We start from the raw sequence: 57,080 nt of genomic DNA, 5'->3' as shown, positions 1-57,080 counted from the left end.
CCGAATGGATCGGCACTCCCGGTCTTGTTGCGGGAGTTGTTCCGGGTTTGCAGGCAAAAACTCATCCTGTTCGAACCGAGCTACGAACTCAACACGGCCGAGGGGCGGGCACGCATGGACAGGCTCGGATACATCAAGCGCCTTGAGGAAACTGCCGCGGCGCTTGGAGGGGCCGTGATCGACGTCCAGCCGCTGTCTGCGATCGCCAGTCCCCTTAATCCCACCGTTTGCTATGTGATCGAGCCACCGGCCGATGGACTTTCGGCCGCGGCGACATGCCATGGCCGCTTTTGCGTGCCTGGCACGGATTTTCCGCTCATGGAGGACGCCGGCTTTTTGAGGTCGCCCGATTGCGGCCTCGTCTTCCCGGTTCTCAAGTCGATCCCTGTTCTCAAGCCGCATGTCGCCATTTTGGCGACGGCTCTGGAGGACGACACCGGAGCCATGCCCGGTTGACGATCAGGAAAGCGGAGATTGGGGTCATATCAAACGCTCTTTGTGCCCGAACAACGACCCGCTTGTTTCAGCTCGGCACCTGCCGCCGTTTGAGCAGACCGTTCGGCACATGGCCCTGGATCAGCGGATGTCGAGCCAGAACCGGTTGTATACCCAGAGGCGACCTTCCCTTGAATTGCCTTGCACATTTGGGCGTTTCGATCAAAATGACAGATACTCTAGCCTTGCAATCCGAGACGTCTCAGCCGGGCTGCCGGTGAAAACCCCGCAAGATACTGGCCGAGTTCATTTTTCACCGTCGGGACAATCGCTTTTGTCGGTTGGTCTAGCTCGAGTGTAAAATGGGCGGTCTTTCGAATATATCGCTTGTATCTACCATCTTTCAGCGGCATCCGCGGGGGACCGCCGAAACTGAGAACGGGAACATCGGCAAGTGCCGGCAGCACGGCGGACGCTGTTGCGGGGCCGATGGCGACATCGCAGATGGCCGAGAGCGCCAAGGCACTGTCCAGATCATTGAACAGATCTATTTCCTCGAAATTGATGAAATTGCCTTTGGTCTTGTTCTGCAGGAAGGCAATTTCCTTCTCGACATATTTGTACTGAAGATTGATGTAGGTCACGCCCTCGAATTCCAGGATGGGGCTGATCTCGGGGGCCGACAGGTACGACCGGACGCGGGAGATATCGAGGTTCTGGGACCGCCAGCACACGCCGACGATCGGGCCTTTTGTGCGCTCGCCGAGCCGTTCGTGAAAGGTCCGCGCCAGTTCCATGTTCACCCGGTAAACGGACTGATCGGCCTCGTCGAAGGCTTGCAAGCTGCGCCGGAAAAACCGGCCCAGATCCGAGATGCAGATGTGATAGTCGAAATCCGAGACCGTCGGCCAATAGTCGGGGGCTTCGCCGACAAGGGGAGAGCGGCTCGTCACGCTGGGGAAGGCGCGCTCAAAAAGCGGGATCGCCTTGGTGGGGCCCTCGAAGATGACGTGACCGGCACGTTTGATGAGATCCGGCATCATCAGTCCTGACATCAAGGTGTCGCCGAGGCCCTGATCGGTCCAAACGAGAATGGTCTTGTCCGAAATGTCCTCGCCGCGCCAGACGGGCTGCTCGAACTGCCGCCTGATGACGCCCGGCACTCCCTTGCCCAGAAACCGTGCCGGATGGAGGTCCCAACCCTTTTCCAGATCGCCGGTTGCGAGGAAGGCCAGGGAAATGTTCCAGTCCGCCGCGCTTGGCTTGTCTCCCGAAATCCTCTTGGCTTGCCCGAAGGCCTCCAGGGCGTCGTGGGGACGGCCCAGGCCGTGCAGGATAACCCCGAGTGTGACTTGGCGGTGCTCGTTGTTGGGATTGTCCTGGGCCGCCCGCTGGGCATAGGGGAGGCCTTCGTAATGGCGGCCCGCCATGAACATGTACCGCGCGACCTCGTGCTGGATATCGCCATTCCCGGGAAACCGCTCGAGCGCTTCGGACAGATCGATCTCCAGTTGATCATACTCTTTGAGGGCCAGACGGCAGCGGGCCCGATCCGCATAGTTTTCCGGATTGTCCGGATCGAGAAGAATCGCAGTCTTGAGCAGCTTGAGCGCATGTTCATGCTCTTCCCGGTCCCGCAACATGACAGCGTAGTTCCGGTAGCTGTCCACATAGGTGGGGTATTCGACGATCAGTCTTTGGAATTGTTCCTCGGCTTCTTCCTCTCGGCCGTCCCGAGCAAGGGCAACGCCTTTCAGGTTCAGGGCCTCCAGCAATTTCGGATTGAGCGCGAGCGCCTTTTCGGTCGTATCCAGGATCTCGGTCAGCGAGTAGTCCGGGATATCCGACATGGCGCGGGCCAGATTGGCCAGGAATGAGGCTTCCGGCTTGGGGGAAAGCTTGATCGCCTTCTCGATGTACTCGATCGCACGCTTTGGAAAGCCCATCTGACGATAAGTGACACCCAGCAGATGCAGTGCGTTCACGTTTTTCGGGTCTTTCTTGAGGATCGACTTGTAGATGCGCTGCGCCTTTTCGTGCTCGCCGGCCTTTTGATAGGCCACCGCCTGGAGCATCTTCTCCCGCAGCGGATTGCTTTGGGGGCGTTGGACCGTTCTGGAAAGGGACATGGGCAGCGCTGCCTGAGTTGCTCGCAAGATTCGGGCCTCAGGATAGCAAATGCGGCGGCATGGGGACATCAACTGGACCGCAGGCCCCGGCGCTGTGCACAAGGGTTTGCACAAGCGATCATGCCGACGCTCGTTTTTCGGGGCGCAGATCGGCGGAGCGGCAGACGATGGAAGACGGTGCTGCGGAAATGGTGGGCGATACTGGGATTGAACCAGTGACCTTTCCGGTGTGAACGGAACGCTCTCCCGCTGAGCTAATCGCCCTGAAGTCCAAAACGGTGGGCGGATAACTAATCGAAGACCTTTGACGAGGCAAGCGCTTTTTGCGGGGCCGTGGTCTGTGGCTGGTGGGCCGACCGGCAGATCACGGGCTGGAGAGGCCGGACAGGGCCGCGTCCAGCTGATCGAAATGTCCAATCACCCCATCGGCGCCGAGTTCCGCCACAGGAACCGGAGAGTAGCCGAAGGTCACGGCGATAGCCGGGATGCCGGCGGCCCGCGCGGCGTCGATGTCGGTCCGCGTGTCGCCGATCATGACGGAGCCCTGCACCGTTCCCCCGGCCAGCTGGATCGCCCCCAGAACCGGCTCGCCGTGTGGTTTGGCGTTTTCGAAGGTGTCTCCGGCAACAACAGCGTCAAAAAGATCTCTCAGGTCCAACTCCTCCAGGAGGGGAAGGGTGAGCCGGGTCGATTTATTGGTGCAAATCGCCAGGCGCCATCCATTGCTCCTGAGACGGTCAAGGGCGGCCAGCGCGCCTTCAAATGGACGGGTGTGAGTGGTGAAGGTCCGCTCGTAGTGGTCCAGAAACCGGGGAAGGCGCGCCTCGATGTCGGGCGCGGTCCACGGCCTCCCATTTGCCTCAAGCCCTTTTTGGATCAGGACCCGTGCACCGAAGCCGACATGCCCGCGCATGCTCGACGGCTCCACCGGTACGCAGCCTTCACTTTCCAGGACGGCATTCAGGCTTGCGACGAGATCTTCCAGCGACGCGACAAGCGTTCCATCGAGATCGAACACGGCTACGGACATCTGGACCTGCTGATCGGCATTGACGAGGGAACGGCCGGCGCCTTGTTTGGTCGGCCAAGGATGCACCAACTACTGTTTGTAGGCTGTCCGGAACCCGCCCCATTGACGGCCGTTGACATAGATGGGCGCGTCGATTTCCGTCATCCAGACCGTTTTGCCGTTGCCCATGTCGCGGGCATAGCTCTGGATCAGGAAGGGCCGAGTGTTGCGCCCGGCGCTCAACCCCGCGCGATCATCGAAGATGCGTTTGTTGCGGCTGTTGGCGGTGTTCCAGGCCGGATCGTCGGATCTTTGCGGGTGTGAATAAATTCTATTGTGGACGGGGAGATAACCATTCCTGTCCACAGCGGCGCAGAAGGCCATGCGCTGATCGGTCTTGAGAATGTCTTCCTGGATCGGCGGCAGGATGCTTTCCAGCACGGACAGCGACCGTGTTGTCACCTGCTGCGGATTTGTCCCCGGGATGGGCGCATAGTCGGTGTCAAAAAGAGCCTCGACGCTCATGGATCCCTTTTCGATCATGCCGGTCATGGCCGCCGCAATCGCCTGGGCACCGGTCTGGGCGCGCTCGACATAGACAGCGAACTGGCCGTGGATTTCCGCGAGAAGGTCGCCGAGCGCCTCGGTGAACCGGGGATCGGGATCAACGAAGGCGCAGTGGAGGCCCACGTCGGACTGTTCCACCACCCGCACCCGGACCGTGCCCAACTTGTTCAGGTTCAGGTCGGCAAGAAGGCCGGGCCGCACACCGGCGGCGGCCTCCGCATGAACCAGGGTTCCCCCTTCGGAGATGTCACGCGTTTCAACGGCGCATGGCTTGCCGCCCACTGCCATGGTCCCGGTCAGGCGCACGGGCAGGCGGTCTTGCTGGCGGCGATCGCCCACCGCGCTTTGCCGGATCATCATGGTGAACCGGTGCCGGAGGGCCTCCACGGACTGGCCGAGCCGCTCGCTCGCGTTCTGTGCGGTCTGGCCGCGTTGTTCGGCGCTCACGGCCCGGTCGTTTATGGTGTTGGCCCGGCCGCGAACCTGATCCACGAAACTTGCGGTTTCCCGCGCCCGGTCTCCGATCTCGTTCGTTGTCGAGATCTGTGTCTGGACAGCCGCCTCAACCGCGGCAAAACTCGGCCGTATCTCTCCGATCACATCGACGATCCGGTTCACCGATGCGATACTGGTCTCTGCGGATTGCTGAAGTCGGTCAATGTTGCTGACAATCTGATCGGTCGCCCGCTGGGTCTCCACCGACAGGGCCTTGACCTCGCTGGCGACGACCGCAAATCCCTTTCCTGCTTCCCCGGCCCGCGCGGCTTCGATTGTTGCATTCAAGGCCAGCAGGTTCGTTTGTTTCGCGATATCCGAGATCAGCGTGACCACCTCGCTGATGCTCAGGATCGCGTTCCGTAGCGCCTCGACTTCCTGATTAGCGTGGCCGGCGACATCAAGCGCCTGGTCCGACAATGCGCTTGATCGGTCCATCTGGCTTTCGATTTCCGCGCTCGAAGTCGTCAGGGCATCGATTGATTCGGCAAGACCAGTGGCGTTTTGGCTCGCCAGGTTGGTTTGCGCCGCCAGATCCATCCCATCTTGCCTGATCTGCTCCAGAACCTCGAACTGGGCGGTTATAGCGGTCTGAACGTCGGATGCGATGCCGTTGAGGTTGCGGGCCGCGACATGAAGATCGTCCTCGATCATGTCCAGCGCAAGGGTCAGTGTACCCCTATCCGCAGATTTTCCCGCCTGTCCGGGGGTATCCGTCGGATCGGCGTCCGGCCCGTGGTGCGTATCGGTCTCGTCCTGATGAGCAGGGCCCAATCGCGTATTCGAGCGCATCTTGTTGAACAGGACCATTACCACGACATCCTCCATGTCATGTTTAACTATGTTTTTTAACCACAAAGGACTGAACGGTTCGTTAATTCCTTGCCGGTCGGGGCCGAGGCGCTGGAGGGCGCGCAGAACCGCCGAACCGGAGCTGCATCAGGAGAGCGCCGGAAACCCAACGGGAAAATCTCGCTTCAAGCCGATCCGATCCGGGCGCACACTGGACCGAAGCCGGAGCCTCATGCTAAGGACCCGCCGGTCGCCTTTTCTTGAGCGGCGAAATCACAGCCGCCCACGGCGGGAGAGCGCAATGAGCGACACGCAAAAACAAAAGGCCGCCGACCGGGCCGCCCAAGATGTTGTTTCGGGAATGAAACTGGGCATCGGGACCGGGTCCACCGCGGAGTGTTTTGTTAAGAGCCTGGCGGAGCGGGTCCGCGGCGGCCTCGATATCGTGGGTGTTCCCACATCCGAACGGACCAGGGCTTTGTGCGAGGAACTCGGTGTGCGGCTATCGACGCTTGACGCGTTGGGGACCCTGGATCTGACGGTCGACGGAGCAGATGAAATCGGGCCGGGGCTGTCCCTGATCAAAGGTGGGGGTGGTGCCCTTTTGCGGGAAAAAATCGTTGCAGCGGCATCCGAGCGGATGATCGTGATCGCTGATGAGAGCAAGCTCGTGCCGGCTCTGGGGGCCTTCCCTCTGCCGATCGAGGTTGTCCCTTTTGGATTGGCGGCAACGCGAACGGCGATCGAGCGGGTGCTTGCCGAAATGGGTTTGCCAACCGACCTCCGTCTTCGTGGTGGAGTGGAACAGCCCTTCGTCACCGACGGCGGTCACTACATCCTGGACGCGCATCTCGGCCGGATCGACGAGGCCGAAACCCTGGCCCGTTCTCTGGTCGCGATACCGGGTGTTGTCGACCATGGCTTGTTTCTGGGCCTGGCCCAAACCGCTTATGTTGCCGGTGAAGAGGATGTCCGAATGCTGCGCGCCTGATTGATGGGAAGCGCTTCAGAAATTGGATATTAATGCGAGAGAATTGCTCTGGGTCTTAAGCTCCGGAGCCCAATGGAGTTCCTAAGATGAAGATGAAATCACTCTTCCCACTCGGCCATTTGCTCGGCGCTGCGATGCTGATGGCAAGTGCCGGTGCGGCGGTGGCTCAGGAGGAGCTGTCGGAAAGCCACATCGAGGCGGCTCGCGCAGTCGTGCAAGAGGCGCAAGCCCTGGACACCTTCGACAATATCTTGCCGTTGATGGCGGAACAGACGCGCACGCTTTTCATCCAGTCCGATCCAGCCCGCACCCAAGAGATCGAGATGGTCACCAACGAAGTGGCGCTCGAAATGGCCAAGCGCCGGTCCGAACTGAACCGCATCGTCTATGAAGTCTGGGCGCGCCGGTTCTCCGAAGAGGAGCTTCGGCAGCTGGCCGAGTTCTACCGCTCGCCGCTGGGCAAAAAGCTGTCGGAAAATGGCCCGACCATCACGGCGCTTTCCGTTGGCGCGGCCCGTCAGTGGCAGGATGCCATGTCGACGGAAATGGTCGCCCTTGTGCGCGAGCGCCTGGACGCTCTGGCGCAACCCCAGTAGGTATTGGCGGTGACCCTGGCCGGCAGCTGTCCGGCACGACAAAATCGCTTCCAAGGCCGCTGTGAGCGGCCTTGTTCTTGACGGGCTGCCGGGTGCGCACGCACGGGCGGTGCCGCCATCGCGGGATCGAAAGAGGCAAAGATGAGCGATTATGATTATGACCTGTTCGTGATCGGCGGCGGATCGGGAGGGGTGCGGGCCGCGCGGATCGCGGCGACCCATGGCGCGAAAGTCGGGATCGCCGAGGAATACCGCTACGGCGGCACCTGCGTGATCCGGGGCTGCGTTCCGAAAAAGCTGTTTGTCTATGCCTCAAAATTCTCAGAGGAATTCGAGGATGCGGAAGGTTTCGGCTGGTCGGTGGGCGAGCGGAGTTTTTCCTGGGAAAAACTGATCCGGGCCAAAGACCAGGAGATCGCGCGCCTGGAAGGCGTTTACCGGCGCAACCTGGAAAGAACGGGCGTGGAGATGCATGACACGCGGGCCGTGATCGAAGACGCGCATACGGTCCGTTTGCGGTCCACAGGACAGACCGTCACCGCCCGGTATATCCTTGTCGCCGTGGGGGCTGCGCCCAATGTCGATCCGGACCTGCCTGGTGCCGAGCATGTCATCACGTCCAACGAAGCGTTTCATCTGGCGGATTTGCCGGACAGGATCGTGGTGGCCGGAGGCGGCTATATCGCCGTCGAGTTTGCCGGAATTTTCAATGGGCTGGGGGTCGACACCACATTGATCTACCGCGGCAGCCAGATCCTGCGCGGTTTCGATATGGACCTGCGAAGGGCGGTTCACGAGGAAATGGAAAAAAAGGGCATTCGTGTCCTGTGCGGGGATGTGTTCTCATCCATCGAGAAGAAACCGGATGGCTCTCTCGTCGGGCATACCAGGAACGGCGAAGCCCTTGAGGCGGGGCAGATCATGTTCGCGATCGGCCGGCGCCCCTATACAGCCGATCTGGGCCTGGAGAAGGCTGGTGTCCAACTGGATGATACTGGCGCGATCAAGGTTGACGCGACCTCGAAAAGCAGCGTGGACAGCATCTATGCCGTTGGAGACGTCACCAACCGCGCCAATCTAACCCCGGTCGCGATCCGCGAGGGCCATGCCTTTGCAGACACGGTCTTCGGGAACAAGCCTTGGACCGTCGATCACGACCTGATCGCAACGGCAGTATTTTCGCAGCCCGAACTGGGCACCGTGGGACTGACGCAGGAAGCCGCCCTTGAGCGCACCCCCAATCTCGACATCTACACGTCCAGTTTCCGGCCCATGAAGCACACCTTGTCTGGCCGCGATGAAAAAATGCTGATGAAGCTCATCGTCGATGCCGATACGGACAAGGTGCTCGGTGTCCATGTTCTGGGCCCCGATGCCGGAGAACTGGCCCAGGTGCTGGGGATCACGCTGCAAATGGGGGCAACCAAAGCGGACTTCGACCGGACCATCGCCGTTCATCCGACCGCGGCGGAAGAATTGGTCACGATGCGCGAGCCGACAGAGCGTTTACGGGCCTGACCCGCCCGGTCAGGCGGCGTCGCTTTCAATACCGAAAGTGGTGTTGGACGGTTCCGCGGAACCGGCGTCGGCTGTTGCCGTGTCGCTTGCGAAAGCGGCTCGGCCGCGTCCAGCCTCCTTGGAGGCATAAAGCGCGCGGTCGGCCGCGGCCATCAGCGCCTCCGGATCTTTGCCGTCGCCGGGGAAAGAGGCGATGCCGATGCTCAAACCGATATGGGCCGTATTGCCGCCCTCCAGAGCAATCGGTTCCTTGATTGAGCGGATCATCAGAACCGCAAGATCGCGCAGTGTTGTCCTCGGCAGTTTGGCATAGATCAGGACGGCGAATTCGTCGCCCCCCAGACGCGCCACGAGGCCTTTTTCTCCGATCGCCGCGGTAAACCGCTGGGCAACGGCCTTGATCACCTCGTCCCCTGCCGCATGGCCGTAGGTGTCGTTCACGGCCTTGAACTTGTCGAGGTCGCACTGGAGAATTGTAAAGGGCGTATCCGCACCGCTCTTGAGCGCCGTTTCAAGGGCCCGGTTGAACTGCAGGCGGTTGGCAAGGCCCGACAGGCTGTCATGAAGGGCGAGATACCGGTTTTGGGCCTCGCTCAGTTGCAAGGAAGCGTTCAGCCGCCCGATCCGCCAGGCGATTCCGAAAGCCAGAATGGCGAGAGCGACGCTGAGTACGAAGATGACGGGGACGACCGTTGGCCAGATCGAGCTGGTTTGGGTTCGGCTTTGCCACTGGAAAGCGCCAAGCAGCGTGCCATCCAGCCCCCGGATCTCGAGCGCCGGGGTTGTCGGGAGATCCGGCATGCTCCGCGCAAATTTCAATTCCTCATAGGCGAGGGCGCCGTTCAGTTCCGCCACGACCGCATTGTCGCTTGTGAGGTCGCCATTCAAGTCGCGCAGCATTCCGCCATCGAGAAACATGGCCGAGACGATGACGGCGGCCGGTCCGTCGGGCAAGGTCGTTCGTCCGTCCGGCATCACCGGGACCGCGCTGATCATCGCGACCCTGTTGTCAAGAACGGTATAACCGGCCACCGCGAAGTCATCGGTGTCCAGGGATTGCAGGCTGCGGTGGCCAAACCCGCCTGGGACCCGAACCCGGTTGGCCATGTAAAGGGTCTGAACCTGCCGGAAGAGGTCCTCTATCGCAGTGCCGCTTTCCAGTGGAGCGGATGTCAGATGGGTGTAGTCGTCGAAGGATTCGGCCCGGATGATCCGGTCGCCCGTGATCACGACTGTGCGGTTGTGGCCATAGTTTGCCCACTGAGCGCTGACACTCTGGCGCACGTATTGGACATCGAATGAATGCACGAGGCTGGCCACTGTGTGATCGGATCGCGCGAGACTGAGTTGCTCCTGGGATAGAAGATCCAGCCGATGGGCAAGGACATTCCGCAGGAGTTGTTTTTCGCTTTGAACCGTTTGCCGGTCCGAGGTTTCGGACGCCACAAACCCGACAAACAGAAGCGAGGCCGCGCTCACCGCGATCAGAAGACCGGCAAGAAGAAAAGCCAGGCGCGAAATGTGGTGCCGGCCAAGTGCCGCGACCCTGTCGGTTGCCCTGGTCTGGTACGTCCTCACCGTCGCGCGCCCCGTTTCCAAGCGGCCGAGCGTTCAAACGGCTGGTTTATTCGGCTGCCCTCGAGGAACAGATACAGGGATCAAATTAACAACAAGTATTCCGGATTGGAGACTCCGGGGTAATTCGGAAAACCATTTTGACGGTCTGAGGTTTCGTTTTCATCTTGAGGTGGTGATTCTGACAAAGTCTTCAACCTCCAGCTCGGTGTTGAAGGCGTGGACAGACGCGCGGACCAGGCTTGAAAGGCCACGGAGCGGAAGATCAATCCGGGCCGATGCCGCGGTGGAAACAGACACGTTGATGCCTTTCTCGGTCAAACGCGCCATTGTCCGCGCCGGCGCCTCGCCCGTGACCTGAAAGGTCACGATGCCGCCTTTCCGAAGTCCCCGGTCATGGAGTGTGATCTTCCCCGAACTTGCCAGCTCTGTTCTCAAAGACGCCGCCAGATCGCAGATCCGGTGGCTGATCCGCTCAATCCCGATGCCAATGGTGTAGCCCGCTGCAACACCAAGCCCGATTTGCCCGGCCACGAACCGTTCCCAGTTTTCGAAACGGGTCGAGTCCGGCTTTAGCGCAAAGGTGTTGGCGTCAATCCAGTCGGCTGAGGCCAGATCCACAAATGGCGGGTGGATCTGGTCCAGAACGTCGGCGCTGACATATAGAAATCCTGTTCCGCGCGGTCCGCGCAGATATTTGCGCCCGGTTCCGGACAGGATGTGGCAGCCGATGGTCCCCACATCGAGTGGAATGTGTCCGGCCGACTGGCAGGCATCCAGCAAAAAGAGAAGCTTGTGCCTTGCTGCGATTTCGCCAACCTCTTCCGCCGGATTGATGAGGCCGCCGAAAGTGGGAATATGGGTGAGCGCGATCAGCCGCGTTCTCGGCGTGATGGCCGCTTCCAGTGCTTTCAGATCAATCTGTCCGTCGTCGTCGTCATCGATAAGGTCAATTTCGATCCCAGCCTGTGCTTTTTGATGGAGCAAGGCCATATAGTTCGAGACATACTCGGATCGTCCGGTGATGACCCGGTCTCCCGGTCTGAAGTCGATGCCGTAGAAGGCCATATCCCAGGCACGGGTCGCGTTTTCGACAAAGGCGATTTCGTGCGGCTGAGCGCCGATCAGAGCGGCAATGTTGGCATAGAATGCCTTGTATGCGTCGGTTTGCGCCGCGCTGGCTTCGTAACCCCCGATTTGCGACTCCAGATTGAGATGGTCCTGAACGGCCGCCAACGCCGGCCCAAGCGCAAGGCCGGTTCCGGCGTTGTTGAAGTGAATGCGATTCCCTGCGCCGGGCGTGTCGTCGCGCAAGGCCTCGACATCCCGTTTTGAAAGCAAACTCATGGTCATGTAAAAAGGTCTCAAAACTGTCTGCTGAAGTGAAAGACGACAAGCTGCCTTAAAAGTGAGCACATGGCTATTACATTTTTTGGCTACGGATCGCTGGTCAATGCCGCGACCCTGGGTAGAGACGTTGAATTGGTGCCGGGCCGGTTGTCCGGCTGGGTCCGCGCTTGGCGGGTTTGCGGGACATCGTCCGCCGGACGTGGTGTGTGTGTGCTGACCGTCCACCGCCGTGCCGGGGCGCAGATCGAAGGCGCCCTGGCCCGGCAACCGGCCGACCGATTGCCGGCCCTTTTGCAAAGGGAACACAAATACGACCCAATCCCGGGAATAGGTGCCGCCTTCCGGGCCGATGGCACGGGGGAACCGGGACCGGAAGACAGTTTCCTGTTTCAGGTGAAGGACCGCTATGCCCGCTGGGGCGACGCGGATCACCCCATCTATCAAAGCTATCTCGATTGCGTTCTGGCCGGATATTTCGGGACCTTTGGGTGGGACGGTGTGCGGCGCTTTCTCGAAACGACCGAGGGCTGGCATGTTCCCGTGCTACCCGACCGGGAGAACCCTCTCTATGCCCGGGCCGTGACGCTCACTGCTGAGCTTCGGGAGGGCATAGATGACGTGCTGGCGGAGCATGGCGTTCGCTATCTCCAGCAGAGGTAGAAAGCGGGGGGGGGTGCCGGGCACCCGGCCATCCGTGCTCGCGCGAGGAGCCGGACCGCGTCCAGTGGGCTTCAGGCAAACAGGCCCTGAAGGATATGACCGCAGAAATAGGCGATGCCGGCCGCGGCCAGTCCGATGGCCGTTGTTTCCACTCCGGATGCAAACCAATGCCGGGTGGACCAGCGGGCCTTGATCGACCCGATAAGAAAGAAGGCCGAGCCGGTCAGGACGGTGGTCGCAGTTCCCGTGGCGGGCAGCTGCAGCACAAAGGGCAGCAAAGGCAGGCTTCCGCATAGAACGAAGGCGGCGAACGTGGCCAAGGCCGCGCGCATGGGGGAGCGGACCGCCGCGGCCAGACCGTATTCTTCCCGCATCATGGTGTCGATCCAGACGGCGGGGCGCGATGTCAGGATGCGGACAATGTGGTCCAGATCGGCGCCATCGATACCCTTTGCCAGAAAAATCTGCCGGATTTCCTCCCGTTCTCCGGCCGGATCGACCCGGACATGTTTCTCCTCGATCCGGTGAAGCCGCCGGAAGTCCTCGAGCTCGGACTTCGTGCCGGTATAGTTGGCGGCCGCCATCGAAAAGCCGTCCGCCAGAAGGTTAGCAACACCAAGGACAAGAACGATGGCTGGTGAGAGATTGGCGCCGATGGAGCCGGCCACGATGGCAAAGGTGGTTACAGCGCCGTCAATACCGCCATAGACCCAATCGCGCAGGTAGCTGACGGACGGTCCATTCTCGAGGCGGCGTGCGATCGCCTCGGGCGTATGGCTGTGTTCGAGCGGGTTCTCGGCTGGCGGCATGGTTTTTTGGCTTTCCAACGAACGCATGAGCTTGGATGGCTTGGGTTTGTCTGGACGACGCGCCGGAATAATGCATTGAGATGCCGCAAACCGGGAACCGGGTTGCCTGGTGGATCGCGTTCCATAGCCGCACATCGGCGATTGGTGAGATAAGTTCAACGTTTCCTGAGCGACAGGGGCCGTTCGGAAGTGGCCTTGATCGTTTCTTCCGTGTATAAGGCCGCACGTTTCCATCGGATGGGGAACGTTTTTCGCAAGAAACAGTCGCGGGCGATGGTCCGCAGGATGGATTTGGGGCAGCCGGCCCCAAACCGAGGAGTGAAAGAAATGGCGGAGAAGTGGACACCGGACAGCTGGAGATCCAAGCCGATCTTGCAGGTGCCCGAATATCCAGATCAACAGGCCGTGACCGACGTGGAACAGCGTTTGTCGACCTATCCGCCCCTGGTGTTCGCAGGTGAGGCCCGTGATCTGAAGCGCCAGCTGGCAAACGTTGCCGCGGGCCGCGGGTTTTTGCTCCAGGGCGGAGACTGCGCGGAAAGCTTCGCGGAACACCATCCCGACCACATCCGTGATTTCTTCCGCGTGTTTCTGCAGATGGCGGTGGTCCTGACCTACGCCGCAAGCCAGCCGGTCGTGAAGGTCGGCCGGATCGCCGGCCAATTCGCCAAGCCGCGGTCGTCTGGCGTTGAGAAGAAGGGCGATGTGGAACTGCCCAGTTATCGGGGCGACATCATCAACGGCATCGATTTCAACGAGGAAAGCCGGGTGCCGAACCCTGCGAACATGGCGAAGGCCTACCGGCAATCGGCCGCGACATTGAACCTGCTGCGCGCCTTCGCGCAAGGCGGGTTTGCCGATCTTGAGCAGGTTCATCAATGGATGCTCGGCTTTATCTCCGACAGTCCTCAGGGCCATCGCTACAAGGCGCTTGCGGACCGGATCACCGAGTCGCTGAGTTTCATGCGCGCCTGCGGCGTGGACAGCGCGCGTGTTCCCCAACTGCGCTCGACGGACTTCTTCACCAGCCACGAGGCGCTGCTGCTTGGCTACGAGCAGGCGCTGACCCGCGTGGATTCGACCTCGGGCGACTGGTACGCGACCTCCGGTCACATGATCTGGATCGGCGACCGGACCCGCCAGCCCGACCATGCGCATGTTGAGTATTTCCGAGGGATCAAGAACCCGATCGGGCTGAAATGCGGGCCGTCCCTGACGCCGGACGGCTTGCTCGAACTGATCGATATCCTCAATCCGGACAATGAGCCCGGTCGCTTGACCCTGATCGCCCGGTTCGGGGCGGACAAGGTGTTCGATCACCTGCCGCAATTGATCCGGGCCGTGGAGCGGGAAGGCAAGACCGTCGTGTGGTCCTGCGACCCGATGCACGGCAACACGGTCACGGCCAACGGCTACAAGACCCGGCCCTTCGACCGGATTCTCAAGGAGGTCGAGGCCTTCTTCGCGGTTCACCGGGCCGAGGGCACCCATGCCGGCGGGATCCATGTCGAGATGACGGGTCGGAACGTGACGGAGTGCACCGGCGGGGCGCATGCTCTGACGGCGGAGCAGTTGGGAGATCGCTACCATACCCATTGCGACCCGCGCCTGAATGCCGACCAGGCCTTGGAACTGGCGTTTCTGGTTGCTGAAAACCTTAAGAAGGAACGTGACGGGCGGCGGGAGCAACTCGCGGTCGTGAATGGGTAAGTAATTGTATCCATGATGTAAAAATCACGAAGAGGCGGCCTGTGCCGCCTTTTTTATTTCTTTCCGGATTTCGAGCGATTTTAGCTTCTTCAGTAAAACTCCCTTAACGATGCGCGCTCATATCTGAACGCGGACTAACGCTGCGTGAGTTGGGGGTTCGGCGTTAATGACTGCGAAATGGGATCTGTCCCGGACATCCTTCCTGCTGGTCGAAGACAATCCGCATATGCGCAGCATCTTGCGGTCTGTCCTGTCCGGTTTCGGTGTCCGGCAGATCCACGAAGCGTCCGACGGCGCCGAGGGACTGGATGCGGTTGTCGAGCGAACCCCGGATGTCGTCCTGATCGATTGGCACATGACCCCGCTCGACGGTGGCGACTTCGTGCGCATGCTGCGCGGCGACCCGGATCTGACAGTGGCCACCACGCCCGTTCTGGTCATCAGCGCGCGCCCGAAGAAGACGACCATCGTCCAAGCTGTCCAGTTGGGCATTCACGGGTTCGTCGCCAAGCCGGTTGCCCCGGCGGTGCTCTACGACCGGGTCTCGAATGTCTTGTACCGGCAGTCGCTGTATGGACGAACCCGGGGTCTTTTGAAGACACAGCGGACGCCCCCGAAAACGAAGGTCAAGGTGACCGACCTGACGCAGTGGCCCGATCCAAACGACAAGCAGGACCTAATCGAACGGTCGCTGGCGCTGCTATAGGCTCTTGTCTACGGCAAGCCGATTGCAAGCGTGAAGCCTGCGGGCTACATGGTGAGCATGACGAACACGGCGCCCCAGATTTCCGATAGTGGCCGCATGCGGATTGCAGTGGCTCAGTTGAATCCAACCGTTGGCGACATTGCGGGAAACAGCCTGAAGATCCGAGAGGCGAGGGCGGCTGCGGCCCGGTCGGCCGCGCATCTCGTGCTCTATCCCGAACTGACCCTTTCCGGTTATCCCCCCGAGGATCTCGTTCTCAAACCCGCTTTTGTCCGCCGATGCCGGGAAGCTGTTGAGGCGCTGGCCGTGGAAACCGCGGACGGAGGACCCGGCATCATCGTCGGCGCGCCCTGGCTGGAAGATGGGAACCTGTACAATGCCGCCCTTTTGCTCGACGGCGGGCAGATCATGGCGGTGCGCTACAAAGCCGACCTGCCGAACTACAGCGTGTTTGACGAGAAGCGCAATTTCGCGGCCGGGCCGCTACCGGGACCGGTCGGGTTCCGCGGCGTGCGTCTGGGTATTCCGATCTGCGAGGATATCTGGAACGACGAGGTGTGCGAGTGTCTCGCCGAAACGGGCGCGGAACTGCTGCTTGTGCCGAACGGCTCCCCATACTGGGCAAATCGCGCCGAGGAACGCCTGCAAGTGGTTGTTGCCCGGGTTGTCGAAACCGGTCTGCCATTGATTTATTGCAACCAGCTTGGCGGTCAGGACGAGCTTGTCTTCGATGGTGGCTCGTTCGGATTGCAGGCGGATCGGACGCTGGCGTTTCAGATGCCACAATTCGACACCGGCCTTGCCATCACAGATTGGGTGAGGGACGGCGAAGGCGTTTGGTGCTGTGAAAGCGGGCCCAGGGCGGAGCTGCCGGATCTCGACACGGCCAACTGGCAGGCCTGCGTTCTTGGATTGCGGGATTATGTGTCGAAGAACGGATTTCCTGGTGTTGTGCTGGGATTGTCCGGCGGGATCGATTCCGCCGTGTGCGCGGCGATGGCGGTCGATGCGCTCGGCCCCGATAAGGTGCATGCGATCATGTTGCCCTATCGCTATACTTCGAACGAGAGCATCACGGATGCCGCCGACTGCGCGGATGCGCTGGGCATCCGGTACGATACGGTGCCGATCGGCGAACCGGTGGAGGCTTTCGGCCGGGTCCTCGGTCCCCTGTTCAATGGCGCTGCCGTCGACACGACGGAGGAGAACCTGCAGTCCCGCGCCCGCGGGGTCATCCTGATGGCGATCTCGAACAAGTTCGGCCACATGGTCGTGACCACGGGCAACAAGTCGGAAATGTCGGTCGGATACGCGACGCTCTACGGCGACATGAATGGCGGCTATAATCCGATCAAGGACCTCTACAAGACACAGGTCTATCATCTGGCCGACTGGCGGAACCGGAACCGGCCAAAAGGCCTTCTGGGGCCAAATGGGCAGGTGATTCCCGCCAACATCATCACGAAGGTGCCGACGGCGGAGTTACGGGAAAACCAGACCGACCAGGACAGCCTGCCGCCCTATGATGTTCTGGACGATATTCTGACCGGTCTGGTGGAAGACGAACTCTCGGTCTCGGAAATCGAGCAGCGCGGACATAGCCGCGAGCTCATCCACAAGATCGAGCATCTCCTTTACATCGCGGAGTACAAGCGCCGCCAGGCGCCCCCCGGCGTCAAGGTCACACCGCGGAATTTCGGCAAGGACAGGCGCTATCCGATCACCAATCGCTTCCGGGACCGCAGTTGACATCGGGGGAGAGGCGTTTTCAGGCCGTGAGGGCGGGCGCTCTCCCTGGTGGATTGGCACCGCCGCAAAAACCGCTTGAACGCCCCGCTCCGTTTGGCCCCCTCTCATGTGGCGGGGGTATAATTGCCAAAAGCGGCTTGCGATGTTCCGTCCGTGCCGCTAGTTGACATGCTATGACAGTCACAGTGCGTTTCGCGCCGTCCCCCACAGGACATATCCACATCGGCAACAGCCGGACGGCCCTCTTCAACTGGCTTTTTGCGCAAAAAGCTGGCGGAAGCTTCATCCTGCGTTTTGACGACACCGATCTGGAAAGATCGAAGGCGGAATATGCGGATGCCATTGCCGGGGATCTGGCCTGGCTGGGTATTCGTCCGGACCGGATAGAGCGCCAATCCAAAAGGGTCGAAGCCTATGACAAGGCCGCGCAGATCCTGAAGGCGGCCGGTCTCTTGTATCCCTGTTATGAAACGCCTGACGAGCTGGAGCGCCGGCGCTCGCGCGCGCGCGCCCTCGGGCGGCCGCCGGTCTATGACCGGGCGGGTTTGAAGCAAACGGCCGAGGAGCATGCCCGGTTCGAGGCCGAAGGCCGCAAACCCCATTGGCGGTTCGTTCTGCCCAATCATGATGGCGACCCGTTCGCAACGCGGCGCACGGATGTCTCTTGGACCGATTTGTGCCGGGGGGATCAGACGGTCGATCTGGCGTCGTTGTCCGACCCGGTTCTGATCCGCGCAGACGGGACCTACCTCTACACGCTGCCATCGATCGTGGATGATATTGACATGGGCGTGACCCATGTCATCCGCGGCGAGGACCACGTGGCCAACACCGGCGTCCAGATCGCCATTTTCCAGGCGCTCGGGGCGAACGTTCCGGTCTTTGCCCATCACAATCTTCTGACGACGCGCGATGGCGAGGGCCTGTCGAAGCGCAAGGGAGCGCTCTCGATCGGCTCTCTCCGCGAGGCCGGACTTGAACCGATGTCCGTTGCTTCATTGGCGGTGCTGACCGGAACGAGCGCTGCCGTCGAGGCCATGCCCGATCTGGAAAGCCTCTCGCACAAGTTCGATCTGGCAGCGGTCTCGCGCTCGGCCGCAAAGTTCGACCCGGAAGAACTGACGGGGCTGAACGCCAGGCTGGTGCATGACATGCCCTTTGAGGCCGTGCGCGAGCGCCTGGCAAATCTGGGGATCGCGGCCGACGAAACCTTCTGGACGGTCATTCGCGGCAACTGCGCCAAGGTCGGCGATGCGCTGACCTATTGGAACATCGCGCATGGGTCTATTTCAGCGGTGATCGACGCGGAGGACGACGACTTCGTGCGCGCCGCCCGTGCGGCCTTGCCGGATGGAGAGGTGACGCCGGAGACGTGGTCTGTCTGGACCGCGGTGCTGAAAGAGACAACCGGCCGCAAGGGCCGGAAGTTGTTCATGCCGCTGCGTAAAGCTGTGACCGGTCTCGAACATGGCCCTGATATGGGCGACTTCCTGCCGCTTATTGGGCGACAAAATATTCTGGCCCGACTACCCGGATAGAGGCGCGCTCCGTTTCCGTTTGCACCAGTGGCTGACCCGTCTGGACATTCGTGAAGACGGGATTGTCCTTTTCAGGGGATGCGGCAGTGTCTTTGGTGCGGTCCGGGGCGCTGCCTGGCGCCGGTCCGAGGATCGGCAGGCCGCCCATTCTCGGGGCGTCCGGTGCGGCCATTGGCGCGCGGCCGTCGCTGGTGCTGATCGCCACGGTGGCGTCGAAGCCTCCTTCCAGATTGCTGCGCGTATCGGGATCGGCCGTGAAGGGGATGTGGTCGGGGCGCATCGGTGTCCGGGCGTAACGCGCGCTCCCCCCCAGAGTGTCAGCCTCATCAAGGCCCGCCGGAGAATCCAATCCGCCGCCGGTGCGAAGCGACAGGGTCCACTGTGTGCCCGTGGCCTGGTTGGCGCCGGCGAGGGGGATCAGGCGACCGGAAATACGCTGTGCTTGGGTCGTGGTGTTCCGGCAGCTGCATTGCGGCACGAGCTCGCTGCGAAACCGGTAGGCGTTCTCCGTTTCGGCATAGGGGACCCCGGCGAGAGAAATCATGTCTTCCGTCATTTCCCCGGGATTGCGATGCACGAAAAGGGCCGTCGGGGCGGCGGGGCAAATCTCGGTGCATCGGGCGGCATCATTGGCGAACTGCTCGAGGCCGGTTGAAAAGCTCACCGGAAAGTAAAATCCGTCGCAGGTGCGAACGCACAGCGTGCGGAATGTGCCCCCGGCGGGCAGGCTGCGCCGCGCGGCCGAGCGGCCTTCGCTGGACCGGCGGGGGAGCGCTGCCTCATCCGCAGGCGTTGCCCTGACCTCTTGCAGACGTGCCGAGGGCAAGGGAACCACCAGGCCGTTCGGCAGTGTCCGATAGGTGGGAGTGCCGGCTAGCGTGTCGGCGGGGCCATCGCGGGTGCCTGAAAAGACGCGGCTCAACAGGCTTTCGTTCTGCGTCTCCCGGCCGGTCTGGGCGGCTGCTGAGCAGCCTTTGCGGTCCATCTCCCGCTGAATCCGGGCCACGGCCGCGCTGTTCGAGGATTGCCTCTCCAACCGGGAGATCCGCCGCTCGATGTCGGACAGATTGTTGCGCATGCGAGACATCTTGCCGGTGAGATCCCCGCAATTCGGGCTCGGATTGGATCCAAAACAACCGAAATGCCGGGCGTCGCGTTCCGCGCCCGCCAGCGCCGCCTGTTGCTGCGATCTGGCCGTGCGCCACCGAGCAAGGTCTTGCGAGCCGGCGCCGCCGGAAGATACGCGGACAAGCTCCGCGCGCAGGCTCGCACAGGTGTCGGCTGCGGCGGGCCCGATTATGAGGCAGCCAGAAAGAAGCGCTGCAAGCAAGCTCACACGCCGAGATGTACTCATGACATCACCATCCACGCACCGCATCCCCAGCTTTCATGCGGTCCCCAAAGCACTATCGAGGGATTGCCGCACTATATCAAGCTGTGGTCTTGCATCCGGTTAACGCGGCGGCCGTGCTACCTTGCTTTTTGCCTGTTCGTCATTGAAAGCGGAGGAGGCGGCATGGAGTTTTGTGATGATGTCCTCCAGCGCGGCGTTCTCCTGTGGCTCCAGAACCGTGCGTAAACGGTTGGAGAACGCAAGGGCTTGCGGCACGAGTTCGTCATACATGGCCCGGCCCGCATCCGTCAGCACGATAAAGCTCTCCCGCATGTCCTGCGGGTTGGGTTCCCGGCGCACATATCCCCGGCTCTCCAAAGCGGCTACGGCCCGGCTCACCTTCGTCTTGTGCATGGTGCTGCGTTCTCCGACCTGCTTCGAGGTCACGCGCCCGAACTCGCCCAGGATGGCCACGACCCGCCATTCGGGAATGCCGATCCCGAATTGCTGCTTGTAGATCAGCGAGAATGACCGGCTCACCTGTTCGGCGAGGAAGTTAAGCTGATAGGGCAGGAAACCGTCGAGCGACAGCACGGCCGGTTGCTGGCCATCTTCGCCCCGCGGGGCCGCCGCCTCTGCCTCGTCATCGTTCATAGCCGCGGTTCCCATTGTTGACGGCGGCACCCGCCAATCCCGATCCTGCCACCTTTGCCGTCTAGCAAACCGTCAGGCGGTTCGCCAGTCACTCGTCGAACTTCTTGCCAGAATGGGCTGGATGCAAAGGTGTCACGGGGAAGGGGACCGCCGGTTTGGATGCGAAATGGCGGGCAGTATCGAAGGATGTGTTGAAAATCGAAAAAAGGTCTCGATTTCTTGCGGGCCGGATTTGCGAATCGTCGGTCAAACCTGAGACGCTTCAGCCAAGAAAAGCAAAGAGACCGGAAGACAGGCTTGCCTCTGTCCGCACCACGATGATTGCGGGCGGATAAGAGAAATGAGGTGCATCATGAACAAACACTTTGCGTCGACCGCTGATCTGGAAGAAAGACCAACCGCGTTTCGCCAGGTCGGCGACGGCTGCTACGCCTTCACCGCCGCAGGTGATCCCAATTCAGGTGTCATTGTCGGCGACCGGTCGGTCATGGTGGTCGATGCGCAGGCGACCCCGGCGGCGGCGGAAAAAGTGCTTGAGGAAATCCGGGCCGTCACCGACAAACCGGTCAAGTTTCTTGTTCTGACACATTATCACGCCGTCCGGTCTTTGGGGGCCAGCGCCTTCGCCGACGCGGAGATCATATCGTCGGATCTCACCAAACGTTTGATCGCCGATCGCGGCGAGACCGATTGGGCCGTCCAGAATGCGCGGTTTCCGCGCCTGTTCCAGGACGGGGCTGCCATTCCCGGGCTGACATGGCCGACTCTGAGCTTTGCCTCGTCCATGACGATCGACCTTGGCAACCGGGAGGTGCGCCTGATGCATCTTGGGCGGGGTCACACGATGGGCGACGTGGTCGTTTGGGTGCCGGGCTCCGGCGTCATGTTCGCGGGGGACCTGGTGGAGAACCGGGCGGCCTGTTACTGCGGCGATGCGCATCTGGCCGACTGGCCGAGAGCCCTGAACCGGATTTCCGCCTTCCGGCCAAATGTCGTTGTCCCGGGCCGGGGCGCGGCCCTGATCGGGCCTGACGCCGTGGCGGCGGGTTTGTCCGAAACTCAGGCCTTTGTCGATATCTTACGGGATTCCGCGGCCACCGCCGTGGCCGCCGGCAACGGGCTCAAGGACACGTTTGTTCACGTGAAGGCCGAGATGGACCATCGCTTCGGCGGCCTGACGCTTTATGATCATGCCATGCCTTTCAATGTGGCCCGGGCCTATGACGAGGCCCTTGGACTGGAAACGCCGCAGGCCTGGACCCCAGAGCGGGACCGCGACCTTTGGGACGCTCTGTATGATCCGGCCCCGCCGGCCAGCGAGCCGGAAACGGCCCGGCCCGGCGGCACGCCCGAAGACACCGCGGCATATCCGGGCGAAACCGGTTCCGGCAGCCCATTGCCCGTTCTGGAGGCCTCTGCCGCGGTGGATCAGCTTTCCTCGGACCGGGACGTCCCCGGGTCGGACCTTGAACCCGGTCCAGCCCTCGTGGACGCCGAAGCCGGCCTCGTCGAGGCCCTGTCGGATGCGTTGACGCCCGAGACCGGCGCCGGGGAGGACAGCAGGAGCTTTCAGTCCCGGCCCAACTGAGCCATGGGTGTTTGTGATCTCTTGGGGGGTGAAAACGGCCCGGGCATCCACCATATGTGACGCGGCGGTTTCATCTGGAAGGAAAGTCAAGCATGCGGTTTTGGATCTGGACGTTCGTGGCGCTTTGTCTGGGGGCCACGGCGGTGCAGGCCGCCGATGAGCCGGACCTTATTTTCAAGAAATCGACGGTCTGGAAGTTCCTGTCACCGGATCACAAACTGGCGACCTATGCCGTCGATGATCCCTTGATCGATGGCGTCGCCTGCCATTTCACCGTGCCGGAAAAGGGCGGGTTTTCCGGCTGGATCGGCGTCGCGGAGGAGGTATCGGATATCTCGCTCGCCTGTCGTCAGGTCGGGCCGATCAGTTTTAAGGGCGACTTTGAACAAGGCGAGGAAATGTTCCGCCAGCGCCGGTCCCTGTTTTTCAAGAGGATGCGGATTGTCCGCGGCTGCGACGAGAAGCGCAACGTGCTTGTGTACGTGGTCTATTCCGACAAGCTGATCGAGGGCAGTCCGAAAAACTCGACCTCCACCGTACCGATTATGCCTTGGGGCGATCAGATGCCGCCGAACTGTTCGGATCATCTGTCATAAGGAGGGGGCGGTTCACTCGCCGGATACGAGGATGTCCAGCGGCTTCTTGTGTTCGCTCGAATTGACCGCCTCGGCATCCGGGGCGCAAAAATTCGCATACAGAACTGCCATGATCTCTTGGGCGGCGGTGCTGACCAGGCGGTAATAGATTGTTGTGCCGTCGCGCCGCGTCGCGACCAAACCTTGCGCGCGCAGGAGCGAAAGCTGTTGCGAGACGGTCGGCATGCGCATGCCGGTTTTTTCCGCCAGGTCGCCTACGCTGCACTCCCGGTCCCACATGTGACACATCAGGAGCAAACGCGGCGCGGATGCCAGCATTTTCAAAAATTGTGCCGCGTTCTCAGCGTTGTCTTCAAGAGCTTTTTGATCCATCGCCTATAATTGCCAAAAAAACCGGGAACTTTCAACAAAATGCGCTTTCGTCTTACATCCGTCCCAAGGCCGGCAACAGGATATGACCGGATCCGCAACCGACACCGGTTGTCAGGCACATGCTTTTCTGTTTGGTCACCTCGAGCGAACCGCTCTGGGTGGCGGCAAAACTGAACAGGCCGGCGAACGGTCCGACACAGATGGTCAAAACGAACAGGATTGAAAAGATGCGGTTCAACATGATTTCCGGCCTCCAGCACGCAACGCTTCGATGAGAGGCACATTAGGCGGCCGCCATTGAACCGGATCTGAGAGGGGTGTTCAGTTGGCGTTCAGCTTCCTTAAACGCGTATAAAATGCTGAAAATTCAAGTGAAATCGGCGGCAGATGAGGGGGTGGGAAGCGCATTTTCGCACCAAACCGCGCGCCAACGCGGATCCTACGGCAGGCGACCGGCCGGTGCCGGGCAAAACGGACCTTGACCGGACGGGCAAAAGCTGGCCATAAACGCGCCATGAAAACGGCGAACGGAACCTGCATTTCCCTCACAATTATTTGCAGCTAGCGACACCGCTGGCTGTGGCCGTTCCCTCTTGGCATTTTTCACCTTGAAGACGGACCGCCCGGCCAGCCGGCCAGGAGACGGTTTGACATGAGCGATTCAGCGCCCGGCGCAACGGGCTTGAAGCTGACCAACACGCTGACCCGGACGAAGGAGCTGTTCCAGCCCATCGATCCGGACAATGTGCGCATGTATGTCTGCGGTCCGACCGTCTATGACTTCGCCCATATCGGCAATGCGCGCCCGGTCATCGTGTTCGATGTGCTCTATCGCTTGCTGCGGCACCTTTATGGCGCCGAACATGTCACCTATGTGCGCAACATCACGGACGTCGATGACAAGATCAACGCGCGGGCCTTGCGCGACTATCCGGATTTGCCGCTGAACGAGGCAATCGCGAAGGTGACGAAGCGGACGGCCGACCAGTTTCATGAGGACGTCGCCGCGCTCGGCTGCCTGGAGCCCGATCACGAGCCGCGCGCCACGGCGCATGTCCCCGGCATGATCGAGATGATCGGGACCCTGCTTGAGCGGGGGCACGCCTATGAGGCGCAGGGCGAGGTGCTGTTCGACACGGCTTCAATGCCCGGCTATGGCGGGTTGTCCAAGCGCAAGCTGGACGAGCAGATGGCCGGCGCCCGCATTGCCGTCGACGCGCACAAGAAGAACCCCGGCGACTTCGTCCTGTGGAAACAGTCCTCGGCGGAGGAGCCCGGTTGGGACAGTCCCTGGGGCCGCGGCCGCCCAGGCTGGCACATCGAATGCTCGGTCATGAGCGCCCATCATCTGGGCGCGGTGTTCGACATTCACGGCGGTGGCCTCGACCTGATCTTCCCGCATCATGAGAACGAGATCGCCCAGTCCTGCTGCGCCCACGGCACGGACAAGATGGCCAATTATTGGCTGCACAACGGCTTCGTGCAGGTGGAAGGAAAGAAGATGTCCAAGTCCGAGGGCAACTTCTTCACGATCCACGAGCTGCTCCACGAGGAGACTTTTGGCGGCCGCAAATGGCCGGGCGAAGTCCTGCGCCTCGCCATGCTGATGACCCATTACCGGGAACCGATCGATTTTTCCGTGCGCAAGCTGGAGGAGGCGGAGAGCCTTTTGGCCAAATGGCCGGATGTCATCGAGACGGAAAAGGAACCGTCCCGGGATGTGCTGGCAGCGCTGACCGATGATCTCAACACACCGGGGGCCATTCAGGCGCTACATGCCTTGGCTCATGAGGCGGCAAAGAACAGCGCTGCCCTGGAGACCTACTCGGCCACGGCCGCTTTGCTCGGGGTCGGACCGGTCAAAGCCGACATATCTGGCCTGGACACAGGTTCTATCGAAGCCCGGATTGCCGAACGCCTCGACCACCTCAAGGCGAAGAACTTCGCCGAGGCAGACAGGATCCGCGATGAACTCGCCGCTGAGGGGATCCAGCTCAAGGATGGCAAGGACCCGGAAACCGGCGAGCGCATCACCACCTGGGAGCTGAAACGGTGACCAACGGCCCGTCTGTCTTTGGTAGCCCCCCACCCCTGACCCCTCCCCACGAGGGGGAGGGGGACGTATGCGGCGGTTTTTCATTTTACCATCGGCCCCCAGTGCATGCTCGCGCGGATCAAGCCGCGGTCATGCCACTTGTTTCCCCTCCCCCTTGTGGGGAGGGGCAGGGGTGGGGGACTTTGTCTCCGGTTGTGGCTTTGCAGTTAAAGGCGCGCAGCCAATGGCAAGCTGATCTTAAAGGCACAGCGCATGGATAAGGCGGGCTTCAAAAGCTACACCGGCGGGTGCCAATGCGGGGCGGTGCGGTTCAAGGTTGATGGCACGCTTGGAGAAGCCAGCATCTGCCATTGCCGCATGTGCCAAAAGGCATTTGGCAATTTCTTCGCGCCGCTGGTCGATGCCCGGCGGGAGCACCTGACATGGACACGCGGCGAACCGAGCTTTTTCGCGTCCTCCGATGCCGTCGATCGCGGGTTTTGCAGCGCATGCGGAACGCCGCTTGTCTTTGCTTATCGCGATTACCCGCTGATCGGACTTGCCATCGGCGCCTTTGACGATCCGGGCGCAATTCCGGTCACCAAGCAGCATTGGACAAGCCATCAGGTTGCCGGCACGGCCGGTCTTTTCAGGCTCCCGAGCCAGCCGGAAGACGAACCGGAGTTCATGGATCTGATCGCCAAAATTGACGTCAGCAATCACCAGCACCCTGACCACGACACCCCACACTGGCCGATGCGGCCAGACATGCCCGATGGACCGGAAAAATGACCAAGGAACGTCTCTATCTCTTCGACACCACCCTGCGCGACGGGGCCCAGACCAGCGGGATCGATTTTTCCGTCAATGAGAAGGTGGTGATTGCAGAGCTTCTTGACCGGCTGGGCGTCGACTATGTCGAGGGTGGCTATCCGGGTGCCAATCCGACCGACACGGAGTTTTTCTCCGAAAAGCGGACCAAGACGGCGACCTTTACCGCGTTCGGGATGACCAAGCGGGCGGGGCGGTCGGCCTCCAACGATCCCGGATTGAGCCAGATACTGGATGCCCGCGCGGATGCCTGCTGCTTTGTCGCCAAGGCCTGGGACTACCACGTGAAGGTCGCGCTCGGCTGCACGAACGAGGAAAACCTGGAGTCCATCGCCGATACGGTGCGCGCGGCGGTCTCGGCCGGGAAGGAAGCGATGATCGACTGCGAGCACTTCTTCGATGGTTTCAAGGCCAATCCTTCCTATGCGCTGGCCTGTGCCAAGGCGGCCTATGATGCGGGCGCCCGGTGGGTGGTGCTGTGCGACACGAACGGCGGGACCTTGCCCGATGAAATCAAGCAGATCGTCACGGCGGTCCGGGAGGTTGTGCCCGGAACGCATCTGGGCATTCACACGCACGACGACACCGGCCATGCCGTGGCCAACACGCTGGCGGCCGTCGATGCCGGCGTCCGCCAGATCCAGGGCACGCTCAATGGCATCGGCGAGCGCTGCGGCAACGCGAACCTGATCACGCTGATCCCCACCTTGAAGCTGAAACCGGCCTATGCGGACAGGTTCGAGCTGCGGGTGACCGAAACCCAATTGGCGGATATCACGGCGGTCGCCCACGCTTTTGATGAAATCCTCAACCGCTCACCAGACCGCCATGCGCCGTATGTCGGCGAAACCGCGTTTGCGACCAAGGCCGGCATTCACGCATCGGCAATCCTGAAGGATCCGCAGACCTACGAACACGTTGCACCTGAAACGGTGGGCAACCGCCGCCGGGTTCTCGTCTCCGATCAAGCGGGCAAGAGCAATCTTCTGGGCGAACTGGAGCGGGTCGGAATTCAGATCGACAAGGCCGATCCGCGCCTTGACAGCCTGCTTGCCCAGGTGAAGGAGCGCGAGGCCAAGGGCTATGCCTATGAAGCGGCCGACGCGTCCTTCGAGCTCTTGGCGCGGCAGGTCCTGGGCGAGGTGCCGCAGTTTTTCGAGGTCAAGTCGTTCAAGGTGATCGTCGAGCGGCGGCACAATGCGCTGGGCGATCTCATCACGGTCTCGGAAGCTGTCGTGAAGGTCGACGTCGACGGCGAGACGCGTATGTCGGTGGCTGAAGGCAACGGGCCGGTCAATGCGCTGGACGTCGCGCTTCGCAAGGATCTGGGAAAATACCAAACGGCCATCGACGGTCTGGAACTGATCGACTACAAGGTGCGTATTCTCGATGGCGGCACCGGGGCCATCACGCGTGTCTTGATCGAGAGCCAGGATACACGAACCGGCCGCCGATGGTTCACGGTCGGTGTATCCAGCAACATTGTCGATGCCTCGTTCCAGGCCCTGATCGATTCCATCACCTATGCGCTGATGAAGGCGAACCAAGCCTGAAGCAGCCCATCGAAAGACATATCATGAGCGATGCGACGCGGGCTTCAACGCCGGGCGGAACGACGGCCGCCGATGAAGTGCGGACCGGGCTTTTGCTGGCCCTCGCCGCCTATGGCATGTGGGGTTTCTTTCCGGCCTACTACAAACTGACCGACAGCGTCCCGGCCGATTTTGTCGTGTCCCACCGGATCTTGTGGTCAGTGCTGTTCGTGGGCGGTTACCTGCTCCTCCGCCAGCGCAGCCGGGAGATCTGGGAGGCGCTGACCACACCGGCGATTGTCTTCCGGCTGTGCGGATCCGCCGCGTTCATCGCGGTCAACTGGCTGGTCTTCGTCTGGGCGATCGGGCAGGAAAAGGTTCTCGACATCTCGCTGGGCTATTTCATCAATCCCCTCGTCAGCATACTGATTGGCCTGGTGATCCTGCGGGAGAAACTGGCGCCGATGCAGGGAGTGGCCGTCGGATTGGCGGTGGTTGCCGTCGCGCTTCAGGCGATTTTCGCCGGAGGCTTGCCCTGGGTGTCCCTGGTTTTGGCCTTTTCCTTTGCGGGTTATGCCTACATGCGCAAGGTCACGGCTGTGCGGCCGACCCCGGGAATGCTGGTCGAGACGATCCTGCTGTTGCCGCTTGCGCTGGGATATCTCCTGTGGAGCGCGGCGGCTGGCGCGGATGCCTTTGTCCTTGACGACATACCGGTCCTGATCGCGCTGGCGGGGACGGGAATCGTGACGGCGTTGCCGCTCATTTGCTTTTCCGGCGCGGCCCGGCGGCTGCCGATGGTGCTGATCGGTGTGATGCAGTATATCGCCCCGTCGCTTCACTTCGCCATGGCCGTCTATGTCTGGCACGAACCGCTCGACCCCGCCAAGCTCCTGACTTTCTGCATCATCTGGCTGGCGCTTGCGATCTTCACCGCGGACGGGTGGCGTAGGTTTGCCAAGGCAAAGCGGCTCGCCGCGGCGACCGCCCCGCCCGCGTAAGGTCTCGGACCGTGCCGGCCGGAACCGAAAAAACAGAGATCAGGCAGAGGGTTCGCGCATCGGGCGTTTTGTTTGAAACGCGGACGCGCGACCACTCAAGAAGCGATCAGCTTGGGGCGTGAAATCGCTTCCGATTGAACGCCCGCTGATCTCGGACACAAAAGCGGGCCCTTGTGCGGAAAACGTTTATTTTTGTCGAGTGGTAAGCAACTGGTGTGGTTTGAGGCGTTTGGGATGAAGGCCCAACTGCCCCGGAAACCTGAGTACGCCACCTGGATCCCAGTTCAAATGCATGGGCCGGGGCGCAGCCTAAAATTGTTTCAGGGTCGCCAGATCTTCACTGTCGACGCGCGGCGCGGGAAGGCCGCGCAAGGCCTCCCTGAGCATGGGCACGGCATCTTCCACCCGCTTCGCCACCAGATAAGGGACTTCCGTTTCGGGCCGGATGAAGCCCTGTCCGCGCATGTGATCCAGAAGTTCCAGCAGCGGTGACCAGAAACCGCCGATGTCCGCCAGAAGCACCGGCTTCTTGTGTTGTCCCAGTTGCGCCCATGTCATCATTTCGACCGCTTCTTCAAGCGTGCCGATACCGCCGGGCAGGGCAATGAACGCATCGGACCTCTGGAACATGAGTAGTTTGCGCTCGTGCATGTCCTCGGTTACGATCAGGTCCTCTAGCGTAGTCAGCATGACCTCGCGTTTTTCCAGAAAACGCGGGATAATGCCGGTGACAGTGCCGCCGGCCTCAAGGGTTGCCCGCGCCACGGTCCCCATAAGACCGACGGAGCCGCCGCCGTACACGAGCCGCAGGTTTTCTTCGGCCAGAATCTGGCCGAGACGGGTGGCCGCCGCCTCGTACATGGGATCCGTTCCATGGCTCGAGCCACAGTAAACACAGACACTTGCGAGCTTTGACTTGGACATATCATTCATGAATCTTGTGTCGCATCGGTCGGCATGCCGGTCAAGCACATTGACCATTCTTCAAAGTGTTAGCGGCGGTTTGTTGCAGTGGGTTAAAAAGGCGTTTATTTCCGATGGTGAGGAAGCGTACCGGCCCTGACCGGCGCGTTTTATAGTAAGACAGCGAAGGAGGGGCTGGAGTGGCCAGCAAATCCTCCATGCGGGATGGGACATGACAAGACAGGCTGTAATCTGGAGCCTCCTGGTGGCAGGTGTTGTGGGCGTGGTCGCGATCGGGGTCGGCACTGTCTACCGCTCCGCGCCGGAGGAGACCGATGTCGCCGTTCAAACCGGGGGAAATGCTGAGGGGGGCGGCGACGCTGCGCCCGGTGCAAGCGTGTCCGCGGAATCCGCCCAGACTGGCGGCGGGGACACGCCCGAGGTGGATGCCACGACCGCTGGCGGTCCGGAGGCACAGGATACCGCGACCGCGGAGACTGGTTCGTCCGGCGCGATCACACCGAGTTTCGATGTCGTTGGTGTGGAGCCCACCGGCGATGCGGTCATCGCCGGGCGGTCGGAATCAGGGTCGATTGTCGCGCTGACCGCGAATGGACGAACCGTTGGCAAGGGAATCGCCGACCAGAATGGCGAATGGACCATCATTCTCGACACACCTCTCGACCCTGGCGACTATGATGTTGGTCTCGAAGTGCAGGATGAAGCGGGCGCGGTGAAAACGCGCTCCGAGCAACGCCTTACGGTGTCAATTCCGGAAAACCGGATGGATCGGCCGCTTGTCGTGTTGAACACGCCGGATGCTCCGTCGGATATTCTCCAAATGCCATCGGCCCCCGTTGTGGCGGATGCCGCGCCGGAGGCCGAGGGCGCCGCCGGCGGGGCGACGCCCGAAGCGATGGGTGAGGTTGCGGCACTGGCCCCCGAAGCGGGCGCGCCAGATATCAGCGCAGGGCAAAGCGCGGACGCCGTGCCTGCCGCGTCCGATACGGCGGCTGGCGAAGAACCCGCCCCTGCGACAGTTGCCGAGGTGGCCGCTGCAGAGGCCGGTGAGAGCCCTGACACGAGCGCCGCGCCGCAGGTGTCCGCGTCCACAGGGGATGAAACGGAGACGGCCGTTGCGGCCGCGCCCCCGGGTACCGAGCAGGGCGCTGAGAGCGCCGGGACACCGGCCGGGGAAGAGCTGGCGGCGGCTGTTGAGCCGGCGGTAGAAAATCTGGCGGATGGCTTGGCGGGTTCGCAGTCCGTGGAAACGGCCGTTGCACAGACGGATCCAGATCCCGCTCCTAGCCAGGCTGTGGTGGCCGAAGCCGCCCAGCCTGTTGCTGAGCCCGTAACCGCGCCGGAAGCTGAGGCCAAAGCCGAAGCCGGTACCGGGACACGCACAGCGGACGCGGACAAGGAGCAGGCCAGCCCCGGCGTGGACGGTGGCGTGACCGTCGCTGTGGCGCCCGAAGCTGCCGGAGTGGCGGGTACGGATGCCGCCGACGCGTCGGACCAAGCGCCGGAAGCGCAGGCTCAGACAAGCGCGGCTGGAGGCGAATCGCAGGAGAGCCAGCCGACAGTGACCGTTGATGCGGTGGAATCGGAAGAGGGCAAGGTCTTCGTGGCCGGAACGGGTGAGCCCGGCACGGAAGTGCGGGTCTATGTGGACGAAAGCTTTGCCGGGAACGCGCCGGTCAACGAGGCCGGCCGGTGGCTGGTGGAGGGTGATCGCGATATCCCGGCTGGCGATGTCGAAGTCCGTGCAGATCTCGTGGAGAGCGGCACCGATCAGGTCGAGGCGCGCGCTGCCGTGACCTTCGAGAAGGTGGAACCCGAGCAGATCGTGCTGACCCGGGCGGTTGCCTCCGGGACCCAGACGGCGGACGGCACGCAGGCCGTGGAGGTGGTGAAGCCCGTGCCGAACGTGATCATCCGGAAGGGCGACAATCTTTGGCGCATTTCGCGCAGGCTCTATGGGCAGGGCATCCGCTACACCACGATCTACCAGGCCAATCAGGACCAGATCCGCGATCCCGACCTGATTTATCCCGGGCAGGTGTTTCTGACGCCGCAAGGCGATCTCAACTGGTCCGACAACGGCCCACAAGGCCCCACAGCCGTTCAGTAAACCCTTATCCGGCCAATAGGCTTCCGATGAAGACTTTTGGCCGGATGACCGCATGGCGGCTCGTCCGGCGGTGCATCTCAGGCACTTGTCTTCATGGGAAGACAGGGACATCCCTTGCCCGATCCAAATCCATCGCATATTTACGATGAATGGATGGGCCACTCGGGAGAGGATGAGAACCGTGATCGGTCAGACGGACCCGCAGCCGGACGCATGCGATGTGCGCCCCAACAGTTTTGAAGACCTGGCCCGCGTGTACCGTGCGCTGGGACATCCGGCCCGGCTCGCCATTTTGGACAATCTGGCAAACCGAAGCCAGGCCTGTTGCGGCGATATCGTCCGCTGTCTTCCGCTGGCCCAGTCGACGGTTTCCCAGCACCTGAACGTTCTCAAAGAGGCCGGTCTGCTGGAATGCCGGGTGGAGGGGCGCTCCTGCCACTACCGCATCAACCTGTCCGTGTTGAGGCAGGCCGTCGGTGCGTCCCATGACTATCTATCGGCGGTCTCGGCCGCGCCAGATATTCCGCTGGTCGAGTGTCTTGATCAGACCGGTTCGGATACGGGCCTCATCCCGGCTAAGGAGACAGCTTTTGACTGACACCACCGCACCGGGAACGTCCGGAGAGGACATCGCCCCGAACGCCTCCCCAGACATGTCCTCGAAAAGGCCCGGACGGCGGGCGGTCAGCGCCGATGAAGGCTCGACCCTTTCCACCATCGTCAACCTGTGGCCCTACATCTGGCCGGACAACCGGCCCGATCTCAAACGCAGTGTCTTGCTCGCCATTGCGGCGCTGGTGGTGGCGAAGTTCGTGACCGTGCTGTCGCCCTATTTCTTCGCCTGGGCTTCGGACGCGCTCACAGGCGAGGAAGTGGGCCTTCCGGCCTTTCTCGTTGCACCTGTCATGCTTGTTGTGGCCTACAACATGGCCAGGGTTCTTGCGGTCGCCTTCAATCAGCTTCGCGACGCGCTCTTTGCCCGCGTCGGCCAGCATGCTGTTCGCCAGCTCGCCAACATCACCTTTCGGCACCTTCACCAATTGTCGCTGCGTTTTCATCTGTCCCGTCGGACAGGCGGTCTCAGCCGGGTGATCGAGCGCGGGGTGAAGGGGATCGAATCCATCGTCCGCTTCACCATCTTGAACGGCCTGCCGACGATCCTGGAATTCGCCATCATGGCAGCCGTCATCACGTTCCAGTTCGGCCTCAGCTACCTGTCGATCGTCGCTGTCATGATCGTGGCCTATGTGTGGTTCACCATCAAGGCGTCGAACTGGCGAATTGGCATACGGCGGGAAATGAACGAGAGCGATACCGATGCCAACTCGAAGGCGATCGACAGTCTCTTGAATTTCGAGACCGTGAAGTATTTCGGCAATGAAGGCATGGAGACCCGTCGCTTCGACACCTCCATGGCGAAGTACGAAGCCGCGGCCACCCGGACCTGGACTTCGCTGGCCTGGCTTAATTTGGGGCAGGCGGTCATTCTGGGCTTCGGCATGGGGGCGTGCATGGTGCTGTCAGCGCGGGCTGTCATGGCCGGGGAGCAGACCATTGGCGATTTCGTCCTGATCAACGCGCTGTTGATGCAGATCTCGATTCCCCTCAACTTCATCGGCTTCATTTACCGCGAAGTCCGCCAGGGCTTGGCGGATATCGAGACCATGTTCGATCTGCTTGATGTTCCGGCCGAAATTCAGGACAAGCCGGGCGCCGCTCCGCTCAAGGCCGTCGACGGCACAATCCGTTTCGAGGATGTCCATTTTCACTACGACCCGGAGCGCCCTATCCTGAAAGGCATCGATTTCGAGGTCCCGGCGGGCAAGTCGGTCGCCATCGTCGGACCATCCGGCGCCGGCAAGTCGACGATTTCCCGGCTTTTGTTCCGGTTTTATGACGTCACCAGCGGTGCGGTGCGGATCGATGATCAGGACCTGCGCGATGTTACCCAGCAAAGCGTCCGCCATGCGATCGGCATGGTGCCGCAGGACACGGTGCTGTTCAACGACACGATCGCCTACAACATCCGCTATGGCCGCCCGGATGCCACTGAGGACGAGGTCCGTGAAGCGGCGAGGATGGCGCAGATTCACGATTTCATCGAAGCGTTGCCGCATGGCTATGCCACGGAGGTCGGGGAGCGCGGGCTCAAACTGTCGGGCGGCGAAAAGCAGCGGGTGGCAATTGCCCGTACCATCTTGAAAGCGCCGCCAATCCTGATTCTCGATGAGGCGACATCCGCGCTCGATACGCATACCGAGCAGGAAATTCAGGCCGCACTCGATCAGGTGTCGAGGAACCGGACCACACTTGTCATTGCCCACCGGTTGTCCACGGTGGTGAACGCGGACCAGATCATCGTCCTTGAAGCCGGCCGTATCGCCGAGCGCGGCACACATCAGGAATTGCTTGCCTTGGATGGGCTGTATGCCTCCATGTGGGCCCGGCAGCGCGAGGCGGATGAAGCCGAGGAACGCTTGCGGGCAGCCAGGGAGCAAGACGAGTTCGGCATTGTGACAAGAGGTCCGAAAGCGGATTACGTTCCGGTAAAATAAGACCCGCGCCGCCTCGTGGGCCCAGAACGCCATGGGCCGGGCGCCGGTTCAGGACAGATCCGGCTGTGGCCACCCGGTTGAGGGCGAAGTCTCGGGCGGTGTCATGCGGCTTTGGCGGTTCCAGCCGGGCCGGGGCACGCGTTGTCCTGCGGCAGGCTTGTGCTGGCTTCGGCGCTCCGCCGGCGGCCAAACAACGCACCGAAGAACTCGTGGAATGCCCGGCTGCGCAACCTGCGGGCCCGGGCATCGAACTGGGCTTGGACGGCCGGTGTCAACGGCAAGGAAATACGGGTCGGATCCAGGTGGGTCATGGGTTTGCTCCTGCGGGCTTGCGGCTCCGGGAAGGGGGCCGGCTTGACTTGGACCAGTCTGTCTGATGCGGTCCTTTGGAAGAATTGGGCTAAGTTGAAATAGACTTTTCAGCTTTTTGGGAAAGTGCGGCGTGGACCTGCTCCGTGCGACCGGGTGCCGATCAAACCGGCGAAGAAATGCCGGAAGACGTCGCTGCGCAGTTTGCGCGCCCGGGCTTCGAAGACTTGCTGCTCGGCTGGGGTAATGCTGTGGTCCGTTGAAAAGCGGGTCATTGGTCTGTTCCTCGATTGGGTGGCCACCGGGGCCGTTTGGAATGAACAGACTATGATGCAGTTATCGATTTCGAAGAATGTGGCTTGAAATTGATGATCTCTTCAATAATTTGGAATAATGCGCATTGATGACCTCAGATTTTTCACGAGAGTGGCCGCCTTGGGCAGCCTTTCGGCGGCGGGCAAGGAAATCGGCCTGTCGCCGTCCGCGGCCAGCGCGCGCCTGACCACCCTGGAAAAAACTGTGGGGGCGCAGTTGTTTGCCCGCACCACGCGCAGCACCGTTTTGACCGAAGCCGGACAGGTTCTTCTGGACAGCGTCTCGCAAGCGCTTGGAGATCTCGACCGGGGCCTGTCCATCCTGGAGGCGGGAACCGCGGCGCCCCGCGGGGTCTTGAAAATCTCGTGCAACATGTTTTTCGGGCACAAGCACGTGCTGCCCTATCTGCGGGAATTCATGCAACTCTACCCGGATATCCGGTTCGATCTCAGCTTCACCGACCGGATGGTGGATATTGTTGAGGAAGGATACGATCTGGCCTTCCGGGCGGCGCCTTTGCCCGATTCGACCCTAAGGGCGCGCCGTCTGGGCGCCAACCAGCGGGTGTTGTGCGCGTCGCCGGACTATATTGCCCGCCGCGGGGCACCGAAAACCCCTGCCGACCTGATCAACCACGATTGCATCGGGCTGAGCCGTTTGCCGGTCTGGTATTTCGACGGTCCGCAAGGGGAGATCGTGCAGCAAATAACCCCGCTCATTTCCGGCGACAGCGGCGACTACTCCTACGACGCTGCAATTCATGGGCTGGGCATTGCGATCAAATCCGGCGCTCATGTTTGGGAAGATCTGACAGCAGGGCGGATGCTGGCGGTCCTGCCGGACTATCCGGTGGCACGAACCGGGGCGATCTGGGCCGTCATGCCGCCGGGAAACTTCACACCGCCGAAAACTTCGGCTTTCGTCGATTTTCTGGTCTCGAAGTTTGGTCGGCCCGCCTATTGGGAACTGGACCTGCCCGCTCTGTATGCCGAGCACAGCCGGATCATCAAGGGTCTGATCGGGGACGTCTGACCCAAACGCCATACACCTTTAGTTTCCCGTCGAAATCGACTAAAACGCGCCCTTGTCTTCAGGCAGGCCGCCCAGCCGGACAGTGTGTCCGCCGCGCTGCCCGTGAAAGGAATTCTTGATGTCACTTGTCGATAGCGTCACCAAGGCGCTGGTTCCGATCCACCGGGAAGGGTGGCCGTTCATCGCAATCGCCTTCACGGCCACCATCGTCGTTGGCTGGTTTGTCGATCCGCTGTTCTGGATCGGATTGGCCCTGACCGGCTGGGTCGCCTATTTCTTCCGTGATCCACCGCGCGTCACCCCGGTCCGGGAAGGGCTGGTTGTTTCTCCGGCCGATGGCGTCGTCAGCCACTGCGGTCTGGCGCGCCCGCCCAAGGAACTCGAATTGGGCCAGGAACCCATGATGCGGGTGTCGATCTTCATGAATGTGTTCAATTGCCATGTGAACCGGGCGCCGATGCATGGCCGGATCACGCGGGTCGCCTATCGCGCGGGAAAGTTCTTGAACGCCGAACTCGACAAGGCCAGCGAGGACAATGAGCGCAATGGGCTGGTGATCGAAAACGAAAAGGCGACCATCGGCGTCGTGCAGATTGCGGGGCTGGTGGCGCGGCGGATTGTCTGTTTCGTGCGTGAAGGCGAGACATTGACCGCCGGGGAGCGCTTTGGCCTGATCCGGTTCGGGTCTCGTCTCGACGTCTATTTTCCGGAAGGCACACAGCCAAAGGTCGCGCTTGGACAGACGATGATTGCCGGGGAGACCGTCCTGGCGGATCTGAGGGAAACCCAGGTCAATGCACAACCGCTCACCCGCGTGAGTTGAGGAGGGCGTTGTGACCCAGCCGGAAAATCTTCGCAGACAACCGAGGTTCCGCCGGGTCCCCCTCCGGCTGATCCTGCCGAACATGGTCACGCTGCTGGCTTTGTGTTCCGGTTTGACCGCGATCCGCATGGCGTTCGAGGACCGATGGGAATTCGCGGTGTTCGCGGTCCTGTTCGCAGCCGTTCTGGACGCGCTGGACGGCCGTGTTGCCCGGCTCATGAAGGGCACATCCCGGTTCGGCGCGGAACTCGACAGTCTGGCCGACTTCGTCAATTTCGGGGTAACGCCGGCCCTCATGCTCTATTTCTGGATCCTGCACGAAGCCGGATCGATTGGCTGGATTGCGGCGCTTGTCTTCGCCATTGCCGCCGCGCTGCGGCTGGCGCGTTTCAATGTGGCGCTTGACGATCCCGACAAGCCGGCCTGGTCGGTGCATTTCTTCACCGGTGTTCCAGCGCCCGCCGGCGCCTTGACCGTGCTTATCCCGCTCTACCTGTCATTCCTTGGAATTCTGCCCAACTGGCCGGAATTCGCCGGTCCGGTCGCGGTGTATACTGGTCTGATTGCATTCTTGATGGTCAGCCGTCTGCCAACGTTTTCCGGCAAGAAATTCGGTGCCCGCATCCGCCGGGATTTTGTTCTGCCGTTGATTGTCTTGGCGGTGCTGATCATTGCCTTGACCGTCAGCTATCCTTTCAGGGTGTTGGCCATAGGGTCGCTGCTCTATCTTGCCGCAATTCCCTTGGCCTGGCGCATGCACCGGAACTATCTGAAGCGAGATGCCAGATTTGCTGGGGCAGATGATGATGGCGACTGTTCAGACACCGACCTCGATCATCTGGGGGATCGGGACAAGGACGACCGGGGATAGGAGAACGGTATGGCCGGCGACCTGACAATCCGGAGCTTTGAGCCGTCCGACTGGCCCGCGCTACACTTTATCCGGCGGCCTTCCAGGATGAGGAATTACGCCCTCTTGTTCAGGACCTTATCTCCTTCTTCCCGCCGGTTTTGGGGCTGGTTGCTTGCTTCCGGGACGAGGTATGCGGACACGTGGTCTTTTCCCGCTGCATCGTGGCAGGCGGACACGGCGCTGAGGTGTCGCTGCTTGGCCCGCTCTGCGTGACCCCGATCAGGCAAAAATCCGGGATCGGGTCCGCGCTGGTCCGCGAAGGGCTTGCGCGCGAAAAGGCGGATGGATCGTCCGCTTGCGTCGTGCTCGGCGATCCCGGCTATTACGGCCGGTTTGGCTTTGAAGCCGGGCACAGGATTACCCCGCCTTACCCGCTGCCGGCCGGCTGGTCTGCGGCCTGGCAAGGCCTTTCGCTCCAAGGCGCAGACAACGTGCCGGACGGGCAGCTTGAGGTACCCTGGCCGTGGCGGCAGGAAGCCTATTGGAGCGCCTGACCAGTGGACTGTTGACACTCGCCATCAATAAAAAAAGCCGCCAGGCATTGCCCGGCGGCTTTGTTTTCTGTGTGTCTTGTGCCCTGTCACTCTGCGGCTTGCGGCAGATCCTGGGGAGCGATTTTGGGCCGTTCGGGTTTCGGCATCGAGACGACCTGGGCGGCGGGGCGTTCGCGTTCCAGGTCCGGATCGGTCCAGGACACGTCCTGATCGCTTGAGCCCGACGGGGCGGTTGCCGCGGCTGCCGGCTCTTTGCGGGAGAACCGGCCTGCGATTGAGGCAAAGCTCTTCACCCAAACGCTCGGCGCCGCGATCATGACCGGGATCACGATCAAGGTGAGCAGCGTGGAAAATCCGAGCCCCCAGATGATTGCCGTCGACAACTGCACCCACCAGACGGCGGTGATACTGCCGACCGCGGTGACCTGGTTGAAGAAGTCGAAATTCATCTGGGTTGCCATGGGGATCAGGCCGGCGATGGTGGTGATGGTGGTGAGCAGGATCGGGCGGATCCGCTGCGCCGATGTTTTCAGGATCGCGTCCAGCGGATCCATCCCGTCCGCCTTGAAGCGGTTATACGTATCGATCAGGACGATGGCGTTGTTCACCACGATCCCCGCAAGCGCTACGACCCCCGTGCCCGACATGATGATGGAGAACTTCTGGCCCGTGACGATCATGCCGAGGATCACACCGAACACCGACAAAACCACGGTCGAGAGCGTGAGCGCCGTCTGGTAGAAGGAGTTGTACTGGGTCAGCAGGATCAGGAACATGAGGAAGAGCGAGGCCAGCATGGCCCGCATGAGAAACTCGCCCGATTCCTTCTGGTCCTCATCAGCCCCGCGGAACTGCCAATAGACATTGTCCGGGAAGGTCTGCTGTGTCAGCCAGTCTTCCAGTTCGCTGACCTTGCTGTCGGCGGTCGCGCCGGACGCAGGATCGACACTTGCCTTGATCATCATGGAATAGAGCCCATCGCGCCGGATGATCTCGGACACTTTCTGGGCGGGGGCCCGTTCAACGAAGTTTGCGAGCGGGACAAGGCCAAGCGGGGTTTGCAGCCGAAGCTGATCGAACCGGTCGATGGTGCGTTCATCGGCAGGCAAGCGAACACGGATGTCCACCTCGTCCTCGCTGTCGCCGGGGCGGTACTTGCCGATCAAAACGCCATTCGTCACGAGCTGCACCATGTTGCCGACGGAGGCTATGTCCGCCTGATAGCGGGCGGCCTGTTCCCGGTCGATCGAAATGCGCCACTCGATCCCTGGCAGCGGACGATCGTCCTCCTGGTCCATCAATCCGTCCATTGTATCGAGATGGGCCCGGACCCGGGAAACCTCGCTGACGAGCGTATCGTAGTCGGTCGATTTCAGTTCGAGCTGAACGTCCTTGCCCGTGGGTGGGCCGCCCTCGATCTTGCGCGGTTCCACCTTGATGCCGGGCAGGGGCGCGGTCAGGTTCCGGATATCGGCTGCGATCTCGCGATATTCCCGCCGGCAGCAGTAGTCCGACAGTTCGATCTGAAGTTCGCCGATGACATCGGCTGGCTTGTCTTGAACGCCGCCGATGGACGAACCGCCTCCGCCGCCACCGGGCGCCTTGGCGAGCGTGACCACGTTCTCGATGCCGGGAATGGCCAGGACGATGTCTTCCACGCCCCGGACGATCTCCAGCGATTCTTCGGCTGAGATATTGCCGCGGGCCGAGACCAACACCACGGCCTGTTTCGGCTCCTCGTCGACGAAGAATTCCACACCGGTCGGGTTCGCCATGAAGGCGGACACGATGGCGAAACAGCCGCCAACCAGGACCACTATGGTAACGATATTGCCAATCGGGTTGCCTGCCAGGAACTTCAGGAGGCGCACATATGCTCCGGTGAAACCCGCGACCTTTTTCACGTCGAAAGCCTCTGTCCCGGAGATGGCAGCCGCATTCGCCCGGTCCTGAGCGGCGCGTTTCGCCGCCCGGTCCCGCGACATGCGCACGAACGGCCGCAAGACCCGAAATCCGCCATAACCGACAATCAGGAATGTCAGGACGGCCAGGGCTGCGGTGGTTGCCTGCATCAGACTGACCGGAACGATCCCCGCCAGCAGCGCCGGGACGGCCGGTGTGTTCATGACGGCAAGGGCGGAGAGACCGGCGATGGTGCCTGCAAGCAGCCAGGCGGCATTGCGCGACAGCCAATTCGACACCGAAGCCAGAATGCCGCCGGTGACCGGCAGAAACACCATGGCCGTTACCAGCGAAGCGGTGAGGACAATGATCACCATGATCGGCAGGTAGCTCATGAACTCGCCCGCCACGCCCGGCCAGAGGAGCATGGGCAGAAAGGCGACAAGCGTGGTCGCCGTGGACGAGACAATCGGCCAGAACATCAGCTTGGCGGCCCGGATGAACGCTTCGCGCTCTTCCATGCCCTCTTGCACTTTCCGGTCCGCGTATTCGGTCATGACGATGGCGCCGTCGACCAGAAGGCCGACGGTCAGCACGAGCCCGAACATCACCATGGTGTTCACGGTGTAGCCGATGCCGGCAAGGATGAGAAAGCCGACCATGAACGAGGTCGGGATCGCAAGGCCCACCAGCAGCGCGGATTTAAGCCCCAGCGCGGCCAGGACCAGAATCATCACCAGGAAGATCGCGGTCAGGATGGAAGACTGAAGCGATCCCAGCACCTCGTAGATGTTGGCCGACATATCGAGCATGACATCGACCTGGATGGTCGATGGCCAGTCGCGGGTGGCCTGTTCGACAACCGCGCGCACGGCTTCGTTGTTCTCGATGATGTTTGTGCCGATCCGCTTGGTGACTTCAAGCGCGATGGCCGGCTGGCCGTTCACCCGGGTAAACGAGTCCGGATCCTTGAATGTTCTTCGGATTTCCGCGATGTCCGAGAGCGTGACGACGCCTTCGCCGGACTGTTTGATCGGCAGTGAGTAGATATCCGCGGCTGTCTCGACGAGCCCGGGAACCTTGACATTGAACCTGCCCTGGCCGCCATCGATGAAGCCGGCCGGCACGAGGCGGTTGTTTGCCGACAGGGTGTTGAACAGCTCGGTCTGACTGATCGAGTAGGCTTCCAGCTTCTGGGTGTCGATCAGGACTTCCAGCATCTCCTCGCGGTGTCCGGACAGATCCGCCGACCGGACCGTGTCCACGGCCTCGATCTGATCTTTCAGGCGCCGCGCATGCTGATAGAGCGTGCGTTCGGGAACATTGCCAGACAGCGTGACCCACATCACCGGCGCGAGCGCGAAATTGGTTTCGGTGATGGTCGGTTCCTCGGCATCCGCCGGCAGCTTCCCCTTGGCCTGGTCGACCTTGTCCCGCACATCGGCGAGTGCCTCGTCCTTATTGAAGGAAATGTCGAATTCCAGGACGATGCCCGCATGCCCTTCAGAGGCGATTGCGGTGATTTCCTTAAGGCCATCCAGCCCCCGCAATTCCGTTTCCATCGGGCGCACCAGAAGGCGCTCTGCATCCTCGGGGGAAATCCCCTGTTGCGCGATCGAGACATAGAAGATCGGGACGTCGATGTCCGGGCTGTCTTCCTTGGGGATCGACAGGTAGCTCATCGTCCCGGCGGCTATCAGCGCCAGCATGAGCACGAAAACGGTTTTGGGGCGCCGGAGAACGCCTTCGAGCATGGAGGTCATTGGGCCACCTCTGCCGTTTCAAACACTGGAACGACCTTCTGGCCGTCCGAAACATAATCCTGGCCGACGACGATGGCTGTGACTTCCTCTGGGAGCCCGCCGACCCACATGCCGTCGGTTTCGCCACCCAGGACCTGGACCGGATAGAAGACAGTCGTATTCGTTTCGTCGACCGCGCGGATACCGACTTGACCGGAGTCGTTGAGGGTCAAAATCGCGGGCGTGATCTTGTGGGCCATTTGAGGCGGCAGGGGCAGCCGGGTGAGTGCGGTCACGCCGTCCCGCGCCGCGCCGTCCGGATTTGGCAGCTCGACCTCGATCCGGAAGGTGCGCGTGTCCGGATCGGCTGCCGGTGCGATGTAGCGGACCTTGCCGGTCATGGTTTCACCCGTGATCAGGTCCACCTCGGCGGGCATGCCAAGCGAAATCAGACCGACATTGATCTCGGAAACCTGGCCTATGGCGATCATCGGATCGGTCTTCACCACGGTCGCACAGACATCGCCTGACTTCAGAAGATCGCCGACCTCCGCCATGGGGCTCTCTATGATGCCGTCGAGCGGAGAGGTGATCGCCGTTTTTTCCATTTCGCGCTCGGCCTCTTCGAGCCGCGCCCGGGCCGCATCGAGCTGCGCCTTGAGTGCGGCGACGCGGGTCTTGGCAGTAAAGCCCTTGTCGACCAGTTGCGTTGCCGCCTCATGATCGAGTTCCGCCTGGGCCAGGGTCGCCTTGGCCTCCAGCACTTTCGCCTCCCGCGTGCCCTGGTCCAGAACACACAATGTGTCGCCTTTCGCGACGAAGGCGCCTTCCCGGGCCCGAAGCGCGATCACCGTGTCGTCGGTTTCCGCGCGCACGGACACCTTTGCTTCCGCTTCGGTTCGGCCGCGGATGTCGAGGACCGATTGCCGTTCGGCAGCGCGCAAGGTCTGAACTTTGACACGGAACAACTCTTCTCCTGCTGTCGCAATCCGCTCGGCGGGCGGCGGTGCGGCATGCTCGCTGTCGCCAACGCCACCGATCACGGTCTCACCGGAATACATCCAAACGCCGATCCCGGCAGCCAGACCTGCGGCCAGCAGGTAGGAAAATTTCACACGCATTGACTACTCCAAACGTCGCTTCGCGCTTACTCGGCTGCCATCTTGGGGGAGGGAATGACGCCTTCGGCGATTTTGATCAGTTCATTGCCGTGGTGTTCCAGGTAGGCCAGATCCGACGTCATGCAGGACCGGCCGTAATCGCGGATCCAGTCAACACCCGGATCTGTCTTGTCCTCCGAGCACTCATTGATCTTCTTGAGTTCCTCGCGCAGGTGCTGCTTCCGGCGATCGAGCGCCGTCCGGATCACCTCGGGTCCGAGCGCAGCGGCATGCATGGCAATCAGGAGGAAAGGAGAACGGAACGTGTCCGGCGCTTGCGGCTCGCAAAGAGAACTGATCAGTTCCTCACGGCCGGAAGGGGTGATCGAATAGACTTTGCGGGCCGGTTTGCCGGGCTGATGTTCTTCCCGAACGGTCACCCTGCCGTCCGCCTCGAGCCGGGCAAGGGCCGGATAGATGGAGCCGAAAGAGGCGTCTTCAAAATAGCTGAACTTGCCTTCCGTCGATTCCTTGCGGATCTCATAGCCCGTCGCATCGAGCCGGTTCAAAATCGCGAGGCACAAGGTGCGCACACTCATGTTAATTTGCCTGTTCTCTCGGTCCGGACCCGCTGGAGCCGGGTTTTGTCTGACGACTTACACCCGTAAGGCCACGGGCCAATTCCGGTTTCGCGGCAGCCGCCCACATTGCCGGAACAGCCTGATCCGCCGGGGTGGCGCACGAACCTTTCTGGCAAGAAGCCTTCTGGCTCGAACTCCTCTGGCACGGATAGTCCTGACGCTGCGGTTTTCCTGCTGCCCGGGCCGTGATACGGCGCAGCGGTATCTGCGGATCGCTCCAGAGTACAATTTTCAAGTTCGTTATATATCATACCTATATATTTGGGCGATATAAGTCAAGATCCAGAAAAAGACGGATGTCCGCTCCGCGGACAGTAGACAGGCCGCTGAGCGTAATCCGGAGCGCCGACCGAAACGTATGTTCAACGATGAAGCTGGCCGTGATAGGCTGGCAGGCCTTGTGGGAGAATGCGCATGTCGAAAACACCGATCCTTGGCCGGTTTCGCCTTCCCGAAAATCCGTTGCTGCGGTTGTTGTTGGTCAACGGCCTGCTTGGCGTCTTGATTTCCTTTATTTTCCTGGCGGGCGTGCTGGCGGCCAATGTCGGAAATCTCCGGGTTCTCATTCTCAACGCCGACAATCCGGTTCTGCCCGTGTTGATGCTGATCGTCAGCCTCATCGTCACGCTTGGGTCGGTTGTGATGGGATCGGCGATCATGATGCTGCGCGAACCCGATCAAAAACGTCCGGGCGGCGGGCAGAGGATAAAAACGGCGGCGCTCCAGCTTATGGATACGGGGGACATGGTGTTGGTTCCGGTCCCTGTTCGTCCGCGCCGGCAGGGCTGAGGGCGTCTGTAACCGGCCGGCGGCAGGCCGACCGGGGGCAGGGCAGGCGGAATTCGATACGCCCGCGATCCCGGCCTAGACGTTTACCGTGATGGTCATCAAGAAAAGAAGCCCTGCCGAAACGGCAAGGCAGCCGTAACCCATCGATACGAGTTGCAAGTGTATACTCCCTCGTCTGGTGCTGTGTGTCGTGTGAATGCGGAATAGGGCCAAAACGATAAAGCCCTTTCAAATACCCTTGTAAAATTTTAGGAGTTTTCGTCGCGTGCCGCCGATCGGCTGGCCGCAGGCTTGAATTCTCGTGCCGGCTCGGTTCATCTGAAGATCTCGAGACAACAGGCGACCTGACGCATGACCAACACCTATCCCCGTGACATGATCGGCTACGGCCGGACACCGCCCGATCCGCACTGGCCGGGCGAGGCCAGGATCGCCGTGCAATTTGTCCTCAATTATGAAGAGGGCGGCGAAAACAACATCTTGCACGGAGACCCCGCGTCAGAGGCCTTCTTGTCCGAAATCGTTGGCGCGCAGGCTTGGCCCGGTCAGCGCCACTGGAACATGGAATCGATCTACGAATACGGCTCGCGGGCCGGCTTCTGGCGTCTCTGGCGTCTCTTCGTCCAGAACAATGTGCCCCTGACAGTTTATGGCGTGGCCACGGCGCTTGCCCGTAATCTGGAAGCGGTCGCCGCCATGAAAGAGGCCGATTGGGAGATCGCATCCCACGGATTGAAGTGGATTGATTATGCCAACATGCCGGAGGACCAGGAACGCGCGCAGATGCATGAGGCCATCCGACTGCATGAGGAGGTGACGGGCGCGCGGCCCCTTGGCTGGTATACGGGCCGGTGTTCCATGCAGACGCAAAAGCTGGTGATGGAAGACGGCGGGTTCCTGTATGATTCCGACAGCTATGCGGATGATCTGCCTTACTGGGTGGACGGGCCGGAAGGCGATCATCTGGTGATCCCCTATACGCTCGACGCCAATGATATGCGGTTTGCGACCCCGCAAGGTTTCAACTCGGGCGACCAGTTTTTCAGCTATCTGAAGGACAGTTTCGACACCCTCTATGCGGAGGGCGAAGCCGGCGCGCCCAAGATGATGAGCATCGGGCTCCATTGCCGGCTGGCCGGACGCCCGGGCCGGGTTGCGGCGCTGCGCCGGTTCCTCGATTATGTGACGGGACATGACAAGGTATGGCTGGCCCGGCGGATCGATATCGCCTGGCATTGGCATGCCCACCACGCACGCAGCGACTGACGGTTTGACGGGAAAGGGCGGCACGCGAATGACATGACATCCCCATCGGTCATTCCCCGCTATCATCTCTACGGCGAGTACGATCCGCCGGAGAGCTTCGACTTTTTCCATATCGAGGCGATTCCGGTCCGGTCCAGGCCACTTGGCTGGCAAGTGGAACCGCACAGCCATCTGCACCTCCATCAGGCCTTTCTTCTGACGTCCGGCTGTGGCTTGCTGCTCGATGAAACCGGGCAGCAACCCGTGTCGCCAGGCCACTTCGTCTTCGTCGCGGCCGGGGCCCTGCACGGCTGGACCTTTTCACCCGATACCGAGGGGCATGTTCTGTCCTTCACCGCCGATTATCTGACACCGGAGGGGCGCGGCGTTCATCCGCTGCAGCTTCTGGGGGGGGCACAGCCGGTGCCGCTTCTGGTCCGTCCGGACCCGGCTGACATGGCGCGGGTTCGGGCCTATGTGAGGGAAATGGAAGACGAGTTCGGGCATGGATTTGGGCGCCGAACCGTCTTCAAGTCCCTTTTGACCCTTGTTCTGGCGCGCACCCTCGATCCGGCCGGCGCGCTGCCGGCCCGCGAAGGCGGCGGCCCGTCTTCCGCCGGGTTTTCCCTGTTCAGGTTCCGAAGTCTAATCGAAGAGCATTTCCGCCAGCAGCGCCGGCCCGATTTCTTTGCCGCCGCGATGGGCATGCCGGTTGCCCGGCTCAACCGCCATTGCCGGATGTTTACCGACAAGACCGTGGCCCAGGTGATCCGGGATCGGCTGATCCTCGAGGCAAAACGCCTTCTGGCCTATTCCCGTTTGAGCGTGTCCCAGATCGCCTATGATCTCGGCTATGAAGATCCCGCCTATTTCTCCCGCGTTTTCCGAAAAGAGACAGGCCTCAGTCCCCTCGACTTCCGGGACCGGCATCCCGGCTCGAACAGCGGTGGCGAAAGCGCAACTGACTGAACGCCCCGAGCACGTCCCGGTCAGTCTGACGAAATACGCTGCAACCTTTTCAGGAGATGATTGAAACCGGCCATTTTCGGCGGCGGGGCATCCCGTCGTGAAGCGTGCGGTGATGCGGTTGCTGTTTTCCGGGCAAATCAACGAATCGTGGTTGCAATTCATGCCTGGTTTGTTAACCATTTGTTAATAATGATTAACGGTTTATTTGATTGGTTAGGGCATGGGCAATTTGAAGCGCTATGGGTATGTGTATGCATTCGCGATATTTTTCATTGGGTTAGCGGTTATTGTCGGCCGGGATCAGGATATTGCCCATCACTTCGCGGAGCGGCTGGTTCAGGACACTCTGGTCATTGTGGATGCAACCGATGCGGCTATCACGGATCTCAAGGCGATGGACGTCAGGGACGCGTCTGAGGAGGCAATCGCCCTTTTCGTCAAGGCGGTTCAATCCCCAAGCCGGCTGCTGGAGACGGTCGGGGATTCGCTCGAAGACGCGCGGCGGCGCATGTCCACCCGGCATCCGGACCTGTTCACGAATGGCTGATCTTGAGGGCGCGCCGATCCGGCGCACGGTCAAGGGTCCTCAATAAGGCAATCCGACATAGTTCTCCGCAAGCATGGTCTGCGCCGCTAGTGAACCGCTCAGGTAGTCAAGTTCGGCCTGCTGCATTTTGGCGTTGAACGGGCCCAGGTCGGGGAATTGATGCAGCAGCATCGTCATCCACCATGAAAACCGTTCGGCTTTCCAGATGCGGGCAAGAGCTCGGGGCGAATAGGTGTCCAGGGCAGTGGCCGAGTGCTCGCGGTAATGGGCAATCAGGGCTTCGGAGAGATAGTGGATATCGGAGGCCGCCAGGTTCAGGCCTTTGGCGCCGGTCGGCGGCACGATATGCGCAGCGTCGCCCGCAAGCATGAGGCGCCCGAAGCGCAAGGGTTCTGCCACGAAACTGCGCAGGGGCGCGATGCTCTTCTCGATGGACGGACCCGTTTCCATGCGCGCCGCGGCCTCCGGGCCCAGCCTGATCTTCAGTTCGCGCCAGATCGCGTCGTCCGGCCAGGCCTCCGCCAGGGTGCCGTTGGGAACTTGAATGTAGTAGCGGCTCAGCGTGTGCGAGCGCATGGACGCCAGCGCGAACCCGTTTCCATGATTGGCATAGATCAGTTCGTGGTCCACCGGCGGCACATGGGCCAGAATCCCGAGCCACCCGAACGGATAGACCTTCTCATATTCCGTTATAGCCCCCCGTGGAACGGAGGCCCGGCTGACGCCATGATATCCGTCGCAGCCGCAGATGAAGTCGCATTCGATCTGGTGGCTTAGCCCGTCCTTCTGGAAGGTGACCTTTGGCCGGTCGGTTTCGAAGTCGTGAAGCGCGACGTCCTCGGCCTCATAGATCACCCGCGCGTCCCGCGCCTCATGAGCTGCCATCAAGTCCTTGGTGACTTCGGTTTGCCCGTAGACGGTGACGGCTTTCCCGCCCGTGAGCGTCTTCAAATCGATCCGCAGCCGCGTTTCGCCAACGGCGATGGTGAACCCGTCATGCGGCAGGCCCTCGGCTTTCAAGCGGCCGCCGAGTCCTGCCCGCGCCAGCATGTCCGTGAGACCCTGTTCCAGAACGCCTGCCCGGACGCGGGCGCGCACATGGCTGGCGGAGCGGCGCTCAAGAACCACGCAGTCGATGCCTTCCAGATGCAACAGCTGCGACAACAGCAGTCCGGACGGGCCCGCGCCAATAATGGCCACCTGGGTGCGCATGGTTTCCTCCTGCAGTTGGTTCGCTCACCTTCGAGGATAAGCGGCAGCGGGAAGAGCGGAATGGACGATCCGCATAAAGGCTTGGATTCCGGGTCGCCGGGCGCGTTGAATCTGTACGTTAAGTCTGTGATTCAGAATGGGAAGAAGCTTCCCTAAGGGATTCATGGGACTCCAGAATCCGGTCGATCAGGCGAGCCGCGGGACCAAGGGTGCTGGCTGGATCCATCAACGTATCCCAGTCGATTTGCCTCACGATATCCCCGTGATGTCCGGCATCGAGCACGCGGATCATGCAGCATTTGAAGTCATGACCGGTCTGAGCCGCATCCTGACAGGCGGTTTTGACGAGGTGGGCGGCATCCGTCCGATCCATATGACGGGCAAGCGCGAAACTGAGGGCTTCGGCCATGATCAGTCCTCCGCCGGACGAAAGGTTTTCCCGCATCCGATCCGTGTTCACGGCGAGCCCGTTCAGCAATCGTTCGGTGTGGGTCAGGGCTGCCCCGGACGCCAGAACGATCTGGGGCAGGGCCAGCCATTCCAATGTCCACCCGGCGCCGCCTCTTTCATGCTCCTGCAAGGCGGCCTGGTGCAGCGTTCCCAGCGCGCCGGCCGTGTGGCGGGAAAGCGCGACAAGGGTTTCCGCGCCGACCGGATTGACCTTGTTCGGCAAGGCGGAGGAGCCTCCGCCCGGCAGGCTGACTTCGGCCACCTCATTTTGCGCTAGAAGGCCGAGATCGAGGCCGAACTTGCCAAGCGAGCCGCAGACGAGCGTCCACCAGTTCGCCAGATCCAGAACCGTGTCGCGCTGGGTATGCCAGGGACCGGAGGCCACCGAAAGGTCAAGCTGGCGGGCCAAGGCAGCCTCAACCGCCAGGCCCTTGCCGCCAAACGCGGACAAGGTCCCGGCGGCGCCGGACAGGGAAACGCACAAACACCGCGGTTTCAGCTCGCGGACACGGTCCAGATGCCTCAGCAAGCCGGACAGCCATCCGGCGGCCTTGAGGCCGAAACTCGTGGGAGCGGCCTGCTGCATTCGGGTCCGCGCGGCCATTGGGGCCAGCCGGTAGGTGTCCGCCAGCACCGCGAGCCGGTCGCAGACCCGCCAGAGCGCCGCCTCGTGAAGCTTCAGAGCCTTGTCAAGGCGCAGGATCAAGCCGGTGTCCAGGATGTCCTGGCTGGTGGCACCAAGATGGACGTATTCCGCCGCGTCCCCGCCGACCAGCTCGCGCAGATGGTGGACGAACACCGGGATGGGCACACCGTCCCGCGCGGTTCCCTCGGCAAGCACCGCAGGGTCGATCTCGGTGGCCGCGCAGACCTGCGCGATGCGTTCGGCGGCGTCCGCCGGAATGACGCCGGTTTGGGCCTCGGCCCTTGCCAGGGCCGCTTCGACATCCAGAAAGGCCCTGAGGACCGCCTTGTCCTCGAACAGGGCTTTCGTCGCCGGATCGCTGACAAGCGGCCCGAACAACGCACTGTCGAAGGCGGTCCCGCTCACGGGTCAGACCGATTCAAGGGCAACGGCGATGCCCTGGCCGACCCCGATGCACATGGTGGCCAGCGCGTGCTTGCCGCCGCGTGCCTTCAATTCGAGCGCGGCCGTTCCGGCAATCCGGGCTCCTGAAGCGCCCAGCGGATGGCCTAGCGCGATCGCTCCGCCATTGGGGTTGATGAAGTCGGCGTCTTCCGGCAGGCCGAGGTCCCGCAACACCGCGATGCCCTGCGAGGCGAAGGCCTCGTTCAACTCGATGACGTCGAAGTCGCCCGGCGTCAGTCCGATCCGCGCGCATAGTTTACGCGTGGCCGGGGCCGGACCAATTCCCATGATCCGGGGCGGCACCCCGGCCGTTGCACCGCCCACGACGCGGGCGAGCGGTGTGAGATTGTATTTCTCGACCGCGGATTCCGAGGCGACAAGCAGGGCGGCCGCGCCATCATTGACGCCGGAGGCGTTTCCGGCTGTAACCGTGCCGTTTTCCCGGAACGGCGTCTTCAGCTTGGCAAGGGTTTCCATGGTGGTGCCGGCGCGCGGATGCTCGTCCTTGTCCACGATGACGGGATCACCCTTGCGCTGCCGGATCGTGACCGCGACGATTTCCTTCGCCAGGCGCCCGTTTTCCTGGGCGGCGACGGCCCGGGCCTGGCTGCGCACCGCGAACGCATCCTGGTCGGCGCGCGAAATCTGAAAGTCTTCGGCCACGTTCTCGCCCGTCTCGGGCATGGAATCGATCCCGTATTGCCGCTTCATCAGCGGATTGACGAAGCGCCAGCCGATAGTAGTGTCGAAAATCTCAGCGGACCGGCTGAAGGCCGTCTCCGCCTTGGGCATCACGAACGGAGCCCGCGACATGCTTTCAACGCCGCCGGCAATGGCAATGTCCAGTTCTCCGGCCATGATCCCGCGTGCCGCGAGGATCAGTGCGTCCATGCCGGACCCGCACAAGCGGTTGATCGTGGTGCCCGGCACCGTGTCCGGAAGGCCGGCCAGAAGCGCGGCCATGCGGGCCACGTTCCGGTTGTCTTCGCCGGCCTGGTTCGCGCAGCCATAGTAGACTTCATCCACGGCTTCCCACGCAACATCCGGGTTGCGCTCGATCAGGGCCTCGATCGGAATGGCGGCCAGATCATCCGCTCGGACCGATGACAGGCTGCCGCCGAAGCGTCCGATCGGGGTGCGGACATAGTCGCAAATAAAGGCGTGATGCATGGGGTTTATGCTCCAGAATGGGCGGCCTTGGTCCGGGCATGAAGGTCGCGCAGGACTTCAAGCTCCTCGGCCGTCGGGGCAGGGGTTTCGCCGACGGTTTCCGCAAAGCGCGGCTCCCAGCCAACGGTTTCAACAATGTGTTCCCGGCGGACGCCGGGGTGCAACGAGGTCACGGTGAATTCCCGGGTGCCGGGATCAGGTTCCCAGATCGCCAGATCGGTCAGAAGCAGGGTGGGGCCCTTCGTGGCCACGCCCTTGGCCTGACGGTCGCCGCCGCCCGTTCCATGACCCAGCGAGGTGATGAAGTCGAGCTTTTCGACAAATCCGCGCCGGGATTGCTTCATGGTGATGAAGATCTGGCCGCAGGAAATCGCGATTTCCGGGGCGCCGCCGCCACCGGGCAAACGGACCTTGGGACGGGTGTAGTCACCGACCACAGTCGTGTTCAGGTTTCCAAACCGGTCGATTTGCGCTCCGCCCAGGAAACCGACGGTGATCCGTCCACCTTGTAACCAATACCGGAACATCTCCGGCACAGAGACGGTGGTAAGCGCCGTGTCGCACAATTCCCCATCGCCAATCGACAGGGGAAGAACGCTGGGGGCCGTTCCGATGGTGCCGCTTTCATAGATGAGCGTGATGTCGGGCGCATGGGTCAAACGGGCCACATTGCAGGCGGCGGAAGGGGCGTCGATGCCAACGAAACAAACATCGTCATTCTTGAGTGCCCGCGCCGCGGCAATGGTCATCATTTCCGAAGGGGTGAAACCGCTCATTTCGCACCTCCGTCCTGCCGCAACCGCGCGGTCCGGATTTCGAAGATCTCCGGACCGACCTTCATCACATTTTCTTCCATCCAGGACAGAAACACCTCGCGTTCCGCCGCGATCCGGTCCCAGGCGATATAGGCACCGTTGTCCCGGCCGTAATAGCCCTGGGCATAGGACGGGTGAGCGCCGCCGGGCACCTGTGCGATGGCACCGATGGTCCAATGAGGAAGGATGGTCGCGTTGGGCGAGCGCGCCCCGAAATCGTCGACGATTTCCTCGACAGTGACGATGGACCGTTTGGATGCGAGAACCGCTTCCTTCTGCACACCGGTGATCCCCTCCAGGAAGACATTGCCTTTCCGGTCGGCCCGGAGCGCATGGATCACCGCGACATTCGGGCGGATGGCCGGCACGGCGGCCAGTTCCTCGCCCGTGAACGGACAGGTCACGCTTTTGATATTCGGGTTGACCGATGGCAGGTCGACCCCCCGGTAGCCCCGGAAAATCGCGCAAGGCAGCCCGGCGGCGCCGGCCTCGTAGGCGTTGGCCAGCGCGGCGTGGCTATGTTCCTCCAGCTCGATCGGATGGGGCCAGCCTTCTTCCACGGCATCGCGCAGGCGCCGCAACAAGCCGACGCCGGGATTGCCGGCGAAGGAAAACACCAACTTTCGCACGCAGCCCATGCCGATCAACTGGTCATAGATCAGATCCGGCGTCATGCGGATGACAGTCAGGTCCCTCCGGCCCTGCCGGATGACCTCATGCGCAGCCGCGTGGGGGATCAGATGCGTGAAGCCTTCGAAGGCGACGGTGTCGCCGTCGAAGATGTTTTGCGCGACCGCATCATGAAGGGTGTGAAACTGAGCCATGGCCTGATGGTTGTATGGGTGGGACAGCGCGGAATGTCATATGTCGAAAAAGACGGTTTCACGGTCGCCCTGAAGGTGAATGTCGAAGCGATAGAGCGGTTTGCCGTCTCTCAAGGTCCGGTCCGCGATAAGGGTTTTGCGGCGGTCCGGCGAGCCGATGGATGCCAGGATCGGATCCGCCGCATTCCGTTCAAGCTCGTCGGAGAAGTAAAGCCGGGTATGCAAGCCGACATTGATGCCACGGGCAACGATCCAGAAGCTGATATGAGGGGCCTGCATGACGCCGTCCCGGCCGGGGACCGGGCCCGGCTTCACCGTGTGTAGACTGTACACGCCCGTGCCGAAATCTGCCGCCATGCGCCCGAAGCCCCGGATATCAGCGGATCCTGACGGGTCTTCGGGGTGCGCATGCCGTCCTGATGCATCGGCCTGCCAGCTTTCCAGAACAGCGTCCCGAACGGGCATGCCCTCACCATCATGAACGACACCTTCAATCGTGATGTGTTCGCCGGGCGTATCCGGCCGAACGACCACATTCGTGACGGTGCGGTCAAGAACGTGAATACCCGTTGCGGCCGGGACGAGGCCGATATGAACATACGGTCCGGCCGTCTGGCTCGCGGTTTCTCTCAGATCGGGAACGCGGGTTGGCATGGTTTCAATTCCCCGCCAGACGGTTTTCGAACAAGGTGGAGCGGCGTCCCCGCAGCACGATGTCGAACCGGTAGGCCAGACAGTCGAACGGTTCTGCGGCGTTCATATCGAGGCGCGCGGTCAGTCCGTCAATCGCCCGGGGATCGGGGATCGTCTGGGCGATCGGGCAAAGCGGGATCAGCGGATCTCCCTCGAAATAGAGCTGCGTGATCAGCCTTTGGCAGAACGCCCGTCCGAATATGGAAAAATGAATATGCGCAGGCCGCCAGCTGTTGGTCGAGTTGGGCCAGGGATAGGCGCCGGGCTTGATCGTGCGGAAGGCGTAGTACCCGGCGTCATCGGTCAGACAGCGTCCGCAGCCGCCGAAATTGGGATCAAGCGGCGCGAGATAGCCATCGTTCGTGTGGCGGTAGCGTCCGCCGGCATTGGCTTGCCAGACCTCGATGAGCGTGCCGGGAAGGCCCCGCCCGTTCTCGTCCATGACATGCCCGTGCACGATAATCCGTTCCCCGATGGGATCGCCGGAAACCGCATGGTTCCTGATCAGGTCGTCGTCGAGCGGGCCGAGTTCGTCGTGTCCGAATACGGGTCCGGTCATCTCGGACAGCGTTTGACCGAGGGACACGAGGGGCTTTTGCGGGCTGCGGGTGACCGACGTCTTGTATCCCGGAGTGAATGCCGGCGGGTGACGCAGGCGGTCCCGAGGGAAATAGGCGCCGGGCTTGCGGCCGGACGCTTCTTGTTCTGCCATTCGTTCCTCCCGCAAGAGACGGCTTACCGGTCTCTCGATTCCGCTGGATCCGGCTCCTCAGCCAGAACCTGTTTTGCAACCTTGAAGGCCACATTGGCTGCCGGAACACCGGCATAGATCGCCACATGCAACAAGGCTTCGCGGATATCCTCCGGCCGTGCGCCCGTTTTGCGTGTGGCCCTGATATGCATGGCCAGTTCATCCGTGTGGCCGAGAGCGGCGAGCAGCGCAATGGTGATCATGCTCCGTTCCCGGCTGGAAATCGTCTCGTTGGACCAGACCGTTCCCCAGGCGCTCTCGGTGATCAGCGTTTGAAAGTCGCGGTCCAAATCCGTGATACCAGCGGTGGCCCTGTCCACATGCGCATCTCCGAGGATCGCCCGGCGCGTCTTCATGCCGTCAAGGCAACGGGATCCGGGCGGGCGGTCAGACAAGCCGGGCCTCCTGGAAAAAGGCCTGCATGGCATCGATCATCGCGGCAGGTTGATCGATGCAGGGAAGGTGACCGGCATCCGGGATTTCAACAAACCGTGCTCCGGGGATCAGGTCGGCCGTGGCTTTAACCACCGCCGGCGGGGTGGAGCCGTCTTCCGAGCCGCCGAGGCAGAGTACAGGCAGTTTGAGATGGGAGGTCGGAACGCTGTAGTCCGTGTCACGAAGCGCGAAAGAGGTTCCGGCATAGCCATTGACCGGTGTCCGGGTCACCATGGCGCGCCAACCTTGCACCTCTTCCGGATGTTGATTGCGAAATTCTTCGGAAAACCAGCGCTCAAGGACGTTCTCCGCAATTGCCTCGATCCCGCCATGCTCGACCTTCGCGATCCGCTCGTTCCACAGATCGCGCGTGCCAATGCGCGCGGCGGTATCTGCCAGCACCAATGCCCTGACCAGATCCGGCCGTTTGGCCGCCAACCCTTGTGCGATCATGCCGCCGACGGACAATCCGGCGACGATGGCATCGCGAATATCCAGCCGGTCCAGCAGCGCTTCAAGGTCGCCGACATGGTCGGACATTGCATAGGGCGGCGGCGGTGCCTCGCTGAGCCCATGGCCCCGCTTGTCGTACCGGACGATGCGGAAGTGTCCGGAAAAGGCGGGCGCCACCCGGTCCCAGAGACGGAAGTCCGTGCCCAGCGAGTTCGAAAAAACAAGGGCCGGCCGTTCCGTCTGTCCGGTGTCGGACATATGCAGGGTCACGTCGTTGACCCTCATCATCTTCATCGAGCGGTCCTCTTCTCTCGTGCTGCGTGCATGCCTGCGGCTTTGGAAAGAGTCGCGAAACATCTTCAACAGCGCGGCCCGTTTGTAAAACAAGAAATGCGCGCAGGGTCATGACATAGCGGAATGATCTTTCAATCGTGGCGGCGAATGTCATCATCCGACAGGTAGGTGCCGGATTGCACCTCGATCATGCGCACCGGGATCCGGCCGGGATTGTGCAGCGTGTGCTTGGCGCCCAGCGGCACATAGGCCGATTGGTTTTCCGTCAGCAGCCTCACCTCTCCGTCAATGGTTATTTCCACGGTTCCGGAGACGACCACCCAGTGCTCGGTGCGGTGCAGATGACTTTGCAGGGAAAGGCGTTTGCCGGGTTTGATCATCATGGATTGCACGGTGAACCGTTCCCCGGCATTGATTCTTTCGGAATAGCCCCACGGCTTGTAGGCGCGTGGATGGGCGTCGGCTTCGGACCGCCCCTCTGCCTCCAATTGCTCGACAATTGTCTTGACGTCTTGCGCCTTGTCCCGGTGTGCGACCAGCACGCTGTCGCGCGTGGCGACAACCAGGACGTCCTCAAGGCCGATCACCGACACAAGCCCTTCATCGGCGTAGGCAAGGCAATTCGAACTGCCGAGAAAGCGTGTATCGCCCAGGCCGCAGTTACCGGCGCCGTCCTTTTGCAGCACCGTCCAGATTGCAGACCAGGATCCCAGGTCATCCCAGTCTGGGTCAACCGGGACGCAGGAAATGTTGCTGGCCCTTTCCATGATCGCATAGTCGATGGAAATGTTTTCGATCTTGCCGAACTCTTCCGGATCGAGACGGGTAAAATCCAGATCTGCGCGCCGTGTTGCCAGTGTTTTGCGCACTTGGGACAACAGGGCGGGGCGATGGGTCGCGAACGCCTCGATCATGGTGCTGGCGGCATAGAGGAAGATGCCGGCATTCCAGACATAGGACGCGTCCGCCACGAACTTGGTGGCCGTTTCGAGATCTGGTTTTTCGACAAAGGCTTCCACCGGATAAATCGGTCCAGGACCCTGTTTCATCCGGATGTACCCGTACCCGGTTTGGGCCGAGGTCGGTTTGATTCCGAAGGTCACGATTTGGCCCGCCCGAGCGGCTTCGACCGCCATCTGGACCGCATCGCCAAACGCATCCTCCCGTCCGATCAGGTGATCGGAGGGCGCAAGAAGCAGAAGCGCATCGGGGTCGCGTTCCTGCGCGATGAGCGCGGCCATCAGGGCGGGAGCCGCCGTGTTCCGTCCGGCCGGCTCCAGAAGAATGGTGTCGGCGGGACAATCGATCTCCTCAAGCTGTTCGCCGATCAGGAAACGGTGGGCGTTGTTGCCGATGATGATCGGGCGGCGGTAGAGATCGCCGGACACCCGCTTGCAGGTTTTCTGGAACAGGCTTTCGCCGTCAAAGATAGGTAAAAACTGCTTGGGCCGGTCCTTCCGGGACAAGGGCCAGAGACGGGATCCGACGCCGCCGGACAAAATGCAGGGAAAAATCATTGTTTGCCGATGGAGCCGTGAGGATCTATGCGCTTGTGAAGATATTCGATCCGCACCGTAATTCCATTCGCGGCCGGTTTCCAGTCGGTCCCGCATCTTCCCGGCCGGATCAAGCTCGGCGTTGCACTTCGCCCGATGTCTTCCTATAACGTAATAAGATAACGTCTGGCGGCGCGGGTGACCGGCTGCGCAGCGAAAAAGGCAAAATGCACATGGCGGATCGGTCCGCACCCCTTTTGGAACTGTCCGGTGCCGGCATCGAGAGAGCGGGAAACTGGCTCGTTCGTGGCGTTGATCTCGCGGTCGAACCCGGCAAGATCGTCACCCTTATCGGTCCGAATGGTTCGGGAAAGTCGACCACCGCCAAGCTGGCGCTGGGCATTCTGCGTCCGACG

The 57,080-nt window shown here is 61.7% G+C and carries 51 protein-coding genes, 1 tRNA gene and 2 pseudogenes (2 of these 54 only partly in view); 27 read left to right on the top strand and 27 right to left on the bottom strand.

From position 1 onward, the window contains the following. A protein-coding gene (locus F0184_RS06445; RefSeq protein WP_150495343.1) for a class I SAM-dependent methyltransferase crosses the window boundary here: on the top strand, positions 1–456 show its end. 480 nt of this gene lie to the left of the window's left edge; 456 of the gene's 936 nt are visible here — the last part of the coding sequence; its start codon lies off the left edge, out of view; it ends in the stop codon at positions 454–456. Positions 457–674: 218 nt separating this feature from the next. On the opposite strand, the gene F0184_RS06440 is transcribed toward F0184_RS06445, so the two are convergent. The 4 genes from F0184_RS06440 to F0184_RS06425 form a co-directional block, all read right to left on the bottom strand. Further along, a complete protein-coding gene (locus tag F0184_RS06440) occupies positions 675–2,564 on the bottom strand; it encodes a tetratricopeptide repeat protein (protein ID WP_172972010.1) in 1,890 nt (629 codons plus the stop codon). A gap of 189 nt (positions 2,565–2,753) precedes the next feature. Next, positions 2,754–2,828, bottom strand: a tRNA-Val gene (locus tag F0184_RS06435). Between the two features lie 100 nt (positions 2,829–2,928). Next, positions 2,929–3,594, bottom strand: a complete 666-nt coding sequence (locus tag F0184_RS06430; protein WP_150495341.1) for an HAD-IA family hydrolase — start codon at positions 3,592–3,594, stop codon at positions 2,929–2,931. Positions 3,595–3,663: 69 nt separating this feature from the next. Next, positions 3,664–5,445: a methyl-accepting chemotaxis protein gene (locus F0184_RS06425; protein ID WP_244299036.1), complete on the bottom strand. Its 1,782-nt coding sequence runs from the start codon at positions 5,443–5,445 to the stop codon at positions 3,664–3,666. A gap of 283 nt (positions 5,446–5,728) precedes the next feature. Between F0184_RS06425 and rpiA the strand changes: the two genes are divergently transcribed. The 3 genes from rpiA (at position 5,729) to gor (ending at position 8,532) form a co-directional block, all read left to right on the top strand. Further along, positions 5,729–6,418: a ribose-5-phosphate isomerase RpiA gene (rpiA, locus tag F0184_RS06420; RefSeq protein WP_150495339.1), complete on the top strand. Its 690-nt coding sequence runs from the start codon at positions 5,729–5,731 to the stop codon at positions 6,416–6,418. An 86-nt stretch (positions 6,419–6,504) separates the two neighbouring features. Then, complete coding sequence (locus F0184_RS06415) at positions 6,505–7,014, top strand: DUF2059 domain-containing protein (protein WP_150495338.1); 510 nt, start codon at positions 6,505–6,507, stop codon at positions 7,012–7,014. A gap of 141 nt (positions 7,015–7,155) precedes the next feature. Next, entirely contained in the window at positions 7,156–8,532 is a 1,377-nt protein-coding gene (gene gor, locus F0184_RS06410) for a glutathione-disulfide reductase (RefSeq protein ID WP_150495337.1), read from the top strand. A gap of 9 nt (positions 8,533–8,541) precedes the next feature. Here gor and F0184_RS06405 read toward each other — a convergent pair whose 3' ends face one another. Continuing rightward, positions 8,542–10,110 (bottom strand): diguanylate cyclase domain-containing protein, encoded by a 1,569-nt coding sequence (locus F0184_RS06405; RefSeq protein ID WP_172972008.1) that lies wholly within the window; start codon positions 10,108–10,110, stop codon positions 8,542–8,544. Positions 10,111–10,269: 159 nt separating this feature from the next. Then, on the bottom strand, positions 10,270–11,460 hold the full coding sequence (locus F0184_RS06400; protein ID WP_150495335.1) for an aminotransferase class V-fold PLP-dependent enzyme: 1,191 nt from the start codon (positions 11,458–11,460) through the stop codon (positions 10,270–10,272). A 63-nt stretch (positions 11,461–11,523) separates the two neighbouring features. On the opposite strand from F0184_RS06400, the gene F0184_RS06395 reads away from it, so the two are divergent. Beyond that, complete coding sequence (locus F0184_RS06395) at positions 11,524–12,117, top strand: gamma-glutamylcyclotransferase family protein (RefSeq protein ID WP_150495334.1); 594 nt, start codon at positions 11,524–11,526, stop codon at positions 12,115–12,117. A 71-nt stretch (positions 12,118–12,188) separates the two neighbouring features. On the opposite strand, the gene F0184_RS06390 is transcribed toward F0184_RS06395, so the two are convergent. Next, complete coding sequence (locus F0184_RS06390; protein WP_150495333.1) at positions 12,189–12,926, bottom strand: VIT1/CCC1 transporter family protein; 738 nt, start codon at positions 12,924–12,926, stop codon at positions 12,189–12,191. A 327-nt stretch (positions 12,927–13,253) separates the two neighbouring features. On the opposite strand from F0184_RS06390, the gene F0184_RS06385 reads away from it, so the two are divergent. The 4 genes from F0184_RS06385 (at position 13,254) to gltX (ending at position 18,629) form a co-directional block, all read left to right on the top strand. Continuing rightward, positions 13,254–14,636 carry a class II 3-deoxy-7-phosphoheptulonate synthase gene (locus F0184_RS06385; protein WP_150495332.1) on the top strand — a complete coding sequence of 461 codons (1,383 nt, stop codon included), beginning with the start codon at positions 13,254–13,256 and terminating at the stop codon, positions 14,634–14,636. A gap of 166 nt (positions 14,637–14,802) precedes the next feature. Further along, on the top strand, positions 14,803–15,342 hold the full coding sequence (locus tag F0184_RS06380) for a response regulator (protein WP_150495331.1): 540 nt from the start codon (positions 14,803–14,805) through the stop codon (positions 15,340–15,342). A 57-nt stretch (positions 15,343–15,399) separates the two neighbouring features. Continuing rightward, positions 15,400–17,091: an NAD+ synthase gene (locus tag F0184_RS06375; RefSeq protein WP_150495330.1), complete on the top strand. Its 1,692-nt coding sequence runs from the start codon at positions 15,400–15,402 to the stop codon at positions 17,089–17,091. Positions 17,092–17,264: 173 nt separating this feature from the next. Beyond that, on the top strand, positions 17,265–18,629 hold the full coding sequence (gltX, locus tag F0184_RS06370; protein WP_150495329.1) for a glutamate--tRNA ligase: 1,365 nt from the start codon (positions 17,265–17,267) through the stop codon (positions 18,627–18,629). Here the strand turns inward: gltX and F0184_RS06365 are convergent. Continuing rightward, entirely contained in the window at positions 18,589–19,983 is a 1,395-nt protein-coding gene (locus F0184_RS06365; protein ID WP_172972007.1) for a DUF2865 domain-containing protein, read from the bottom strand. The genes gltX and F0184_RS06365 overlap by 41 nt on opposite strands. A gap of 99 nt (positions 19,984–20,082) precedes the next feature. Further along, positions 20,083–20,616 (bottom strand): MarR family winged helix-turn-helix transcriptional regulator, encoded by a 534-nt coding sequence (locus F0184_RS06360; RefSeq protein WP_150495327.1) that lies wholly within the window; start codon positions 20,614–20,616, stop codon positions 20,083–20,085. 352 nt (positions 20,617–20,968) lie between these two features. Here F0184_RS06360 and F0184_RS06355 point away from each other — a divergent pair. Both F0184_RS06355 and F0184_RS06350 read left to right on the top strand, forming a co-directional pair. After that, positions 20,969–21,910: pseudogene (locus F0184_RS06355) on the top strand (MBL fold metallo-hydrolase); the annotation flags it as partial. A 386-nt stretch (positions 21,911–22,296) separates the two neighbouring features. After that, positions 22,297–22,800 carry a CreA family protein gene (locus tag F0184_RS06350; RefSeq protein WP_150495325.1) on the top strand — a complete coding sequence of 168 codons (504 nt, stop codon included), beginning with the start codon at positions 22,297–22,299 and terminating at the stop codon, positions 22,798–22,800. Positions 22,801–22,812: 12 nt separating this feature from the next. Here the strand turns inward: F0184_RS06350 and F0184_RS06345 are convergent, their stop codons facing one another. After that, entirely contained in the window at positions 22,813–23,172 is a 360-nt protein-coding gene (locus F0184_RS06345; protein WP_150495324.1) for an ArsR/SmtB family transcription factor, read from the bottom strand. Positions 23,173–23,224: 52 nt separating this feature from the next. After that, positions 23,225–23,413 (bottom strand): sugar transporter, encoded by a 189-nt coding sequence (locus tag F0184_RS06340; RefSeq protein ID WP_150495323.1) that lies wholly within the window; start codon positions 23,411–23,413, stop codon positions 23,225–23,227. Positions 23,414–23,824: 411 nt separating this feature from the next. Between F0184_RS06340 and cysS the strand changes: the two genes are divergently transcribed. The 4 genes from cysS to rarD all read left to right on the top strand — a co-directional run bounded on the left by cysS (position 23,825) and on the right by rarD (position 28,571). Beyond that, complete coding sequence (cysS, locus tag F0184_RS06335) at positions 23,825–25,228, top strand: cysteine--tRNA ligase (RefSeq protein ID WP_150495322.1); 1,404 nt, start codon at positions 23,825–23,827, stop codon at positions 25,226–25,228. A gap of 252 nt (positions 25,229–25,480) precedes the next feature. Beyond that, a complete protein-coding gene (locus F0184_RS06330) occupies positions 25,481–25,999 on the top strand; it encodes a GFA family protein (RefSeq protein WP_172972006.1) in 519 nt (172 codons plus the stop codon). After that, entirely contained in the window at positions 25,996–27,591 is a 1,596-nt protein-coding gene (gene cimA, locus F0184_RS06325; protein WP_150495321.1) for a citramalate synthase, read from the top strand. The genes F0184_RS06330 and cimA overlap by 4 nt, the downstream gene beginning before the upstream one ends. A gap of 23 nt (positions 27,592–27,614) precedes the next feature. Then, positions 27,615–28,571, top strand: a complete 957-nt coding sequence (gene rarD / locus F0184_RS06320) for an EamA family transporter RarD (protein WP_150495320.1) — start codon at positions 27,615–27,617, stop codon at positions 28,569–28,571. A gap of 309 nt (positions 28,572–28,880) precedes the next feature. Here rarD and F0184_RS06315 read toward each other — a convergent pair whose 3' ends face one another. Then, on the bottom strand, positions 28,881–29,504 hold the full coding sequence (locus F0184_RS06315; protein ID WP_150495319.1) for an LOG family protein: 624 nt from the start codon (positions 29,502–29,504) through the stop codon (positions 28,881–28,883). 202 nt (positions 29,505–29,706) lie between these two features. Here F0184_RS06315 and F0184_RS06310 point away from each other — a divergent pair, with 202 nt between their 5' ends. From F0184_RS06310 to F0184_RS06300, 3 genes are all read left to right on the top strand, one after another. Continuing rightward, positions 29,707–31,605 carry a LysM peptidoglycan-binding domain-containing protein gene (locus tag F0184_RS06310; protein WP_150495318.1) on the top strand — a complete coding sequence of 633 codons (1,899 nt, stop codon included), beginning with the start codon at positions 29,707–29,709 and terminating at the stop codon, positions 31,603–31,605. A 181-nt stretch (positions 31,606–31,786) separates the two neighbouring features. Further along, positions 31,787–32,203 carry an ArsR/SmtB family transcription factor gene (locus F0184_RS06305; RefSeq protein WP_244299008.1) on the top strand — a complete coding sequence of 139 codons (417 nt, stop codon included), beginning with the start codon at positions 31,787–31,789 and terminating at the stop codon, positions 32,201–32,203. A 55-nt stretch (positions 32,204–32,258) separates the two neighbouring features. Further along, positions 32,259–34,160 (top strand): ABCB family ABC transporter ATP-binding protein/permease, encoded by a 1,902-nt coding sequence (locus F0184_RS06300; protein ID WP_150495502.1) that lies wholly within the window; start codon positions 32,259–32,261, stop codon positions 34,158–34,160. Positions 34,161–34,261: 101 nt separating this feature from the next. Here F0184_RS06300 and F0184_RS06295 read toward each other — a convergent pair whose 3' ends face one another. Both F0184_RS06295 and F0184_RS20495 read right to left on the bottom strand, forming a co-directional pair. Continuing rightward, positions 34,262–34,471 carry a hypothetical protein gene (locus F0184_RS06295; RefSeq protein WP_150495316.1) on the bottom strand — a complete coding sequence of 70 codons (210 nt, stop codon included), beginning with the start codon at positions 34,469–34,471 and terminating at the stop codon, positions 34,262–34,264. A 108-nt stretch (positions 34,472–34,579) separates the two neighbouring features. Further along, positions 34,580–34,744 (bottom strand): hypothetical protein, encoded by a 165-nt coding sequence (locus tag F0184_RS20495; RefSeq protein ID WP_172972005.1) that lies wholly within the window; start codon positions 34,742–34,744, stop codon positions 34,580–34,582. 118 nt (positions 34,745–34,862) lie between these two features. Here F0184_RS20495 and F0184_RS06290 point away from each other — a divergent pair, with 118 nt between their 5' ends. The 4 genes from F0184_RS06290 (at position 34,863) to F0184_RS06275 (ending at position 38,046) form a co-directional block, all read left to right on the top strand. Continuing rightward, positions 34,863–35,816 carry a LysR family transcriptional regulator gene (locus F0184_RS06290; protein ID WP_150495315.1) on the top strand — a complete coding sequence of 318 codons (954 nt, stop codon included), beginning with the start codon at positions 34,863–34,865 and terminating at the stop codon, positions 35,814–35,816. 118 nt (positions 35,817–35,934) lie between these two features. Then, entirely contained in the window at positions 35,935–36,639 is a 705-nt protein-coding gene (locus F0184_RS06285; protein ID WP_150495314.1) for a phosphatidylserine decarboxylase, read from the top strand. 82 nt (positions 36,640–36,721) lie between these two features. Further along, on the top strand, positions 36,722–37,510 hold the full coding sequence (locus F0184_RS06280) for a CDP-alcohol phosphatidyltransferase family protein (RefSeq protein WP_150495501.1): 789 nt from the start codon (positions 36,722–36,724) through the stop codon (positions 37,508–37,510). 182 nt (positions 37,511–37,692) lie between these two features. Further along, the gene (locus tag F0184_RS06275) at positions 37,693–38,046 is read left to right on the top strand and encodes a GNAT family N-acetyltransferase (RefSeq protein WP_342212490.1); all 354 of its coding nucleotides are present in this window, start codon (positions 37,693–37,695) and stop codon (positions 38,044–38,046) included. A gap of 86 nt (positions 38,047–38,132) precedes the next feature. On the opposite strand, the gene F0184_RS20860 is transcribed toward F0184_RS06275, so the two are convergent. From F0184_RS20860 to F0184_RS06260, 3 genes are read right to left on the bottom strand one after another with little or no spacing between them, the layout of a single operon-like run. Then, a complete protein-coding gene (locus tag F0184_RS20860) occupies positions 38,133–41,711 on the bottom strand; it encodes an efflux RND transporter permease subunit (RefSeq protein WP_150495312.1) in 3,579 nt (1,192 codons plus the stop codon). Further along, positions 41,708–42,811 carry an efflux RND transporter periplasmic adaptor subunit gene (locus F0184_RS06265; protein ID WP_150495311.1) on the bottom strand — a complete coding sequence of 368 codons (1,104 nt, stop codon included), beginning with the start codon at positions 42,809–42,811 and terminating at the stop codon, positions 41,708–41,710. The genes F0184_RS20860 and F0184_RS06265 overlap by 4 nt, the downstream gene beginning before the upstream one ends. 26 nt (positions 42,812–42,837) lie before the next feature. After that, positions 42,838–43,389, bottom strand: a complete 552-nt coding sequence (locus F0184_RS06260; RefSeq protein WP_150495310.1) for a PadR family transcriptional regulator — start codon at positions 43,387–43,389, stop codon at positions 42,838–42,840. Positions 43,390–43,845: 456 nt separating this feature from the next. Between F0184_RS06260 and F0184_RS06255 the strand changes: the two genes are divergently transcribed. From F0184_RS06255 to F0184_RS06240, 4 genes and pseudogenes are all read left to right on the top strand, one after another. Continuing rightward, a complete protein-coding gene (locus F0184_RS06255) occupies positions 43,846–44,220 on the top strand; it encodes a hypothetical protein (protein WP_150495309.1) in 375 nt (124 codons plus the stop codon). 351 nt (positions 44,221–44,571) lie between these two features. After that, positions 44,572–45,471: pseudogene (gene puuE / locus F0184_RS06250) on the top strand (allantoinase PuuE); the annotation flags it as partial. 48 nt (positions 45,472–45,519) lie between these two features. Beyond that, positions 45,520–46,434, top strand: a complete 915-nt coding sequence (locus F0184_RS06245) for a helix-turn-helix domain-containing protein (RefSeq protein ID WP_150495307.1) — start codon at positions 45,520–45,522, stop codon at positions 46,432–46,434. 220 nt (positions 46,435–46,654) lie between these two features. Continuing rightward, the gene (locus tag F0184_RS06240) at positions 46,655–46,981 is read left to right on the top strand and encodes a hypothetical protein (RefSeq protein ID WP_150495306.1); all 327 of its coding nucleotides are present in this window, start codon (positions 46,655–46,657) and stop codon (positions 46,979–46,981) included. Between the two features lie 39 nt (positions 46,982–47,020). On the opposite strand, the gene pobA is transcribed toward F0184_RS06240, so the two are convergent. From pobA to F0184_RS06190, 10 genes are all read right to left on the bottom strand, one after another. After that, positions 47,021–48,193 carry a 4-hydroxybenzoate 3-monooxygenase gene (gene pobA, locus F0184_RS06235; protein ID WP_150495305.1) on the bottom strand — a complete coding sequence of 391 codons (1,173 nt, stop codon included), beginning with the start codon at positions 48,191–48,193 and terminating at the stop codon, positions 47,021–47,023. Between the two features lie 118 nt (positions 48,194–48,311). Continuing rightward, entirely contained in the window at positions 48,312–49,694 is a 1,383-nt protein-coding gene (pcaB, locus tag F0184_RS06230) for a 3-carboxy-cis,cis-muconate cycloisomerase (protein ID WP_150495304.1), read from the bottom strand. Positions 49,695–49,697: 3 nt separating this feature from the next. After that, a complete protein-coding gene (gene pcaF, locus F0184_RS06225) occupies positions 49,698–50,903 on the bottom strand; it encodes a 3-oxoadipyl-CoA thiolase (RefSeq protein WP_150495303.1) in 1,206 nt (401 codons plus the stop codon). A gap of 5 nt (positions 50,904–50,908) precedes the next feature. After that, positions 50,909–51,679 (bottom strand): CoA-transferase subunit beta, encoded by a 771-nt coding sequence (locus tag F0184_RS06220; protein WP_150495302.1) that lies wholly within the window; start codon positions 51,677–51,679, stop codon positions 50,909–50,911. Then, on the bottom strand, positions 51,676–52,542 hold the full coding sequence (locus F0184_RS06215; protein ID WP_150495301.1) for a CoA transferase subunit A: 867 nt from the start codon (positions 52,540–52,542) through the stop codon (positions 51,676–51,678). Before F0184_RS06215 ends, F0184_RS06220 begins: the two co-directional genes overlap by 4 nt. Positions 52,543–52,578: 36 nt before the next feature. Next, complete coding sequence (gene pcaG, locus F0184_RS06210; RefSeq protein ID WP_150495300.1) at positions 52,579–53,196, bottom strand: protocatechuate 3,4-dioxygenase subunit alpha; 618 nt, start codon at positions 53,194–53,196, stop codon at positions 52,579–52,581. Between the two features lie 4 nt (positions 53,197–53,200). After that, on the bottom strand, positions 53,201–53,947 hold the full coding sequence (pcaH, locus tag F0184_RS06205; RefSeq protein WP_150495299.1) for a protocatechuate 3,4-dioxygenase subunit beta: 747 nt from the start codon (positions 53,945–53,947) through the stop codon (positions 53,201–53,203). Between the two features lie 23 nt (positions 53,948–53,970). Next, on the bottom strand, positions 53,971–54,342 hold the full coding sequence (gene pcaC / locus F0184_RS06200; protein ID WP_150495500.1) for a 4-carboxymuconolactone decarboxylase: 372 nt from the start codon (positions 54,340–54,342) through the stop codon (positions 53,971–53,973). 31 nt (positions 54,343–54,373) lie between these two features. Beyond that, on the bottom strand, positions 54,374–55,168 hold the full coding sequence (pcaD, locus tag F0184_RS06195) for a 3-oxoadipate enol-lactonase (protein WP_150495298.1): 795 nt from the start codon (positions 55,166–55,168) through the stop codon (positions 54,374–54,376). 131 nt (positions 55,169–55,299) lie between these two features. Continuing rightward, positions 55,300–56,685: a mannose-1-phosphate guanylyltransferase/mannose-6-phosphate isomerase gene (locus F0184_RS06190; RefSeq protein WP_150495297.1), complete on the bottom strand. Its 1,386-nt coding sequence runs from the start codon at positions 56,683–56,685 to the stop codon at positions 55,300–55,302. A 212-nt stretch (positions 56,686–56,897) separates the two neighbouring features. On the opposite strand from F0184_RS06190, the gene F0184_RS06185 reads away from it, so the two are divergent. Beyond that, a protein-coding gene (locus tag F0184_RS06185) for an ATP-binding cassette domain-containing protein (protein WP_150495296.1) crosses the window boundary here: on the top strand, positions 56,898–57,080 show its 5' end (the start). 660 nt of this gene lie beyond the right edge of the window; only the first 183 of its 843 coding nucleotides appear in the window; its start codon is at positions 56,898–56,900; its stop codon lies off the right edge, out of view.

Source organism: Roseibium aquae (assembly GCF_008711285.1).
GTDB classification, from domain to species: domain Bacteria; phylum Pseudomonadota; class Alphaproteobacteria; order Rhizobiales; family Stappiaceae; genus Roseibium; species Roseibium aquae.
The sequence above is the reverse complement of the archived record's forward strand: the minus strand, read 5'-3'. Positions and strand labels throughout refer to the sequence as shown.

Excerpts from the sequence above, each read along its gene's own strand:
- F0184_RS06190 (WP_150495297.1), bottom strand. The coding sequence starts at position 56,685 with ATGATTTTTCCCTGCATTTTGTCCGGCGGCGTCGGATCCCGTCTCTGG.
- F0184_RS06340 (WP_150495323.1), bottom strand. The coding sequence starts at position 23,413 with ATGTTGAACCGCATCTTTTCAATCCTGTTCGTTTTGACCATCTGTGTC.
- F0184_RS06290 (WP_150495315.1), top strand. The coding sequence starts at position 34,863 with ATGCGCATTGATGACCTCAGATTTTTCACGAGAGTGGCCGCCTTGGGC.
- F0184_RS06215 (WP_150495301.1), bottom strand. The coding sequence starts at position 52,542 with ATGGCTCAGTTTCACACCCTTCATGATGCGGTCGCGCAAAACATCTTC.
- pcaH (WP_150495299.1), bottom strand. The coding sequence starts at position 53,947 with ATGGCAGAACAAGAAGCGTCCGGCCGCAAGCCCGGCGCCTATTTCCCT.
- F0184_RS06415 (WP_150495338.1), top strand. The coding sequence starts at position 6,505 with ATGAAGATGAAATCACTCTTCCCACTCGGCCATTTGCTCGGCGCTGCG.
- F0184_RS06425 (WP_244299036.1), bottom strand. The coding sequence starts at position 5,445 with ATGGTCCTGTTCAACAAGATGCGCTCGAATACGCGATTGGGCCCTGCT.
- F0184_RS06295 (WP_150495316.1), bottom strand. The coding sequence starts at position 34,471 with ATGACCCACCTGGATCCGACCCGTATTTCCTTGCCGTTGACACCGGCC.
- F0184_RS06220 (WP_150495302.1), bottom strand. The coding sequence starts at position 51,679 with ATGAGCGGTTTCACCCCTTCGGAAATGATGACCATTGCCGCGGCGCGG.
- F0184_RS06365 (WP_172972007.1), bottom strand. The coding sequence starts at position 19,983 with ATGAGTACATCTCGGCGTGTGAGCTTGCTTGCAGCGCTTCTTTCTGGC.
- F0184_RS06260 (WP_150495310.1), bottom strand. The coding sequence starts at position 43,389 with ATGAGTGTGCGCACCTTGTGCCTCGCGATTTTGAACCGGCTCGATGCG.
- F0184_RS06265 (WP_150495311.1), bottom strand. The coding sequence starts at position 42,811 with ATGCGTGTGAAATTTTCCTACCTGCTGGCCGCAGGTCTGGCTGCCGGG.
- rpiA (WP_150495339.1), top strand. The coding sequence starts at position 5,729 with ATGAGCGACACGCAAAAACAAAAGGCCGCCGACCGGGCCGCCCAAGAT.
- pcaC (WP_150495500.1), bottom strand. The coding sequence starts at position 54,342 with ATGAAGACGCGCCGGGCGATCCTCGGAGATGCGCATGTGGACAGGGCC.
- F0184_RS06310 (WP_150495318.1), top strand. The coding sequence starts at position 29,707 with ATGACAAGACAGGCTGTAATCTGGAGCCTCCTGGTGGCAGGTGTTGTG.
- F0184_RS06315 (WP_150495319.1), bottom strand. The coding sequence starts at position 29,504 with ATGAATGATATGTCCAAGTCAAAGCTCGCAAGTGTCTGTGTTTACTGT.
- F0184_RS06375 (WP_150495330.1), top strand. The coding sequence starts at position 15,400 with ATGACGAACACGGCGCCCCAGATTTCCGATAGTGGCCGCATGCGGATT.
- rarD (WP_150495320.1), top strand. The coding sequence starts at position 27,615 with ATGAGCGATGCGACGCGGGCTTCAACGCCGGGCGGAACGACGGCCGCC.
- pcaG (WP_150495300.1), bottom strand. The coding sequence starts at position 53,196 with ATGCCAACCCGCGTTCCCGATCTGAGAGAAACCGCGAGCCAGACGGCC.
- F0184_RS20495 (WP_172972005.1), bottom strand. The coding sequence starts at position 34,744 with ATGACCCGCTTTTCAACGGACCACAGCATTACCCCAGCCGAGCAGCAA.
- F0184_RS06385 (WP_150495332.1), top strand. The coding sequence starts at position 13,254 with ATGGCGGAGAAGTGGACACCGGACAGCTGGAGATCCAAGCCGATCTTG.
- F0184_RS06280 (WP_150495501.1), top strand. The coding sequence starts at position 36,722 with ATGGTCACGCTGCTGGCTTTGTGTTCCGGTTTGACCGCGATCCGCATG.
- cimA (WP_150495321.1), top strand. The coding sequence starts at position 25,996 with ATGACCAAGGAACGTCTCTATCTCTTCGACACCACCCTGCGCGACGGG.
- F0184_RS06400 (WP_150495335.1), bottom strand. The coding sequence starts at position 11,460 with ATGACCATGAGTTTGCTTTCAAAACGGGATGTCGAGGCCTTGCGCGAC.
- F0184_RS06255 (WP_150495309.1), top strand. The coding sequence starts at position 43,846 with ATGTCGAAAACACCGATCCTTGGCCGGTTTCGCCTTCCCGAAAATCCG.
- F0184_RS06300 (WP_150495502.1), top strand. The coding sequence starts at position 32,259 with ATGTCCTCGAAAAGGCCCGGACGGCGGGCGGTCAGCGCCGATGAAGGC.
- pobA (WP_150495305.1), bottom strand. The coding sequence starts at position 48,193 with ATGCGCACCCAGGTGGCCATTATTGGCGCGGGCCCGTCCGGACTGCTG.
- F0184_RS06285 (WP_150495314.1), top strand. The coding sequence starts at position 35,935 with ATGTCACTTGTCGATAGCGTCACCAAGGCGCTGGTTCCGATCCACCGG.
- F0184_RS06350 (WP_150495325.1), top strand. The coding sequence starts at position 22,297 with ATGCGGTTTTGGATCTGGACGTTCGTGGCGCTTTGTCTGGGGGCCACG.
- gltX (WP_150495329.1), top strand. The coding sequence starts at position 17,265 with ATGACAGTCACAGTGCGTTTCGCGCCGTCCCCCACAGGACATATCCAC.
- F0184_RS06360 (WP_150495327.1), bottom strand. The coding sequence starts at position 20,616 with ATGAACGATGACGAGGCAGAGGCGGCGGCCCCGCGGGGCGAAGATGGC.
- F0184_RS06430 (WP_150495341.1), bottom strand. The coding sequence starts at position 3,594 with ATGTCCGTAGCCGTGTTCGATCTCGATGGAACGCTTGTCGCGTCGCTG.
- F0184_RS06245 (WP_150495307.1), top strand. The coding sequence starts at position 45,520 with ATGACATCCCCATCGGTCATTCCCCGCTATCATCTCTACGGCGAGTAC.
- F0184_RS06440 (WP_172972010.1), bottom strand. The coding sequence starts at position 2,564 with ATGTCCCTTTCCAGAACGGTCCAACGCCCCCAAAGCAATCCGCTGCGG.
- pcaF (WP_150495303.1), bottom strand. The coding sequence starts at position 50,903 with ATGCATCACGCCTTTATTTGCGACTATGTCCGCACCCCGATCGGACGC.
- F0184_RS06395 (WP_150495334.1), top strand. The coding sequence starts at position 11,524 with ATGGCTATTACATTTTTTGGCTACGGATCGCTGGTCAATGCCGCGACC.
- F0184_RS20860 (WP_150495312.1), bottom strand. The coding sequence starts at position 41,711 with ATGACCTCCATGCTCGAAGGCGTTCTCCGGCGCCCCAAAACCGTTTTC.
- F0184_RS06390 (WP_150495333.1), bottom strand. The coding sequence starts at position 12,926 with ATGCCGCCAGCCGAGAACCCGCTCGAACACAGCCATACGCCCGAGGCG.
- cysS (WP_150495322.1), top strand. The coding sequence starts at position 23,825 with ATGAGCGATTCAGCGCCCGGCGCAACGGGCTTGAAGCTGACCAACACG.
- F0184_RS06345 (WP_150495324.1), bottom strand. The coding sequence starts at position 23,172 with ATGGATCAAAAAGCTCTTGAAGACAACGCTGAGAACGCGGCACAATTT.
- F0184_RS06330 (WP_172972006.1), top strand. The coding sequence starts at position 25,481 with ATGGATAAGGCGGGCTTCAAAAGCTACACCGGCGGGTGCCAATGCGGG.
- F0184_RS06240 (WP_150495306.1), top strand. The coding sequence starts at position 46,655 with ATGGGCAATTTGAAGCGCTATGGGTATGTGTATGCATTCGCGATATTT.
- gor (WP_150495337.1), top strand. The coding sequence starts at position 7,156 with ATGAGCGATTATGATTATGACCTGTTCGTGATCGGCGGCGGATCGGGA.
- pcaD (WP_150495298.1), bottom strand. The coding sequence starts at position 55,168 with ATGAAGATGATGAGGGTCAACGACGTGACCCTGCATATGTCCGACACC.
- F0184_RS06380 (WP_150495331.1), top strand. The coding sequence starts at position 14,803 with ATGACTGCGAAATGGGATCTGTCCCGGACATCCTTCCTGCTGGTCGAA.